Annotated in this window: 56 protein-coding genes and 4 tRNA genes (2 of these 60 only partly in view); 38 read left to right on the plus strand and 22 right to left on the minus strand. The window is 55.7% G+C overall.

Features of this window, described 5'->3' with window-relative positions; translation table 11 throughout:
• Positions 1-1,377, plus strand: the final stretch of a protein-coding gene (locus Q8O73_RS18620; RefSeq protein WP_305559705.1) for an AsmA-like C-terminal domain-containing protein. Its footprint begins 2,016 nt before the window's first position; 1,377 of the gene's 3,393 nt are visible here — the last part of the coding sequence; its start codon lies off the left edge, out of view; the stop codon is at positions 1,375-1,377.
• Between the two features lie 81 nt (positions 1,378-1,458).
• Here Q8O73_RS18620 and tyrS read toward each other — a convergent pair whose 3' ends face one another.
• Positions 1,459-2,712 carry a tyrosine--tRNA ligase gene (gene tyrS, locus Q8O73_RS18625; protein ID WP_305559706.1) on the minus strand — a complete coding sequence of 418 codons (1,254 nt, stop codon included), beginning with the start codon at positions 2,710-2,712 and terminating at the stop codon, positions 1,459-1,461.
• Between the two features lie 222 nt (positions 2,713-2,934).
• On the opposite strand from tyrS, the gene Q8O73_RS18630 reads away from it, so the two are divergent.
• Entirely contained in the window at positions 2,935-4,056 is a 1,122-nt protein-coding gene (locus tag Q8O73_RS18630; RefSeq protein ID WP_305559707.1) for an anhydro-N-acetylmuramic acid kinase, read from the plus strand.
• A gap of 17 nt (positions 4,057-4,073) precedes the next feature.
• Here Q8O73_RS18630 and Q8O73_RS18635 read toward each other — a convergent pair whose 3' ends face one another.
• Positions 4,074-4,712, minus strand: coding sequence for an alpha/beta hydrolase (locus Q8O73_RS18635; RefSeq protein WP_305559708.1), 639 nt, complete (start codon positions 4,710-4,712; stop codon positions 4,074-4,076).
• 249 nt (positions 4,713-4,961) lie between these two features.
• Here Q8O73_RS18635 and cysE point away from each other — a divergent pair, with 249 nt between their 5' ends.
• From cysE to Q8O73_RS18700, 13 genes are all read left to right on the plus strand, one after another.
• Entirely contained in the window at positions 4,962-5,681 is a 720-nt protein-coding gene (gene cysE / locus Q8O73_RS18640) for a serine O-acetyltransferase (protein WP_305559709.1), read from the plus strand.
• Positions 5,682-5,744: 63 nt separating this feature from the next.
• Entirely contained in the window at positions 5,745-6,224 is a 480-nt protein-coding gene (locus Q8O73_RS18645) for an Rrf2 family transcriptional regulator (protein ID WP_305559710.1), read from the plus strand.
• Positions 6,225-6,278: 54 nt separating this feature from the next.
• A complete protein-coding gene (locus Q8O73_RS18650; protein ID WP_305559711.1) occupies positions 6,279-7,409 on the plus strand; it encodes a cysteine desulfurase family protein in 1,131 nt (376 codons plus the stop codon).
• A gap of 26 nt (positions 7,410-7,435) precedes the next feature.
• The gene (locus Q8O73_RS18655) at positions 7,436-8,659 is read left to right on the plus strand and encodes an IscS subfamily cysteine desulfurase (RefSeq protein WP_305559712.1); all 1,224 of its coding nucleotides are present in this window, start codon (positions 7,436-7,438) and stop codon (positions 8,657-8,659) included.
• A gap of 54 nt (positions 8,660-8,713) precedes the next feature.
• Positions 8,714-9,118 carry a Fe-S cluster assembly scaffold IscU gene (gene iscU, locus Q8O73_RS18660; protein ID WP_305559713.1) on the plus strand — a complete coding sequence of 135 codons (405 nt, stop codon included), beginning with the start codon at positions 8,714-8,716 and terminating at the stop codon, positions 9,116-9,118.
• A gap of 29 nt (positions 9,119-9,147) precedes the next feature.
• Complete coding sequence (locus Q8O73_RS18665) at positions 9,148-9,489, plus strand: iron-sulfur cluster assembly accessory protein (RefSeq protein WP_305559714.1); 342 nt, start codon at positions 9,148-9,150, stop codon at positions 9,487-9,489.
• Between the two features lie 111 nt (positions 9,490-9,600).
• Positions 9,601-10,230, plus strand: a complete 630-nt coding sequence (gene hscB, locus Q8O73_RS18670) for a Fe-S protein assembly co-chaperone HscB (protein WP_305559715.1) — start codon at positions 9,601-9,603, stop codon at positions 10,228-10,230.
• Between the two features lie 27 nt (positions 10,231-10,257).
• Positions 10,258-12,168 (plus strand): Fe-S protein assembly chaperone HscA, encoded by a 1,911-nt coding sequence (gene hscA / locus Q8O73_RS18675; protein WP_305559716.1) that lies wholly within the window; start codon positions 10,258-10,260, stop codon positions 12,166-12,168.
• A 102-nt stretch (positions 12,169-12,270) separates the two neighbouring features.
• The gene (locus tag Q8O73_RS18680; RefSeq protein WP_305559717.1) at positions 12,271-12,606 is read left to right on the plus strand and encodes a ferredoxin family 2Fe-2S iron-sulfur cluster binding protein; all 336 of its coding nucleotides are present in this window, start codon (positions 12,271-12,273) and stop codon (positions 12,604-12,606) included.
• Between the two features lie 42 nt (positions 12,607-12,648).
• Complete coding sequence (gene iscX / locus Q8O73_RS18685; protein WP_305559779.1) at positions 12,649-12,852, plus strand: Fe-S cluster assembly protein IscX; 204 nt, start codon at positions 12,649-12,651, stop codon at positions 12,850-12,852.
• Between the two features lie 86 nt (positions 12,853-12,938).
• Positions 12,939-13,637, plus strand: a complete 699-nt coding sequence (gene tenA / locus Q8O73_RS18690; protein ID WP_305559718.1) for a thiaminase II — start codon at positions 12,939-12,941, stop codon at positions 13,635-13,637.
• A gap of 292 nt (positions 13,638-13,929) precedes the next feature.
• Positions 13,930-15,123, plus strand: a complete 1,194-nt coding sequence (mnmA, locus tag Q8O73_RS18695; RefSeq protein ID WP_305559719.1) for a tRNA 2-thiouridine(34) synthase MnmA — start codon at positions 13,930-13,932, stop codon at positions 15,121-15,123.
• Between the two features lie 159 nt (positions 15,124-15,282).
• A tRNA-Met gene (locus tag Q8O73_RS18700) sits at positions 15,283-15,359 on the plus strand.
• A gap of 195 nt (positions 15,360-15,554) precedes the next feature.
• On the opposite strand, the gene Q8O73_RS18705 is transcribed toward Q8O73_RS18700, so the two are convergent.
• Complete coding sequence (locus tag Q8O73_RS18705; RefSeq protein WP_305559720.1) at positions 15,555-16,034, minus strand: hypothetical protein; 480 nt, start codon at positions 16,032-16,034, stop codon at positions 15,555-15,557.
• 185 nt (positions 16,035-16,219) lie between these two features.
• A complete protein-coding gene (locus Q8O73_RS18710) occupies positions 16,220-17,020 on the minus strand; it encodes a hypothetical protein (RefSeq protein ID WP_305559721.1) in 801 nt (266 codons plus the stop codon).
• 293 nt (positions 17,021-17,313) lie between these two features.
• Here Q8O73_RS18710 and Q8O73_RS18715 point away from each other — a divergent pair, with 293 nt between their 5' ends.
• Positions 17,314-18,270, plus strand: coding sequence for an IS630 family transposase (locus Q8O73_RS18715; protein WP_305559722.1), 957 nt, complete (start codon positions 17,314-17,316; stop codon positions 18,268-18,270).
• 12 nt (positions 18,271-18,282) lie between these two features.
• Here the strand turns inward: Q8O73_RS18715 and Q8O73_RS20175 are convergent, their stop codons facing one another.
• The 4 genes from Q8O73_RS20175 to Q8O73_RS18730 all read right to left on the minus strand — a co-directional run bounded on the left by Q8O73_RS20175 (position 18,283) and on the right by Q8O73_RS18730 (position 21,499).
• Entirely contained in the window at positions 18,283-18,900 is a 618-nt protein-coding gene (locus tag Q8O73_RS20175) for a minor capsid protein (protein ID WP_371135108.1), read from the minus strand.
• Between the two features lie 384 nt (positions 18,901-19,284).
• On the minus strand, positions 19,285-19,497 hold the full coding sequence (locus Q8O73_RS18720; RefSeq protein ID WP_085593535.1) for an alkylphosphonate utilization protein: 213 nt from the start codon (positions 19,495-19,497) through the stop codon (positions 19,285-19,287).
• 62 nt (positions 19,498-19,559) lie between these two features.
• On the minus strand, positions 19,560-20,510 hold the full coding sequence (locus tag Q8O73_RS18725) for a DMT family transporter (RefSeq protein ID WP_305559723.1): 951 nt from the start codon (positions 20,508-20,510) through the stop codon (positions 19,560-19,562).
• 92 nt (positions 20,511-20,602) lie between these two features.
• Complete coding sequence (locus Q8O73_RS18730) at positions 20,603-21,499, minus strand: DMT family transporter (RefSeq protein WP_305559724.1); 897 nt, start codon at positions 21,497-21,499, stop codon at positions 20,603-20,605.
• A 128-nt stretch (positions 21,500-21,627) separates the two neighbouring features.
• Here Q8O73_RS18730 and Q8O73_RS18735 point away from each other — a divergent pair, with 128 nt between their 5' ends.
• From Q8O73_RS18735 to Q8O73_RS18750, 4 genes are all read left to right on the plus strand, one after another.
• Positions 21,628-22,599 carry an AraC family transcriptional regulator gene (locus Q8O73_RS18735; protein ID WP_305559725.1) on the plus strand — a complete coding sequence of 324 codons (972 nt, stop codon included), beginning with the start codon at positions 21,628-21,630 and terminating at the stop codon, positions 22,597-22,599.
• 61 nt (positions 22,600-22,660) lie between these two features.
• Positions 22,661-23,467 carry an AraC family transcriptional regulator gene (locus tag Q8O73_RS18740; protein ID WP_305559726.1) on the plus strand — a complete coding sequence of 269 codons (807 nt, stop codon included), beginning with the start codon at positions 22,661-22,663 and terminating at the stop codon, positions 23,465-23,467.
• Between the two features lie 52 nt (positions 23,468-23,519).
• Entirely contained in the window at positions 23,520-24,428 is a 909-nt protein-coding gene (locus Q8O73_RS18745; RefSeq protein ID WP_305559727.1) for a DMT family transporter, read from the plus strand.
• Positions 24,429-24,462: 34 nt separating this feature from the next.
• Positions 24,463-25,470 (plus strand): adenosine deaminase, encoded by a 1,008-nt coding sequence (locus Q8O73_RS18750; protein ID WP_305559728.1) that lies wholly within the window; start codon positions 24,463-24,465, stop codon positions 25,468-25,470.
• Here the strand turns inward: Q8O73_RS18750 and Q8O73_RS18755 are convergent.
• The 3 genes from Q8O73_RS18755 to Q8O73_RS18765 are packed head-to-tail and all read right to left on the minus strand — an operon-like array spanning position 25,437 to position 28,181.
• The gene (locus tag Q8O73_RS18755) at positions 25,437-26,384 is read right to left on the minus strand and encodes an alpha/beta fold hydrolase (RefSeq protein WP_305559729.1); all 948 of its coding nucleotides are present in this window, start codon (positions 26,382-26,384) and stop codon (positions 25,437-25,439) included. The genes Q8O73_RS18750 and Q8O73_RS18755 overlap by 34 nt on opposite strands.
• Positions 26,385-26,431: 47 nt before the next feature.
• Entirely contained in the window at positions 26,432-27,718 is a 1,287-nt protein-coding gene (locus tag Q8O73_RS18760; RefSeq protein ID WP_305559730.1) for a carboxylesterase, read from the minus strand.
• 58 nt (positions 27,719-27,776) lie between these two features.
• Complete coding sequence (locus tag Q8O73_RS18765; RefSeq protein WP_305559731.1) at positions 27,777-28,181, minus strand: OsmC family protein; 405 nt, start codon at positions 28,179-28,181, stop codon at positions 27,777-27,779.
• Positions 28,182-28,357: 176 nt separating this feature from the next.
• Here Q8O73_RS18765 and Q8O73_RS18770 point away from each other — a divergent pair, with 176 nt between their 5' ends.
• Together Q8O73_RS18770 and Q8O73_RS18775 are read left to right on the plus strand one after the other, a co-directional pair.
• A complete protein-coding gene (locus Q8O73_RS18770) occupies positions 28,358-28,702 on the plus strand; it encodes a hypothetical protein (protein WP_305559732.1) in 345 nt (114 codons plus the stop codon).
• Positions 28,703-28,858: 156 nt separating this feature from the next.
• Positions 28,859-30,517, plus strand: a complete 1,659-nt coding sequence (locus Q8O73_RS18775; RefSeq protein WP_305559733.1) for a diguanylate cyclase domain-containing protein — start codon at positions 28,859-28,861, stop codon at positions 30,515-30,517.
• 105 nt (positions 30,518-30,622) lie between these two features.
• Here the strand turns inward: Q8O73_RS18775 and glnA are convergent, their stop codons facing one another.
• Positions 30,623-32,032, minus strand: coding sequence for a type I glutamate--ammonia ligase (glnA, locus tag Q8O73_RS18780; RefSeq protein WP_305559734.1), 1,410 nt, complete (start codon positions 32,030-32,032; stop codon positions 30,623-30,625).
• Between the two features lie 65 nt (positions 32,033-32,097).
• Entirely contained in the window at positions 32,098-32,436 is a 339-nt protein-coding gene (locus Q8O73_RS18785) for a P-II family nitrogen regulator (RefSeq protein WP_007091888.1), read from the minus strand.
• Positions 32,437-32,772: 336 nt separating this feature from the next.
• Here Q8O73_RS18785 and Q8O73_RS18790 point away from each other — a divergent pair, with 336 nt between their 5' ends.
• Positions 32,773-33,942, plus strand: coding sequence for an aminotransferase (locus Q8O73_RS18790; RefSeq protein WP_305559735.1), 1,170 nt, complete (start codon positions 32,773-32,775; stop codon positions 33,940-33,942).
• Between the two features lie 57 nt (positions 33,943-33,999).
• Here the strand turns inward: Q8O73_RS18790 and Q8O73_RS18795 are convergent, their stop codons facing one another.
• Positions 34,000-34,998: a Gfo/Idh/MocA family protein gene (locus Q8O73_RS18795; protein ID WP_305559736.1), complete on the minus strand. Its 999-nt coding sequence runs from the start codon at positions 34,996-34,998 to the stop codon at positions 34,000-34,002.
• Positions 34,999-35,228: 230 nt separating this feature from the next.
• On the opposite strand from Q8O73_RS18795, the gene Q8O73_RS18800 reads away from it, so the two are divergent.
• Positions 35,229-35,305: transfer RNA gene (locus Q8O73_RS18800), tRNA-His, on the plus strand.
• A gap of 136 nt (positions 35,306-35,441) precedes the next feature.
• The gene (gene pyrC / locus Q8O73_RS18805) at positions 35,442-36,494 is read left to right on the plus strand and encodes a dihydroorotase (protein ID WP_305559737.1); all 1,053 of its coding nucleotides are present in this window, start codon (positions 35,442-35,444) and stop codon (positions 36,492-36,494) included.
• Positions 36,495-36,511: 17 nt separating this feature from the next.
• On the opposite strand, the gene Q8O73_RS18810 is transcribed toward pyrC, so the two are convergent.
• A complete protein-coding gene (locus Q8O73_RS18810; protein ID WP_305559738.1) occupies positions 36,512-37,306 on the minus strand; it encodes a putative metalloprotease CJM1_0395 family protein in 795 nt (264 codons plus the stop codon).
• A 127-nt stretch (positions 37,307-37,433) separates the two neighbouring features.
• On the opposite strand from Q8O73_RS18810, the gene Q8O73_RS18815 reads away from it, so the two are divergent.
• Positions 37,434-38,273: a DUF547 domain-containing protein gene (locus Q8O73_RS18815; RefSeq protein WP_305559739.1), complete on the plus strand. Its 840-nt coding sequence runs from the start codon at positions 37,434-37,436 to the stop codon at positions 38,271-38,273.
• Between the two features lie 17 nt (positions 38,274-38,290).
• Here Q8O73_RS18815 and Q8O73_RS18820 read toward each other — a convergent pair whose 3' ends face one another.
• A complete protein-coding gene (locus Q8O73_RS18820) occupies positions 38,291-38,512 on the minus strand; it encodes a hypothetical protein (protein ID WP_305559740.1) in 222 nt (73 codons plus the stop codon).
• A gap of 310 nt (positions 38,513-38,822) precedes the next feature.
• Here Q8O73_RS18820 and Q8O73_RS18825 point away from each other — a divergent pair, with 310 nt between their 5' ends.
• The 10 genes from Q8O73_RS18825 (at position 38,823) to Q8O73_RS18870 (ending at position 47,090) form a co-directional block, all read left to right on the plus strand.
• The gene (locus tag Q8O73_RS18825) at positions 38,823-39,755 is read left to right on the plus strand and encodes a DMT family transporter (RefSeq protein WP_305559741.1); all 933 of its coding nucleotides are present in this window, start codon (positions 38,823-38,825) and stop codon (positions 39,753-39,755) included.
• Positions 39,756-39,907: 152 nt separating this feature from the next.
• Positions 39,908-42,691, plus strand: a complete 2,784-nt coding sequence (gene gyrA, locus Q8O73_RS18830; protein WP_305559742.1) for a DNA gyrase subunit A — start codon at positions 39,908-39,910, stop codon at positions 42,689-42,691.
• Positions 42,692-42,702: 11 nt separating this feature from the next.
• On the plus strand, positions 42,703-43,230 hold the full coding sequence (gene coaD / locus Q8O73_RS18835; protein WP_305559743.1) for a pantetheine-phosphate adenylyltransferase: 528 nt from the start codon (positions 42,703-42,705) through the stop codon (positions 43,228-43,230).
• A 66-nt stretch (positions 43,231-43,296) separates the two neighbouring features.
• Positions 43,297-43,827 (plus strand): peptidylprolyl isomerase, encoded by a 531-nt coding sequence (locus Q8O73_RS18840; RefSeq protein ID WP_305559744.1) that lies wholly within the window; start codon positions 43,297-43,299, stop codon positions 43,825-43,827.
• 166 nt (positions 43,828-43,993) lie between these two features.
• Positions 43,994-44,069: transfer RNA gene (locus Q8O73_RS18845), tRNA-Lys, on the plus strand.
• 148 nt (positions 44,070-44,217) lie between these two features.
• Positions 44,218-44,293 (plus strand) — tRNA-Lys (locus tag Q8O73_RS18850).
• A gap of 190 nt (positions 44,294-44,483) precedes the next feature.
• A complete protein-coding gene (locus Q8O73_RS18855) occupies positions 44,484-45,356 on the plus strand; it encodes a MotA/TolQ/ExbB proton channel family protein (protein ID WP_305559745.1) in 873 nt (290 codons plus the stop codon).
• A gap of 9 nt (positions 45,357-45,365) precedes the next feature.
• On the plus strand, positions 45,366-45,755 hold the full coding sequence (locus Q8O73_RS18860) for a biopolymer transporter ExbD (protein WP_305559746.1): 390 nt from the start codon (positions 45,366-45,368) through the stop codon (positions 45,753-45,755).
• Positions 45,752-46,156, plus strand: a complete 405-nt coding sequence (locus Q8O73_RS18865; protein ID WP_305559747.1) for a biopolymer transporter ExbD — start codon at positions 45,752-45,754, stop codon at positions 46,154-46,156. Before Q8O73_RS18860 ends, Q8O73_RS18865 begins: the two co-directional genes overlap by 4 nt.
• 10 nt (positions 46,157-46,166) lie before the next feature.
• Positions 46,167-47,090 (plus strand): energy transducer TonB, encoded by a 924-nt coding sequence (locus tag Q8O73_RS18870; RefSeq protein ID WP_305559748.1) that lies wholly within the window; start codon positions 46,167-46,169, stop codon positions 47,088-47,090.
• A gap of 46 nt (positions 47,091-47,136) precedes the next feature.
• Here Q8O73_RS18870 and Q8O73_RS18875 read toward each other — a convergent pair whose 3' ends face one another.
• Positions 47,137-48,465 carry a globin-coupled sensor protein gene (locus Q8O73_RS18875; protein WP_305559749.1) on the minus strand — a complete coding sequence of 443 codons (1,329 nt, stop codon included), beginning with the start codon at positions 48,463-48,465 and terminating at the stop codon, positions 47,137-47,139.
• Positions 48,466-48,771: 306 nt separating this feature from the next.
• Between Q8O73_RS18875 and Q8O73_RS18880 the strand changes: the two genes are divergently transcribed.
• Positions 48,772-49,254: a hypothetical protein gene (locus tag Q8O73_RS18880; RefSeq protein ID WP_305559750.1), complete on the plus strand. Its 483-nt coding sequence runs from the start codon at positions 48,772-48,774 to the stop codon at positions 49,252-49,254.
• Positions 49,255-49,320: 66 nt separating this feature from the next.
• On the opposite strand, the gene Q8O73_RS18885 is transcribed toward Q8O73_RS18880, so the two are convergent.
• Positions 49,321-50,013, minus strand: coding sequence for an orotate phosphoribosyltransferase (locus Q8O73_RS18885; protein WP_305559751.1), 693 nt, complete (start codon positions 50,011-50,013; stop codon positions 49,321-49,323).
• Positions 50,014-50,204: 191 nt separating this feature from the next.
• On the opposite strand from Q8O73_RS18885, the gene Q8O73_RS18890 reads away from it, so the two are divergent.
• Complete coding sequence (locus Q8O73_RS18890) at positions 50,205-50,990, plus strand: enoyl-CoA hydratase/isomerase family protein (protein ID WP_305559752.1); 786 nt, start codon at positions 50,205-50,207, stop codon at positions 50,988-50,990.
• Positions 50,991-51,011: 21 nt separating this feature from the next.
• Here Q8O73_RS18890 and Q8O73_RS18895 read toward each other — a convergent pair whose 3' ends face one another.
• The 4 genes from Q8O73_RS18895 to Q8O73_RS18910 form a co-directional block, all read right to left on the minus strand.
• Positions 51,012-52,241: a multidrug effflux MFS transporter gene (locus Q8O73_RS18895; RefSeq protein ID WP_305559753.1), complete on the minus strand. Its 1,230-nt coding sequence runs from the start codon at positions 52,239-52,241 to the stop codon at positions 51,012-51,014.
• Between the two features lie 239 nt (positions 52,242-52,480).
• Entirely contained in the window at positions 52,481-54,643 is a 2,163-nt protein-coding gene (locus tag Q8O73_RS18900) for a TRAP transporter permease (RefSeq protein ID WP_305559754.1), read from the minus strand.
• 98 nt (positions 54,644-54,741) lie between these two features.
• Positions 54,742-55,758 carry a TAXI family TRAP transporter solute-binding subunit gene (locus Q8O73_RS18905; protein ID WP_305559755.1) on the minus strand — a complete coding sequence of 339 codons (1,017 nt, stop codon included), beginning with the start codon at positions 55,756-55,758 and terminating at the stop codon, positions 54,742-54,744.
• A gap of 356 nt (positions 55,759-56,114) precedes the next feature.
• On the minus strand, positions 56,115-56,681 hold the 3' portion of the coding sequence (locus Q8O73_RS18910; protein ID WP_305559756.1) for a sigma-54 dependent transcriptional regulator. It continues 804 nt past the right edge of the window; only the last 567 of its 1,371 coding nucleotides appear in the window; its start codon lies off the right edge, out of view — the gene reads right to left on this strand; the stop codon is at positions 56,115-56,117.

Consider the following 56,681-nt stretch of genomic DNA (forward strand, 5'->3'; position numbering starts at 1 on the left):
ACCGATGTGGTCATGACGGTCGAACAGGCCGATTATGCCAAACCGGCATCGCAACCCGGCACGCTGGATTTTGATCTGACGGTGCAAAAGGATGGTGGCGGGCTGATACGGTCTGTCGAATTATCCGCGCCGGAAACCGGTCTTGTCGCAACCGGCCAGTGGCGTGGCGATGATGCCGCCAGTGATGCGGATCAGCTCCGGCTGAATATCCTGTCCGGCAGTTTCCGCCGCAGCAGCAATCTGTCGGGGATGATCATCCTGACGGGGAATGACCGCCTGAATGTCGATCTGACCGCCAATGATTTCGACCTGTCACCCTATCTGGATGATGATGCGGCGGATCAACACGATGCCAAATCGGCATTTGCCGGGGGGATGCAGGCGCGTATTGCGGCCGGACAGTTCCTGCATGACGGCGATTCCCCGCTGTTGCGCGACGGGGTGATTACCGTCGTAAAGGATCAGGCCGGAACCGAGGTCGATATCAATGTCCGCCAACTTGACGCCCGGTCTTTTTTAAGCCGGGATGACACGGCATCCCGCGATGTTCGCACCGCCAATAGCGGCGGCATTGGTGAGGAATCCACACGACAGGGTGAAAAAATCGGCGTTTTCGTGACCTTGCAGGAAGTCCTGATGGCGCAGGACCAGACGATCCGGGGGGTGCAAGGCTCGGTCCGGATCGAGGGTGAGGAATGGCGTTCGATTGTCCTGCGCGGTGAAATCGGGGCGAACAATGCCGGTCTGGTTGCCGAAATTGAACCGGCGGCATCCGGTCCATATCGCAATGTGCGCCTGACATCGGGCGATGCCGGGGCCTTTTTAAAGGCGATTGATCTGTATGAAAGCATGGCGGACGGGGCCCTTCGCATCGAAGGGCAGGTCAATGACCGTGAATATTCCCAACCCTTTACCGGCACGGTGAATGTCACCGGGTTTCGCATTGTCAATGCGCCGCTGGCGGCTCGGGTTTTGGGGGCGGCATCGCTGTTTGGCCTGGTTGATGTCTTGCAGGGCAACGGCATTGCCTTTGATGTGCTGGACGGCGAATTTACCTATAGCAACGATGTGCTGGCCCTCAACAAGATGGCGGCCAACGGATCGGCGATTGGCGTCACCTCGAATGGCAGTATTGATCTGGCCAAGGATGAAATCCGTCTGGCCGGGTCCATCGTGCCGATTTATGCGCTGAATTCGGTGCTGGGCAATATTCCGATTTTGGGCAATTTGCTGGTTGGCGAAGAAGGCGGCGGGGTCTTTGCACCGACCTATACCGTCGAAGGGCCGGTGGATAATCCCGATATCGCGGTCAATCCGCTATCGACCTTTGTGCCGGGCATTTTCCGCAATCTGATCACCGGGGCATCGCCGGGATAACAAAAAACCCGCAAGGCCATAACCTTGCGGGTTTTTGAATGTTCGGACTTTGCCGGGCACAGACACCGGTCAGAAATGCCGTTAAACGGGCCGGATCAGGACATGGCGTTTTTTGCCCGCCGACAGTTTGATCACCCCTTCGGCATTCAGGGCCGATGCGGTGATGACGGCATTTTCATCATCCGCCTTGTCATCATTGATCCGCGCACCGCCGCCCTGTACCAGACGGCGGGCTTCGCCGCCCGATTTGGCAAGACCGGCCCGGCGGAACAATTCAAACGCCGCAAGACCGGCTTCAAGATCGGCGCGGGGGATTTCAACGGTCGGCAGATTGTCCGACAACACACCTTCTTCAAAGGTCTTGCGCGCCGTTTCGGCTGCGGCAACGGCTTCATCCTCGCCCCGGCACAACCGCACAGCCTCAAAGGCCAGAACCTTCTTGGCCTCGTTGATGTCGGCCCCTTCCAGTTTGGCGTAACCGGCGATGTCGTCCAGCGTCAGTTCGGTAAACAGCCGCATGAATTTGATCACATCGGCGTCTTCGGTATTGCGCCAGAACTGGTAATAGTCATAGGACGACAGGCGTTCTTCGTTCAGCCATACCGCACCCGATGCGGTTTTGCCCATCTTGGCACCCGATGCGGTGGTCATAAGCGGGGTGGTCAGGCCAAACAGGGCGGCGTCATCCACGCGGCGGCCCAGTTCAACCCCATTGACGATATTGCCCCACTGGTCCGATCCGCCCATTTGCAAGACACAGCCATATTTGCGGGCCAGTTCGACAAAATCATAGGCTTGCAGGATCATATAGTTGAATTCAAGAAAGCTCAGCGACTGTTCGCGTTCCAGACGCAGCTTGACCGAATCGAAACTCAACATGCGGTTGACCGAAAAATGACGGCCAAAATCGCGCAGGAATTCGATGTAATTGATCTTGTCGAGCCAGTCGGCATTATTGACCATAACGGCATCGGTCGGACCATCGCCAAAGGTCAGGAATTTCTCAAAAATCTTGCGAATACCGGCCATATTGGCGGCAATGATGGCGTCGGTCAGTACCGGTCGCGCATCATCGCGCCCGGTCGGATCGCCAACCCGTGTGGTGCCGCCCCCCATCAGAACAATCGGCTTGTGCCCGGTTTTCTGCAACCAGCGCAACATCATGATCGATACCAGCGACCCGACATGCAGGCTGTCTGCGGTGCAATCATACCCGACATAGCACACCACCCTCTTTTCCGAGGCAAAGGCATCAAGCCCCTCAAGATCGGTGCATTGATGAATGTAACCGCGTTCATTCATGACACGGAGAAAATCGGACTTCAGTTCAGTCATGGTGTTTGCGCTATGTGTGTTGTGATTGCCAAAATCGGTCGGCGACAGGCCGGACGCGATGATCTAGCACATAAAAGACGCAGACGGCAACGCATCGCGGCAATGTTGTCGCGCGTTGCGAAGCTGTTGTGTTTTTTGCCACTTGGTACTGGTGCTTAAAGACTGTTTGTATCAGGATAATATTGTGATTTTGCCGGATTAATGATGTTGCGGAGACCGGGGATGCCCCGAAAACAATGGATCAGGGCCATCGGCCTGATGAGTGGAACGTCGCTGGACGGGGTTGATGCCGCCTTGATCGAAACGGATGGCGTTGAGGTCCGGCGCACCACGCATTCGGTTTTTGTGCCCTATGCCCCGGAATTGCGCGAACGCATGCGGGCCTGTTTCGGGAACCGCAGTGCCACCAACAGCGAACATGTCGTGGCCGATGATCTGACCGATATTCATGTTGATGCTGTGAACATGCTGCTGGCGCGGGCCGGGGTTTTGGCCGCCGATATCGGCGTGATCGGCTTTCACGGGCAGACGGTTTTTCATGAACCGGTATCGGGGATTACCCGCCAGATCGGCACGCCCGAAAGACTGGCGGAAAAAACCGGCATTCCCGTTGTCGCCGATTTCCGCCTTGCCGATGTGGCCGCCGGGGGCGAAGGGGCGCCGCTGGTGCCGGTTTATCATGCCGCCCTGATGAAAAATGCGCAGATGGATCTGCCGGTTGCGATCCTCAATATCGGCGGCGTGTCGAATGTGACATGGATTGGCCCGGATGATGACCTGTTGGCCTTTGATTGCGGGCCGGGCAATGCCCGCATTGATGACTGGATGTTGCGCCATACCGGCACACCGGTTGATCTGAATGGCACAACCGCCTTTTCGGGCCGCGCCGACCCGATGATCGTGGTGAAATTTCTGGACGATCCATATTTTGACCGTGTACCGCCCAAATCACTGGATCGCGACGATATGGCGGCCCGTCTTGACGGGCTGGTGGCCGGGGCGGGGCTGAATGTTGCCGACGGGGCGGCGACACTGGCGCAATGCACGGTGGCGGCGATTGTCGCCGGGGTCAATCATCTGCCCGTTGCCCCGAAAATCTGGTTTGTCTGCGGCGGGGGGCGTCACAATCTGTATGTGATGCACCATTTGCAACAACGCCTTGGCGTGCCGGTAAAATCCGTTGATGAACTGGGATGGGACGGGGACGCGGTCGAGGCCGAATGTTTCGGCTATCTGGCGGTGCGTCATCTGGCGGGCCTGCCGCTCAGTTTTCCGGGCACGACGGGCGTTGCCGCGCCGTGCCCGGGGGGTAATCTGTATCGGGCGGCATCCCGTGCCGCCTGATAATCAATCCGGCCGGATCAGGCCTTGCGCTTGTCAAGATAGGCGCGGGTATGTCTGATCACATCTTCCTGCTGTTTGGCAAAATAGTGATCGGCACCTTCAATCAGGCACAAATCAACATCAATGCCTTTCTGGGCATTGAGTTTGTCCGACAGTTTGGATACCGAATTGGCCGGGATGTTTTCATCGCGTGTGCCATGAACAAGGATTCCCGATGACGGGCACGGTGCCAGGAAGGTAAAATCATACTCGCTGGCCGGGGCGGCAATCGAAACGAAACCGTCAATTTCCGGGCGGCGCATCAAAAGCTGCATGCCGATCCACGCGCCGAACGAATATCCGGCAACCCAGGTTTCGCGGGCATTGGCGTTATAGGTCTGCATCCAGTCAAGGGCGGATGCCGCATCGGACAATTCACCAATCCCGTGATCGTAAATGCCCTGCGACCGGCCTACGCCGCGAAAATTGAACCGCATCACCGAATAACCGCGTTCCTTGAACAGGTTAAACAGGTTAAAGCACAATTTGTTATTCATCGTGCCCCCCTGTTGCGGATTGGGGTGCAGGATCAACGCAACCGGCGAATCGTCGGCGGGATTGTGATGATAACGACCTTCAAGGCGGCCTTCCGGCCCGTTAAAAATGACCTCAGGCATGGGTATGCTGGCTCCCCTTACGGGTGGTATATGTGTTTTGGAAATTAATATCCGAGTATTTTTGTAGGTTTTTTGGCCCAAGGGCACAAAATGGTTTGCGTGAATACTTGACCACGTTACTCGGTTATCCTATATTCCGGCCAACCGGACACAAACGGGAATGACTGACCGCGCTGTGAAGTGGGGTTGACGTTTCTGTTTTCGGCGCTGCCGGGAATCGAAGCCTCTTATTACACATTGGACCACCTTATGTTCAAGATAATTCGCCATGAGATAGATGCGATGATTGCCCGCGATCCTGCGGCGCGTTCCCGTCTGGAGATCATCCTCTGTTATCCGGCGTTTCATGCGATCATGGGATATCGGGTGACCCATTGGCTGTGGCAGCGCGGTTTTCGGATTGTTGCGCGCTTTGTTTCCCAGTTGCTGCGCTGGTTTACCGGCATTGAAATTCATCCCGGTGCGACCATCGGCAAACGGTTCTTTATCGATCATGGCATGGGTGTTGTGATCGGTGAAACCGCCGAAATTGGCGATGATGTCACCCTGTATCAGGGTGTCACCCTTGGCGGCACCGCGCCCAGCGTCGAAAGCGACGGTCAGCGCGGCCTGAAACGCCATCCCACCCTTGAAGACGGGGTGATTGTCGGATCGGGGGCGCAAATTCTGGGGCCGTTTACCGTGCGGCGCAATGCCCGGATTGGCGGCAATGCCGTGGTGCTGGCCGAAGTCCCCGAAGGGGCAACCGTGGTCGGTATTCCGGCCAAAATCGTGCGCCGTGAAACCGACGACCGGTTCTGTGCCTATGGCACGCCCAGCGGCGATCTGCCTGATCCGGTGGCCCGTGCCCTTGAAGATTTGACCCGTGAGGTACAGGGGTTGCGCAACCGGGTTGTGGAACTTGAAGGCGAAAAGGCGGGCGGGGCTGCCCGACCTGAAAAACCCCGAATTGTTGCAGCCTCGGAATAGGCGCGAATTGGGAATTGAAATCGAAAGCCCGGCACATTGTGCCACGGGCAGGAGGACGAAACCGTGAAGCTGAGTACAAAAGGCCGCTATGCTGTTATGGCAATGGTCGATCTCGCTGACAGCAGCAAGGACCGGCCGGTCGCGCTTGCCGATATTGCGGACCGTCAGGAAATTTCGCTGTCCTATCTGGAACAGTTGTTTGGCAAATTGCGCAAGGGCGGTCTGGTCCGCTCGGTGCGCGGGCCGGGCGGCGGTTATATGCTGGCCCGGTTGGCCGCCGATACGCGGATTGCCGATGTGATCATGGCCGTGGATGAACCGATCCGCGCCACGCGGTGCAAATCCGGGTCGCCCAAGGGCTGCAAATCAAACAAGGGCCGCTGTCTGACCCATGAATTGTGGGAAGAACTGGGCAACCAGATTTACCTGTATCTGTCATCGGTCAGTCTGGCCGATGTTGTGGATCGCCGGGTGATGGCGGCAAGCGGCATGTTTGAAAAACGCCCGACCCGCATTCTGGAACCCCAGGTCGCCGCGCAATAGGCAATATTCCGAATTTCAACCGGCCCGACATCACAGGCAAATGAACAGATAACGATGCACAAGACGGTTTACCTTGATTACAACGCCAGCGCGCCGCTGAGCCTCCCGGCACGGGAAGCCATGCTGGCGGCGATGGATGTTGCCGGTAATCCGTCTTCGGTTCACGGGCAGGGTCGGGCGGCCCGCAAGATTGTCGATCAGGCGCGGCGCGGGATTGCCGATGCCATTGGCGGCGATCCCGAACGGGTGATTTTCACCAGCGGCGGGACCGAGGCCAACAATCTGGCCCTGAACGGGTTGGAAAATGTCACCGTCCTGACCAGCGCCATCGAACATCCCGCGGTGATCGAGGCCCGGCCCGATGCGCGGCGCATTCCGGTGAATGCCGACGGGGTCCTTGACCTTGGCGCATTGGAAGACATGTTAAGGCAATGCGCCGATGCCGGTGAAAAGGTTCTGGTGTCGGTGATGCTGGCGAATAATGAAACCGGCGTGATTCAGCCGGTGGCACAAATGGCCCTGCTGGCCCGCGAATATGGGGCGAAAACCCATTGTGACGCGGTGCAGGCACTGGGCCGGGTGCCGGTGGATATGGGGCGGTTGCTGGTCGATATGATATCGGTTTCGGCCCATAAAATCGGCGGTCCCAAGGGTGTCGGGGCGCTGGCGATTGCGCCCGGTGTGATGCTGGTGCCGCAAATTCGCGGTGGCGGTCAGGAAAAATACCGGCGCGGTGGCACCGAAAATGTCATTGGCATTGCCGGGTTTGCCGCCGCTGTCGCACAGATTGACCATAATCTGGGCCTGATGCCCGGGGTTGCGGCCCGCCGCGACCGGATGGAAGACGAACTGGCAACACTGGCACCCGAACTGGTGATTGCGGGCAAGACTGCAGAACGTCTGGCCAATACCAGTTGCCTGATCCTGCCCGACCTGCCGGGCGAGACCCAGGTGATGACGATGGATCTGGACGGGATTGCGGTCAGTTCGGGGTCGGCCTGTTCATCGGGCAAGGTCCGCGAAAGCCACGTTCTGAAAGAAATGGGTGTTCTGGCACCGGGTTCGGCCCTGCGGGTCAGTCTGGGCACAGAAACATCCGACGACGAGATTGATACATTTATCCGTGTTTGGAGCCGGATGCGGGGGAATGCAGTGCGCAAGAAAATCGCGCGGACTGCGGCCTGACAAAGAGTGAGTGAGGAAGCCTAAAAATGAACGAGCTTAAAGCAAAGCCGATCTATCTGGACTATCAGGCGACAACGCCGACCGATCCGCGTGTCGTCGATGCGATGCTGCCCTATTTCTATGAAAAATTCGGCAACCCGCATTCGCGCAACCATTCCTATGGCTGGGAAGCAGAAGACGCGGTCGAAGTCGCCCGCGAACAGGTTGCCAAAATCATTGGTGCCTCGGCCAAGGAAGTGATCTTTACCTCGGGTGCGACGGAGTCAAACAACCTCGCCCTTAAAGGCATCATGAAGTTTTACGGCAAGAAAAAGCCGCATCTGATCACCACGGTGACCGAACATAAATGCGTGCTCGACAGTGCCCGTCATCTTGAACAGGATGGCTACAAGGTCACCTATCTGCCGGTGCAGGCCAACGGCCTGATCGATCTGGAACAGTTGAAAGCCGCGATTACCGATGAAACCGCCCTGGTCTCGGTGATGGGGGTTCACAATGAAATCGGCGTGATCCAGCCCTTGAAGGAAATCGGCGAAATTTGCCGGGCGCGCGGCGTATTTTTCCATACCGATTGTGCGCAGGCGGTGGGCAAGATTCCGCTTGATGTAGACGATATGAAAATCGATTTGATGTCGATTTCCGGGCACAAGCTGTATGGTCCCAAGGGCATTGGCGCATTGTATGTTCGCCGTCGTCCGCGGGTGCGTCTGGTCGCCCAGATCACCGGTGGCGGTCAGGAACGTGGCATGCGTTCTGGCACCTTGCCGACCCCGCTGATCGTCGGTCTTGGCAAGGCGTGTGACATTGCGCTGAACGAAATGGCGCAGGAAAATGCCCGCCTGATGGAATTGCGCAACCATGTTCTGAAACGGTTCCGCGACCGTCTGGAAAATATTTACCTCAATGGCGACGAAGAACATCGCGTGGCCGGGAACCTCAATATTTCCTTTGCCTATGTCGAGGGTGAAAGCCTTCAGATGGGGATCAAGAATATTGCGGTGTCGTCGGGTTCGGCCTGCACCTCGGCTTCGCTCGAACCGTCTTATGTTCTGCGGGCGCTGGGGGTTGACGAAGAACTGGCCCATACGTCGCTGCGTATTGGTTTTGGCCGCTTTACCACCCGCGAGGAACTCGATCAGGCGGTCGATGCGATCAGCACCGAAGTCGAACGTCTGCGTGAAATGAGCCCGCTTTGGGAAATGGCCCAGGAAGGCATCGATATCAAATCGATCGAATGGGCCGAGCATTAAGCGTAAAACAAACTATATATAGAGAGATACAGGACTGTTTGGAGGGTCCCTAAAATGGCTTATAGTGAAAAACTCGTCGACCATTATGAAAATCCCCGCAATGTCGGGTCGATGGACAAGAACGAATTGTCGGTTGGCACCGGTCTTGTCGGCGCACCGGCCTGTGGCGATGTGATGAAATTGCAGATCAAGGTGACCGCAGACGGGATCATCGAAGATGCAAAATTCAAAACCTTTGGCTGCGGTTCGGCGATTGCTTCAAGCTCGCTGATCACCGAATGGGTCAAGGGCAAGTCGCTGGACGAGGCGGGTATGATCAAAAATTCGCAAATCGCCGAAGAACTGGCCTTGCCGCCGGTAAAAATCCATTGCTCGATCCTGGCCGAAGATGCGATCAAGGCCGCGATCAGCGATTACAGGACCAAGAATGGCAAGGGTGCCGCCGAAGCCGCCGAATAACGGCTTCGACCCGACGCAAGGAGACAAAGATGGCATTACCGGCCCCGATTACCGTAACCCCCCATGCGCTGGAGCATATCAAGGCTTTGCTCGACAGCCGCGGCAAACCCTCGGCAGGGATTCGTCTGGGCGTGCGGAGCAAGGGCTGCTCGGGCCTGTCCTACACGCTTGAATACGCCGATGATGAATCCGGGTTCGACGAAATTGTCGAACTTGAGGACGGTGTCAGGCTGATGATCGACCCCAAGGCGATCATGTTCGTGCTGGGCACGGAAATGGACTATACGGCCGAGAAGATGGAAGAAGGTTTCGTGTTTCGCAATCCCAATGAAAAAGGGCGTTGCGGCTGCGGGGAATCTTTCCACATCTAGGATGCCATCCGGTTTCCATCGTGTTTTGGCCATGGCCCCGGTGATCATAAGGTCATCACCGGGGCCATCGGTTGAAATGCCTGCCCGTTGACGGTTTAAAGAGAGTTCGGCGTGAATACGACAGGCACATTTTCCGGTCCGTCCCACAAGGTTTGCTGGTCCTGCAAGGGGCCGGTCGATGCCGTTGCCCTGTTTTGCGACACCTGCAACGCCATCCAGCCCCCCGGTCAGGTCGATCATTTTGCCCGGTTTGGCGTAACCCCCGGATTTGTCATCGATCTGGATGCCATCGAGGCCCGCTATATCGCCTTGCAGCAAGTGCTGCATCCTGATCGTTTCACCACCAGAACCCCGCGCGAACAGGCCCTGTCGCAACAACAGGCCACCAGCCTGAATGACGCCTTTGAAACCCTGAAAAATCCGGTCACGCGCGCGGAATATCTGTTGCGGATGGCCGGTCAGGCCCCCGAAGGCGGCGAGGGCCACACCGTCAATGATCCCGAATTGTTGATGGAGGCACTGGAAATGCGCGAAGCCCTGTCCGATGCCACCGACCGCAGCGCGATTGACGCCATGATCCGCGATGTGCGCGGGGCCGCCCGCGACTGCGAGGCCGATCTGGCGTCGGCCCTGAATGCCGGGGCGTATGAGCGGGCGAAAAAACTGGCAACCCGCCTGACCTATTTGCAAAAAATGACACAGGAAGCGCGGGCGAAAAAAACACGCCTTGCCGCCGCCTGATTCAGGAACAAAGAAACGGACCGACTTATGGCTTTGCTGAAAATCCACGAACCCGGCCAGACGCCAATGCCCCATGCGGAAGACCGCAAACTGGCCGTTGGCATTGATCTGGGCACCACCAATTCGGTGGTGGCGGTTTCGCGCGATGACACCCCGGAAGTCCTGCGCGATATATCGGGCGGCGCGGCGATTGTCCCGTCGGTGGTGTATTATGGGGCCGATGGTGCGGTGATTGTCGGTGCCGATGCGTTCGCCCGGATCAATGACGACGCCAGCCGTGTGGTATCGTCGGTCAAACGCCTGATGGGGCGCGGGATCGAGGACGTCAAATCGATTGCCGGGACATTGCCCTATCACGTTGAAATCCCCGAAGATGCTTCTGCGAATGGCGATAACGGCCCGGTGATGGTGCGCCTGAATGTCGGCGACCGGGTACTGACCCCGGTGGAGGTCTCGGCCGATATTTTGCGCGCCCTCAAAATCCGCGCCGAATCTGCCCTGGAACAGGATATCGAAAAGGCGGTGATCACGGTTCCGGCCTATTTCGATGACGGGGCCCGCACCGCAACCAAGGATGCCGCAAAACTGGCGGGGATCGAGGTTCTGCGTCTGGTCAATGAACCCACGGCCGCTGCCCTTGCCTATGGCCTCGATAACGGGGCCGAAGGGCTTTATGCGGTTTATGATCTGGGCGGTGGCACCTTTGATATTTCGCTGCTGCGGATGCAAAAGGGCGTGTTTCAGGTCAAGGCAACCGGCGGCGATGCCGCGCTGGGCGGCGATGATTTCGATCATGCGATTGCCGAATATCTGCTGGCCGACCGCCGGGCGCAAAATCTGGCCGATGATGTCGATACATCGGCGGCCAAACGCCTGCTTAAAACCGCACGCGGCATCAAGGAATCCCTGACGGTGCGCGATGATATCGACATCACCCTTGATCTGAACGAGGTTATCAGCACCCATCACATCTCGCGGGCGCAGTTTGACGATATGATCCGCCCGCTGGTGGATCGGACCGTGGCGATTACCGAACGGGTGCTGGATGATGCCGACATCCTGCCCGATGAAATCAGGGGCGTTGTTCTGGTCGGCGGGTCAACACGGGTGCCGATGGTGCGTGCCGCCGTTGCCGCCCTGTTCGGGCAGGAACCGTTATCGAATATCGACCCGGACGAGGTGGTGGCCCTTGGTGCCGCCCTTCAGGCCGATGCCCTGACGGGGGGATCGGGCAATCTGTTGCTTGATGTTACCCCGTTGTCGCTGGGGCTGGAAACGATGGGCGGTATTGTCGAAAAGGTCATTGACCGCAATACCCCGATCCCGGTCGCCAAGGGGCAGGAATTTACCACCTATCAGGATGGCCAGTCGGCCATGATGATCCATGTCGTGCAGGGCGAACGCGAAATGGTCGATCAATGCCGGTCATTGGCCCGCTTTGTGCTGACCGGGATTCCGCCGATGGCCGCCGGGGCCGCCCGGATCAAGGTGACGTTTCAGGTCGATGCCGATGGTCTTCTGACCGTCTCGGCGCGGGAAGAAACCACCGGGGTCGAACAGGAAGTCGCGGTCAAGCCGACCTATGGCATCAATGAAGGCGAAATGGCCAATATGCTGCGCGACAGCATGGTCAATGCCCGTCAGGATATGGAATTGCGCCTGCTGACCGAGGCCCGCGTCGAGGCCCGCCGCAACATCCTTGCCGTAGAGGCAGCGATGAAGATGGATCAGGAACTCTTGACGTCCGATGACAGCAAGGCGATTAATACCGCGATTGACCGGTTGCAGGCCGCCATGGCCCTTGACGACCGCGATGTGATTAACGATCTGGCCGAGGCGCTTGACGGCGTATCGCGTCCCTTTGCCGAACGGCGGATGGACCGGGGGATTCGCACCGCCCTTGCCGGACATAATATTGACGATGTGGCCCGGCGCTAACCCGCGACGGCACCGGCCGCAAAAAGTTTTGATGTAATGTCTGTCCCGCACAGCATTGCGGATTGGGATCGAACAACAGACTTATCGAGGAGCAAGGCACCAATGCCTAAGATCGTATTTGTTGATACCGACGGCACGGAAAAGGAATTCGAGGTCGCAGACGGCCTGTCCGTTCTCGAAGCCGCCCATAAAAATGGCATCGACCTTGAAGGGGCGTGCGAAGGGTCACTGGCCTGTTCGACCTGCCATGTTGTGGTTGAGGGCGACTGGTTCGACAAGCTGGAAGAACCCAGCGAAGACGAGGAAGACATGCTTGATCTTGCCTTTGGCCTGACCGAAACGTCACGGCTGGGTTGCCAGATCATCATGTCCGACGATCTGGACGGCCTGCGCGTGCGCCTGCCCGCGGCAACCCGCAACATGATGGTCGATAAATAATCCGGGCTGCTGACAGCACGAACGGCAGAGACGGTAAAGGGGATCAAAATGCGCTGGACCGATATCAACGACATCGCCATCGAACTTGAAGAAGCCCACCCGGACAAGGACAATGTCAATTTGCGGTTTACCGACCTGCATAAATGGATTTGCGCCTTGCCCGGTTTCGATGACGATCCGGAAAAATCCAACGAAAAAATCCTTGAAGCCATCCAGATGGCCTGGATTGACGAACGCGACGATTGACCGCGCAAGACGTATTTCAGACATCACCAGCCCGCCCTGATCTGCGGGCTGGTTTGTTTTGGGGCCACACCCAAAGGAATGGGGACATGACCGAAACCTTCACCGATATCATCCCGCCACACAGCCTGTTTGGCCGCCTGCGGGCCAAGGCCCCCGATGCCTGGCAGGCCTATGTCTGCCATGAATTTGTCCGCAAACTGGGCGATGGCACCTTGTCCGGGGCGGCGTTCAAACATTATCTGGTGCAGGATTATCTGTTTCTGATCCAGTTTGCGCGGGCCTATGCGCTGGCGGTCTACAAGGCCGATGATCTGACCGCAATGCGGCAGTTTTCCGGCATTGTGCATGCCATCCTCGATATGGAAATGAGCCTGCATCTGGAATTTTGCGCCGGGTGGGGCCTGTCCGAGGCCGATATTGTCGCCATGCCCGAATCCCGTGCGACCGTGACCTATACCCGCTATGTGCTGGAAAAAGGCATGCAGGGCGATGTGGTGGACCTTCAGGTTGCCCTGATGCCCTGTATGGTGGGCTATGCCGAAATCGCAAACCGCCTGATCGCCGATCCTGCTACAAGGCTGGATGGCAACCCGTACCGCGCCTGGATCGAAATGTATGCTTCTGCCGAATTTCAGGATGTGGCAAAGGCCGAAATCAGCCTGCTGGACCATGCCGCCGCCCAACGCGGGGCCGAAGGCCGCATCGCCGGACTGACCGAAACCTTTGCCAAAGCCTCGCAGTTGGAGGCCGATTTCTGGCAGATGGGGCTTGATCTGGCAAAATAGGCGCAGATGCCTTATATGAGTGCGAACATGCTTTCTGGGCTGGTTAAAACCGCCCGGTTTGTTGATCTGTCCCCGCTTTGCTCCTCCCGTCATTCCGGGCGAAGCAAAGCGCAGACCCGGAATCCATTTTGCCGCACGTCGCGGCATACCGGGTAAAGCTGGATTCCCGCCTTCGCGGGAATGACGCGGGGACGAGGATCACAACCCGGACGCCGATCCCGGTCTCGGTCTGCCGCTATTTTACATCAACTTCTTGTCGCTGCGGCCTTGACCCGCAGATGGGTAGGAAAACATGAACTCTCTTGGCTTTGACAAAGCCCCGAATGAAACCCGCGTGGTGGTTGCCATGTCGGGCGGGGTCGATAGTTCCGCCGTGGCGGCCCTTCTGAAATCCGAAGGCTACGACGTGGTCGGCATCACGCTCCAGCTTTATGACATGGGCGCGAATGCCCCGTCGCGGGCCAAATCCTGCTGTGCCGGGCGCGATATTTATGATGCGCGCAAGGTGGCCGAGGATATCGACATTCCCTATTATGTCCTCGATTATGAAAGCCGCTTTCGCGAGGAAGTGATCGACGATTTCGCCGATACCTATTTGCGCGGCGAAACGCCGATCCCGTGTGTGAAATGCAATCAGACGGTCAAATTCCGCGATTTGCTCGATACCGCCCATGATCTGGGCGCCGATTGCATGGCGACCGGCCATTATGTGCAGCGCAAACTGGGCGCCAATGGCGGATCGGAATTGCACCGGGCGGCCGATGCCAACCGCGATCAAAGCTATTTCTTGTTTACCACGACACAGGAACAGCTTGATTTCCTGCGCTTTCCCTTGGGCCATCTGACCAGCAAGGCCGAAACCCGCGCCCTTGCGGCCCGGTTCGGCCTCGAAGTCGCGGACAAGCCCGACAGTCAGGATATCTGCTTTGTCCCCGATGGAAAATATGCCCGTCTGGTCGAAAAACTGCGGCCCGAGGCAGGCGAACCGGGCCAGATTGTCGATCTGGCGGGCAATGTTCTGGGCGATCATCGCGGCCTGATCCATTACACGGTTGGCCAGCGGCGCGGTTTGAATATCGGCGGCACCGAAGAACCGCTTTATGTCGTCAAACTGGTGCCCGAAACCCGCCATGTCGTGGTCGGGCCCAAGGCCGCCCTTGCCAAACAGACGGTCTGGATCAAGCAGGTGAACTGGCTGGCCGGGGCGGACATTCCCGAAACCGGGATCGAGGTCGAGGTCAAATTGCGCTCCGCCATGCAACCCGCCGCCGCAACAATTTATCCGGCCGGGCCGGGCGCGGCACGGGTGGATTTGCACAGCCCGCAATTTGGCATCGCACCGGGGCAGGCGGGCGTGTTTTATCAGGGCGACCGCGTTCTGGGCGGCGGCTGGATCACCCGGCGCGAGGCGGATCACGCAGACCCGGCATCCGCAAGCCCGGCAACGTCGGCACGCCCTCCGGCAAACCTGCCCGGCGCGGCATAAACCGCGCCTTGCCCCGGATTGCCGGGGCCGGTTTCCGGGGCGGTGCCAGAACACATGCTTTTTTGCAGGGATCGGCAAAAAGGCGCTTGACGGGGCGGGTTCCCTGACGTAAAAACCGCCCCGTTCCAACATCTTCGGAACCCGCAGAAAACATCCTGTGGCCGAGTAGCTCAGCTGGTTAGAGCAGCGGAATCATAATCCGCGTGTCGGGGGTTCGAGTCCCTCCTCGGCTACCATTTAGAAACCTCCTCAAGGCTTTGCCTGAGGGGGTTTTTTGTTGTTTTTCGGGGGTGGGTTTTTACTTCACCCTCGTTAAGTGAGACGTTGCTGGAAAGGGCAGAAAATATACCTGCCCCTTTTTCTGCGATTTAGCAGCACCATTTCGGGTGGAGTATCAGTGTCGTTGGTGTGCAGAAAAATGCGTCTTTGGGCTAGGAGAGGTCACTGTCAACAAGTTCCCAGCCTTTCGCTAGCCACCCTTGTTGGGATTTTTCCAGCATCTCGGCAACAGGGATGGCATAGCCAGCAAATGTGTCGGTCGTTCCATCCTTCATTGCGACGACAAGGTCGTATTGTTCGCCACCCAATGCCGTAATGAGCGCCTGTCCACCACCTGCCACACTGCCTGAAGATATAAACACATTCGCGACGTTGCTTTGGGTCGCCATTGTCGCACCGGCGAATGTCATCATGTAACCAAGGCCCGCTTGTTTGGGATTGGTTGTCATATAACCATCTTGTGCAATCCAGCCTTCCGGAATTTTGCTGAACTTGTCATCGCTTGTTGACAGTGTATAGGTGAACTCAAGCGATGATTCCTGTTTGGCATCTCCGTCAAATATTCCGATCAGACCAGCACCTTGTGGCGTGATCTCAAAGCTATGCAAACCGTCTTTTGTCTTGAATTTCATTTGGACCTCTTTGCCGCTAGAATTGGTTTTGCGTGCAAAGACGGGGTTTGAGCGCGATTGTGAAACCGTCACATGGTGCTGCAATGAGTCCTGCCTCTAAGATGCCGGGACTAAACAACTGGTCATGTTAACCTCAAAATAAGTAAGACGGATATATTGCAGTTTTTTAATTATTTATTGATTATTTACGGGTTTTTTGATTTTTTTTCTATCAAAAACTCTGCTGGGTAAATGTCTCCAAATGGGTCTTCTACGGGGCATTTCATTAATATTGATATATCAATAAATTCTATTTCTTCTTCTATTTTATTTTTCGTATTCTGAATTTCTATAAATCCATCCATATGATATTCTATATGTGTACTTTTTATTATTGAGGTGCTTGGTGGATAAATTGTCTGATCAACATGTTCATATTTTGTGGTATCATATATTTCATTTTTTCTTATTTCTATAAAAAAATCAAATTCTTTAACTATTCTTTCAACAAGATAGTTTGACAGATTAGATCTGTAAATTATTATTGAATGAAAAAATCTATAAATAGAATCTGTTATTTCTGATATATGTTTGTTATTAAAGTTTTTAAAGTAATAATCTATGTTTGGCTGATGTAGTAGTTTGTTCATATTATCTATGCTTTTTATTACATTGTATTTTATATTTTTAAAATATAAACTTGATATTTCTTCAAGAAATTTTTCCGGTATCCCTCCGTGGATACAAAACATAGCACGTTGATTTCGTGTTGGCTTTCCATTGGTGTCTTTGTTAGGGATGAACCAAGAGCAATTTTTAACTTCATTGTCTGGTGCTTGCGAATGTAGTGCGCGTTCAATCAAGATTCTCATAGCCGTTGCAAAGAAGCTGGCTCGTAAAGGATTGTTTGTGTCATTTAGTGCATGTTGAGCTCCCTCTATGGCTTGCTTCGAATAAGTGTCAGAAACAACGGATACCAAATTTTTAAGCCTCGGGTCAGTGGGCATGGCTATTCTCCAAAATTGGTGGGGTGAAGTTTTGAAAGCTCTGCAATTGAAAGTTGTTTCGATGAGGTTGCCACGGCGGACAAGAGAAGTCCACGCCGGAAAGCGACGGTCAATGTTGGGCCAAGGGCTTCTTCCTGATATTCACGGCTTTGGCGCTTGAGCCAGTCCGAGTAGGACCAGGCGGCGGGGACTGGGCCGTTCTGTGATGCCTATTAGAGCGTCAGGCAAGAAGTGTAAATCGTGGGATTCCCTTTTTAATCGAAGCGTGATTCCCTGTGAGCAGGAGGAGCTCAATGGGAAAATCGATTTCATCAGATATGCGTCTTCGGATGGTGCGTGGCATTGCGTCTGGCAAGTCGCGGCGGGCGATTGCGGCACAGTTCGAGGTCGCTCCGTCGACGGCGGTGCGGGTGCAGGCCCGCTACGCAGCCACCGGGTCGGTCGAGCCGGCGCGACAGGGCCGTCCTCGGGGATCGGGAAAGCTTACGCCTTTTCGGCAGGCGATTGTCGCGAAGGTGCAGGCGAGGCCCGATATTACGATGCCGGAGCTTGCTGTATGGCTTGAGGCCGGGCACGGCTTGAGCGTGGACCCGTCGAACCTGTCCAAATTTCTGTGCCGGGAAGGCTTCAGCTATAAAAAAACGCTGCTGGCCTCGGAGAAAGAACGCTCCGATGTGAGGGCAGCGCGTTGTGAATGGCGCAAAGGCCGCCAACCCTTGATGCGCCGCCAGCCCGAGCGGTTCGTCTTCGTCGACGAAACCAGCGTGAAGACCAATATGACCCCGCTGCGCGGACGCAGCCTGTGCGGGGAACGCCTGCTTGCTGACGCGCCCTTCGGCAAATGGCGGACCCAGACCTTCATTGCGGGTTTGCGATGTCATGAACTCGTGGCTCCCTGGACCATTGAAGGAGCGATGGACGGTGCAGCCTTCGACATCTATATCCGCACACAGCTTGCACCGACCCTGTCTCCCGGCGATGTCGTCATCCTCGACAACCTCAACGTCCACAAGAGCCCTCGGGCCGCCGAAGCGCTTGCAGAACAGGGCGCATTCTTCCTCTTCCTGCCGAAGTATTCTCCCGATCTCAACCCGATCGAAATGGCATTTGCCAAGCTCAAAATGCATTTACGCAAGGCAGCCGCACGCACCTACGATGAACTTTGGCGCGCCATCGGAGATATCTGCGACCTGTTCGAGCCTCAGGAATGCTGGAACTACCTCAAAAAGGCCGGATATGTTGCAGATTAATCACCCGATGCTCTAGCCGACCGGTAGGCTAGGAAGGTCGATAATGGGGATCAACACAGATCGGCAATTCGGGTATAAAGGAGGCCTAAAGGCCGCAATCTCGGGATCATCAAGGCGGAAACGACGACCACTGGCAGTCATGCATGTCCGGCTGGTTCGAAGATCCAAGACCGCAAGGAATTCCAGCCAATCGATCACGTCCGCATTTGCTTGATATGTGGCGTACTTGGCCCTGTCACCAGTGTCGGCCATCATCGTGCGGGCAAGGGATTCCCCGCCGCCGCAAGTCCACCGCCCGGCCTTCGTCCTCCCGCAACCGCACCCGCTGCACCCGTCGCAACAGGGCCGTCCGCTTGCGCCGGTTCGGTGGCAAAGGGCAGGTCCTCCCCCCCCAAACGCCTGCCTGTCCCGTGAAGACGGAAAACCGGACAGCGGTCCAGCACAGCCCAAAGCCACCGCCGGGCCGCAAACCATCCGTCGCCCGATGACCACCGGCCTGTGCCGGGGGATGGCAGGCGACGGCCATACAAGGCGGATTCCGGGCATCTGCCGGGTATCCGCCGCCGCACGGTCGGGTCCTTGCCCGACACCGGCCACCAACCCCGGCAATACCGGGCGTTGCCGGATCATGTCAGGAGAGATTCCGGGCAGGCAGGTCACCGACAAGGCGCAACTCGGGCGTCTTGACCAATGGCCGGGTTAGACCGCCCGCGCACTGCCTCCGTAATGACATTTCCACGCGCCGGTTATGGTCCGGTGGGGGTGCCTTCCGGTCTGTCTGTTTTTATGCCGCTGCATCATCGTTGCCTCTTTCCATTGCCGCCAAACGCAAAAACCCGCAAGGCACAAGGCTTTGCGGGTTTGTCCGGGCGTAATTGTCCCGTTGATTTTTCTCTTATGCCACAGCTAAAAGAACAAATCAAGAACTTTTTTCAAAAATCTTGCGGGGGCCTGATGGCCCTCATTTTTGCGGTATCTGGCGGGCAGGAGGGGGCAGCAGGATGCGAAAACAGCCTATGCCTTTTTCAGAAATTCGGTTTTCAGGACAATCGTGGTTTTGCCGTTGCGGCATTCCACTTCGCTGTCCTTGTTGGTCAGGCGGACATTCTTCATCACCGTGCCGCGTTTGAGCGTCGTGGACGTGCCCTTGACCTTGAGGTCCTTGATCAGGGTGACGGAATCACCGTCATTCAATTCGGTGCCGTTGCTGTCTTTCACGTCGCTCATATCGTCTTCCTGTATCCGGGTGTGATCTGCTTCATAGCATCTGTGCGCAGCACCCTATCCATTCACCGTCCCCAGGAAAAGGAAAATCTGCCACAAAACCGGGTGATGGCATGCCGCAATCGCCCGTCAATAACCGCAAGTGCAAGCCCGATCACCGCCATGCCATAAAGATGCCGGGGCAGCAGAATTTCACCCAGAAAACTGACGCCAAGCAATATGGCGCTGACCGGAATCAGAAACGTCACCAGCGACAGATTGCGCGCCCCGGCCCGTTGCAACAGCCGAAAATAAATCACATAGGCCAGCGCTGTTGAAAAAACCGCAATGCCAAACACCGCAAGAATCGTTGCCATGCCGGGCATCGGCAAGCGCCACGGCGCATCAATCAACACACATAGCGGGATCAGCATCACGGTGCTGGCGCTGACCTGTCCGGCGGCGGTAATCAGGGGCGGTACATCGCGAAACCGGCGGCCAAATACCGCGGCACAACCATAAGACAGGGCGGCAGCCAGAACCGCGAGGGACCCGGCCAGATCGGCGGTTTTGAAACTGTCCGGCCCCAGAACAATCGCCACCCCGATCATGCCGGTGATGATGCCGATGGCGCGGTTGCGGGTCAGTTTTTCATCACGGGTCGCCAGATGGGCGACCAGAATGGTGAATAACGGTGTCGTGGCATTGAGAATGGCGGCAAGGCCGCTGGCGATATGGGTTTGTCCCCAGACAATCAGCGAAAACGGCACCAGATTGTTCAAAAAACCCATGATCAGAAACCCAAGCCAGATGCGCCGGTCCCGCGGCAGGGCAAGGCGGCGCAACATGACAATCCACCACAGGATCAGGGCGGCATGGCTGACGCGGCCCAGAACAAGGGTAAAGGGCGGCAATTCGCGCAGGGCGATTTCGGTAAAGAAAAATGACCCGCCCCATAAAAACGATAACAGAATCAACAAAAGCCAGTCCTGTGCGGCCATTGTCGGGTCGGGGTTCGGGCGGCTGATATGTGTCATGAAGAATGTCCCTGAACTGCAATTGCCACAGTTTAGGGCAGGGGCCCCAGGTCCGCTGGCCAGATTCGGACCTGTACCCCGGCCCACAGGGATCAAATGGCCGGGGCGGTGATTTTACGGCGGGGCAGGCGGGCAAAGATCGAAATATTGCCCAGCAAAATCAATAACAGCCCGCTGGCTCCGGTCAGGGTCCATTGATACCCTTCCAGATAAGTCGATACCGTCAGGGCCACCACCGGAAACAGCACGGTGACATAGGCCGCCCGGCCAACCCCGACCCGCCCGACAAGGGCAAGATAGGCGACAAAGGCAATGATCGATCCGGGAATGGTCAGATACAGCAGGGCGGCAATATAAACCGGATCATCGGGCATCACCGGTGCCTTGCCGCGCAGCAGGGCAAAAACAAACAGCAACGCCGCCCCATAAAACATGCCGCGTGCCACGGCATCGCGCATCGGCACATTCAGGCTTTGCAATTTCACCGAAACCAGATTGCCGGTGGAAAAACAGGCCGTCCCGCCAAGCGCCAGCAACAGACCGATCACCGCCTGCGGATTATGGGACAGGGCGGCAAGCTGATTGGCAAACAGACAGCCGATTCCACCCAACCCGAAAGCCGCGCCGAGCGCAAAGCGCCAGCCGGGATTCTTGCGGTAAAATATCCAGTTGCCCAGTGCGTTAAACAGGGTCGATGTTGTAAAAACCACGGCGACGATGCCGCTGGCGATATAAGCGGTGGCACTGTACATCAGGATGAAATTCACCCCGAACAGACCGCATCCCATCAAGGCGATCCACGGATGCACCCGCCAGTCCAGCGGCCGCCATTTGCGCAGCAAGACCAGCCCGCCCGCCATCAAAATGGCGGCCAGCGCAAACCGGTAAAAAATGGAAATTTCAATCGGAACCGGCCCGATCTGAAGTTTGATCGCATACCAGGTAAAGCCCCAGCAAAACGTCACAATGGCAAATAACAGGGCGGTCATGTCAGGCATTATCTCCGGCACGAATACAAGGATGATGCCGGTATAGCCTGTGGCGGGCCTGCTGGCTTTCACGCTCTTGCGGGCTTTATCACAATCTTGCGCAAAAACAGGCGGCAAGGGTCCGGGCGATGGAATGCATCCTTTGCAAATCATCGGGGCCGGTGCGAAGATGGGGACCGGATATTTTAACGGCAAGTGAAACCATGTCGGGCGGGCGATACGAAAATTACGAGGTCTTTAACCAGCTGATCGGCGATGCCAAGCTGGTATCGGCGGGCGATTTTGGCGATGCGGTATCGGCGGCGCACTGGCGGCGCAAGGCCGATATCCATACCCGCTATGACGACCCCGATCACCATACGCTCAGCCTCTATGTCAATGGCGGGACGGAAATCCGCCGTCAGATCGGCGCGGATCCGCTATCGGGCGGCGGGCCGGGCCGCTGTTGCCTGATGCCCGCCCATGTCACATCGGACTGGCTGGTGCGCGGCGAGGTCGAATTGTTGCATCTCTATATCCCGACCGCTGCCTGGGACCGCGCCGTTGTTGAAACGCTCGATATCGATCCCTCCTCGGTGGTGCTGGATGAAAAAACCTTTTTCGTCGATCCGCTGATTGAAACCACCGTGCGCCATGCCATCCTGCCGCTGGACTGGCACGCCCCGGCGGACCGCATGACGGTATCATCGGCCGGGCAGATGTTGCTGGGCCATTTGCTGGGCCAATACAGCACACGCGGCCAAATCCGCCTGATGTCACGTGGCGGACTGGCACAGGGAGTCAAACGCCGGATTGTCGATTATATCGAGGCCAATCTGGATCAGTCCTTGTCGCTGGAACAACTGGCCGCACAGGCACAACTCAGCCCCTTTCACTTTGCCCGGATGTTCCGGCAATCGGTGGGCGAGGCCCCGCATCGGTATGTCTTGCGCCGCCGGATTGAAAAGGCCCGCGACCTGATGCGGACCGGCGATATGCCGCTGGCGGAAATTGCCGTGGCCTGCGGTTTTTCCAGCCAGTCGCATCTGACCACCCGCTTTGTGGCCTTTACCGGCATCACCCCGGCACGGTTTCGGGCGGTTGCGGCCCGTCAATTGTAATTGTCGTTTGGCAATGGCCTGCGATAGGGTGTGTTCTTGTGTTTTATCAGGGCCGCACCCCATGCGATCAAGTTTCCGTCATTACCGCGCCGAAGCCGCCAGCCACAGCCATGATGATTTTCATCAGGTGATTGTGGCCGATCACGGCGCGCTTGACCTTGAAATCGAGGGCCGCGGCGGGCAGGTGGCAGGACGCCAGATTGCCTTTATCCCGGCGGGCGACCGCCATGCCTTTCGCGCCGAGGGGATGAACCGGTTTCTGGTGCTCGATATCGATATCCGGTTGGCAGCCGATAGCGGGATCGAAGCCCTGTGGTGCCGCGCCGGACGGGTGCCTTATTTGCAGGCCAGCACCTTGCGTCCGATCCGGATGGGGGATGTGACCGGTTTGCAGGATCAGGCCTTTGATGGCCCGGAAATGACCGGGTTTTTGTGCGATTTATTATCCGGGGCCGAGCCGCAAATATCGGGTTTGGCCGCATCGCCGATACCCGATCATTTGCCGCCCCGGCTGGATCGTCTGTTGCGCTGGGCGTCGGCGCGGCTGGCCGATCCGGTGACGGTGGGCGATATGGCGCGGATTGCGGCCCTGTCGGAAAGTGCGCTGTTTGCGGCGTTTGGGCGCTATCTGGGCACAACGCCGATGCGCTGGATGGCGGAACAGCGATTGCGTCTGGCCCATGATGTGTTGTGCGATCCGCATCATATGATGGCATTGGGCGACGTCGCCATGCTGGCCGGATTTCAGGATCAAAGTGCGTTTTCCCGCGCCTTTGTCCGGCGCTTTGGCCTGTCGCCCCGCGCCTTGCGCCAACAGACCCGGCAAGGGATTATCCCGCGATCAGGAGTTTCGGCACAGACGATCTGACCGGCGCAGGGTAAATTACGGTTATTATTGTTGATAATACCGGAACATTTTTATGCCGCTGATTGATCCCCGTACCCGCGCCACCCTGATTGGCACCATCGCCGTATTGTTGTGGGCGCTGTTGGCCCTTTTCACTACCGAAGTCAGCAATATCCCACCGTTTCAACTGGTCAGCCTGTGTTTTGGCGTGGCGGCGATTTTTAGTGCGATGTGGATATCCCGGCGTGGTGTGGCGGCCTTCGCCGCCTTTCGTCAGCCGGTTGGTGCCTGGGTTTTGGGTGTCGGCGGGCTGTTTGGCTATCATTTCTTTTATTTCGTGGCGCTGGCCAATGCGCCTGCGGTTGATGCCAGTCTGATCGCCTATTTATGGCCGTTATTCATCGTGCTGTTTTCCGCCCTTTTGCCCGGTGAAAAATTACGCTGGTATCATGTGGCCGGGGCGGTTTTGGGCCTTGCCGGGGCGGTGGTGCTGGTCAGCAAGGGGCGCGGTCTGGCCTTCGATCCGGCCTTTGCGCTGGGATATGGTGCGGCGATTGTCTGTTCGCTGGTCTGGTCGGGCTATTCGGTGCTGAACCGCCGTTATGGCAAGGTGCCGGTCGAGGCGGTCTGCGGCTTTTGTGCCGGGGCGGCGATTTTGGGTTTTGTCACCCACGGTCTGCTGGAAATCTGGATGATGCCCGATGCACGGCAATGGCTGGCGATCTTGGGGCTGGGCCTCGGCCCGGTCGGGGTGGCGTTTTTTGTCTGGGATTACGGCACCAAACACGGCGATATTCAGGTTCTGGGTGTCTCATCCTATGCCGCCCCCTTGCTCAGCACGATTTTGCTGATCCTTTTTGGCCGGGCAGAGGCGACGATCAGCGTTGTGATTGGCTGCCTGTTGATTGTCGGCGGCGCGGTACTGGCATCAAAGAATTTGCTGCGGCGTAAAAAAGGTGACGCTGTGAAGGCTTCGGGCTAGAAGGAATGATTGTTTTTTAGCCCGGATCGTCATCATGACATTGCATATCCCCAAGGCCGAACTGCATCTGCATATGGAAGGGGCGGCAACGCCTGATCTGGTGCGGATGTTTGCCGTGCGCAACAATATCACGCTTGATGCCGGTTTGTTTGATGCCAATGATCGGTATGTCTGGTCGAATTTCACCGAATTTTTAAACAGTTTCGACGGGGCCAGCCGGGCGATTTGCACCCGGCAGGATTATGCCGATCTGACATACAGCTATCTGACCGAACAGGCGAAAATCGGCGCGTTGTATGTCGAGATTTTCTGTTCCCCGTCCCATGCCGCCGAAGCCGGATTGTCATTCGACGATCATTTGCAAGGTGTCGCCGACGGGATTGAGCGGGCCGAAAAGCACAGCGGCATCATGGGCCGCATCATCATGACCTGTGTCCGCCATATGGGGCCGGATCTGGCCGTACGGGTGGCGCAACAGTCGGTCGATTGCGGGCATCCCTTTGTGGTTGGTTTTGGCATGGGCGGCAATGAAAGCCTGTATTCGCAGGAAGCCTTTTATCAGGCCTATAAAATTGCCGCCGATGGCGGGCTGGGTTGCACCACCCATGCGGGCGAGGTCGAAGGACCGCAAAGCGTGTGGGATGCCATTGATAAACTGCCTGTCACCCGGATCGGCCACGGGGTCCGGTCCATCGAAGACCCGAAACTGGTTGAAACCCTGGCGAAGCGCGGCATTGTTTTGGAAGTCTGTCCGGGGTCCAATATCGCGTTGTCGGTTTATCCCGATTATGCCGCCCATCCTTTGCGCAGGCTTTATGATGCAGGGGTCAGGGTCACTTTGGGGTCGGATGACCCACCGTTTTTCCACACGACTTTGGCCGCAGAATATCAACGTGCGCAGGATGTGTTTGGCTTTGACGACGCGCAATTGACCGGCATCACCCGCACCGCCCTTGAGGCTTCCTTTGTCGATGTCGATACCAGGGCACGGTTGCTTGCGAAACTTGATCAGTTATCCGGTGTTGTTGTCCATGCCGGATGATATTGCCGCAGATGGTCGTCAAAATGGTGCCAGAACCGGGCGCGGATATCGTCGCGTTCCTGAAGGATTTCATGACGGGAATTGGGGATGTCATGTATCTGCACACCGGGATGACCGGCAAACAGATCGCGGGTGACACGGTTATTGACCACCTGATCCTTTTCGGCCAGCAGGATCGAGACGGGCGGTAAGGCCGCATCGGGTGACACCCGGTCCCCTAGCATCGCCTGGGCGCGGAAACAGGCATCCAGCCATCCGGCAGACACCCCGCCAATCATCAAATCCGGGTTGGCCTGTAAACAGGCGACATTGCGGTCATAGCGTCCGCGATCCGATGTCAGCAGGTTATTGTCATTATAGGGCTGCAAGGGCGATAACAACCGCTGTCCGGGCAGGAATTGGCGATCAAAGCCATAACGGCACAACCCGCCCGATATAAATTGCGCCAGAATGGCCATCCAGTCGGCCCCGCCCAGCCCGAAAAACGGTGCGATCATCAGGGCAGAGGCAAAACGACCGGGGTTTTGGTGCAAAATTTCCAGCCCGACCAGCCCGCCGGTCGAATGGGTCATCACCATGTCGCAGGCAAGGCCATGATGATCATGGATATGGGTCAGAATGGCATGGGCGTCGGCCACATAATGGCTGATATCGGCGACATAGCCCATATTGCGGTCAGCCACTTCGCGGGCAGAACCACCCTGACCACGAAAATCAAAAGTCACACAGCCCAAACCCCGTTCGGCCAGTTCAACCGCCGTTTCGTCATACCGTTCAATGAATTCGGCCCGTCCCTGCAAAATCAGGACATGGCCGGTGGCCTGCGGTGGCGTGTGAATACCATAGCGCAGTCTGACGTTGCGTCCCGTCTGGGCCGGATCGGCGTCGCAATGGTGGATGTCAAACGGCGTCACGCGCAACCTTTCGCGATATTATGTTGCCTTGTTTGTGATGGCGCAGGTCAGGCATCCGGGGCCAGTGACTGTTTGATGAAAACCACCATCTTGCCCATCATGCCACCAAAATCGGGGTTGAAAGTCCCGCGTCGCAAGGTGCCCGGTGTGGCAGAATCCTTAAGGTTCAACTCGCCATAAACCGTGTTTTCGCTATCGGACTGGCAGGTGGCGCGCAAATCCGCTTCTTCGTAATGGGTACAATTGCGATAAAGGCCATCAAGGCCGTAATGCGGGTTTTCCGGGCGCATTGTCATGGCGGTGTGGGCATGGTTCAGGGTGCGCCAAGTGTCATTGGGCGAGTCAATCACATCAATGCCATCGCATACAGGCTGATTGGCGATATCGGGTTCGACCCCCTGATACCAGATCATCTGACGCTGCGGGTTTACGACCTTGTTGCAAAAAAACTGCGTGGCAAGATCGGGCTGAATGGTGCGGTCATCGGAACTGACGGCCATAAACACCGGAATGTCGACATTCGGCAGACTGTCGTCGCGAAAGGGGGTGGTCAGAAGATGAAATTCGGCGGCGGCATTCATCGCCAGTGATTCATATTTGGCGGCATCGCGATCTTCGTCGGTGCCGACATAGGATTGCACATAACGGACATAAGGTGTTAGCCACGCCATATCGCTGCGTGCTGCAAAACCGGGGGCCAGCAGGATCAGGGAGGATGCCCGGCGACCATTGCTGATATCGGCATAATCGCGGGTAATCAGGGCGGCCCCCATCGAATATCCCACCGGAATGATGGTGTCGATGTTGCTGTCAAAACTGTTCATGCCATAGCGTACCGTGGCCCGCCATGCGTCATGATCGACCTTTTTAAGGTCGCCCGGCACCGTGCCATGACCGGGCAAAATCACACTATGCAGTGTGGAACAGGGAAAGGCATCATGCAGGGAATCGCGGATATCGGTCATCAAATAAGGCCCGTCGGACAAGCCATGCACCAGCAAAAAACCAACCCCTTCGCCCTGTTCACGGGTGCCGGTTTCCCCTGCGCAGCGCCCCTCATCCGGTTTCACGGTATTGGGGGCGCGCAGATCGACAACTTCTTCAAGACTGTAATTGCCAAAGGGCCGACCTTCGGGGGAAAAGCGCAGATCGCGCAGGCGGTCCGTAAGGATCGTGCGGCTTTGCACGACGTAGGTGTCAAAATCCACCCCTGCATCGGGCGTGGCAATGCCGCCGGGGGGCGGGTCATGTCTCACCGGGGTATCGCCACAGGCGGCAAGGGTCGTCGTCAGGGCGAGGATCGCCAGTCTGCTTTTGAAACCAAAAAGAGCCATCGGATATTTCCTGTCCTGTTACGTACGGGCCGAACCTTGCCGTCCATATGCGAGGTGCCTATGAGAGGATTTCCCAGCTATGGGTGATGTCGCAGGCCTTTGATAACATGATCGATGCCGAACAATATTTTTCCGCCGACAATTCAACCGCACGCGCCAATTTGGTTTCGTTCAGGTTATCGCCGCGTGCCTTGAAATGCAGATGAATTTTGGTAAAAACCTTGGGGTCGGTTTCGGCGCGTTCAGCAGAAACCTCGGCCTCGACATCCAGAACGTTTTCGCGGCCTTTTTTAAGGATATGCACGACATCAATCGACGAACATCCGGCCAGACCAAGCAACAGCATTTCCATTGGGCTGGGACCTGCGCCATTTTCGCGGTCGCCGTCCATAATGATACCGTGGCCACTGCCGCTGGTGCCAACAAATGTCAGATTTTCCAGCCATTTTACCCGTGCTTGCATTTGGGGAACTTCCTTTGGTGGGAGTTGTGAAGATGTTTATGCTCTATCCCTGATTGCCGGTGCGATCAAGGGGGCTGATTGTCCGGTCTGATCCGAAAACAGTTCTCTCGCCGGGTAACAAGAGGTAGGATAAGGTACAGATAACAAATACCTGTGGGATATAGAAGGAGGTCAGGATGACGCAAGATACTGTCCGCGCCAAAAGCCGGTTTACGATTGCCATGGAGCATGTCCTGCGCGAGGTAAACCATGAAGTCATCGGACCTGCCATTCCCAGACTGACGGTGGATGATGTCCTGCCGCTGATTGTGTCGGTGGCAAGATTGCGGTCAGAATATCTGCAATATGCATTTCAGATGGTGGGAGATGGCAAAACCCGTCATCCGACAACCGATGAAGTCATCAAATTACGCGAATTGCGTGAGGCCTATCAGGAAATTCTGGCGGCATCGCGTGAACTGGAACATTGCATTGACCGTGGATATATCGATCTGGCGACCGAACCGAAAACAGACCATTGACGTCGCTTGTCTGTAAGGATAGTGACATAACCATATTGTATCGGAACATATCCGGACAGATATGACATTAATGAAGACCGCAAAGACGGTTATCATCGGGACAGAGCACAAGCTGTTAAAAAAGGGAGCGCACCCGCAGGGAGCGTTGTTTGTGCATTGTCGGTTACTCCTGAAATTATTGCGACCGCAGGTCTGAGCCGCGACGGCATTATTTTGCTGTCGTCAGCCGATCATACCCTGCTGCATGCCAATCCGGCGGCAGTCAAAATGCTGGCCGGGCTTGAGGCGACTCTCAAAACCGGCACATCGTTAAAACATTTTCTGGCCAATCTTGCCAAAAATGCCGATTTTGCGCCTGGCGATGCGCAGGATTGTGTGCGTCAGGCTCTGGCCGACATCACCAAAAATATGTCTGGCGATTTGCCGGGGTTCGTGTGTGACGGGCATCGGGTGTCATGGCGCCGGGTTGTGGGGCCCGGTGGGACGGTTGCCCTGTGCCTGCGCGAGGAAGGCCGTGCCGATTTGCTGGCCCGGGCCCTGTCGGAACATAAATCCTTTATCGAACATCTGATCGAGGTTTTGCCGATTCCGGTTTATCTTAAAAATACCGATGGGGTGATCAATCGATGCAATACGGCTTTTGCCGATTTGATTGGCAAGGCGGTAAAATCGGTGATCGGCCAGAAATCAAGCGCGGTAACGCCCAAAACCCTCGATGATGTCATGACCAACCATGAAAGACCGTTATTGACGCAGGTTGGGCATGTCCGCGACGAAATCACGTTCGAGCGGGATGGCGCGGAAACCATTGCCCTTTTTGCAGCCTCGACCCTGAAAGCCCCCAGCGGGGCGATTGGCGGCACCATCGGGTCGCTGGTTGATATTACGTCGCTTAAAAAAGCCGAGGCCGAAGTGGCCGGGGCAGCGTCGCGGCTGATTGATATTTTGCAAAAGGCCCCGGTCGGGGTTGGCATTTCAGCACGCGATGATGGCACATTTCTGTTTGGCAACCGCTGCTTTAACGAATTGCTGGCGGTTGAAGACGGCGAGGATACGGCGAGTGACAGCATTTTGCTGTCGGAACGCTACCGCGAAAAAAGTCTTCAGGAAATGGACATGCTGGGCGAATTGCATGATATCGAAATGCGGATTCGCCGCCCCGGCATGAAAGAAGCCCGTTGGCTGAAAACATCGCTGGAACCGATCAAATTCGAGGGTCGCGAAGCCGTCTTGTGGTGGGTCAGCGACATCACCAAACAAAAAATGGCGGCGCGCGAACTGCATGCCAAGGCCAATAATGACGAACTGACCGGGCTTGCGAACCGGGCGCGCTTTATGCAGAAACTCAATCATTGTGAATCGGTGCTGCGCGGTACCGAAACCCCTGCAGCGGTGTTTTTGCTAGATCTGGATGGGTTCAAGGAACTGAATGACCATATGGGGCATGCGGCAGGCGATTGGGTTCTGACGGAAACCGCGCGCCGTATGGTGCGGGTGGCGCGGCGTGCCGATGAAGTCGCCCGTCTGGGCGGTGACGAATTCACATTGCTGTTTATTAATAAAGGTGGCGAAACCGAAATGGCAAAAGTCGCCCAGGATATTCTGAACGCCCTGTCCGAACCGTTTATCTGGGAAGGCCATGATTGCCATATCGGAGCGTCGCTGGGCCTGTCGGTTTTTGATGGCGGTTATTGTGATATGAGCGAACAGCTGCGCCGGGCGGACAAGGCGATGTATGCTGCCAAATTTGCGGGCAAGGGTTGTTATCGGATTTATCAACCCGGTCTTGAAAATGATCAGGATTGCGAGGCATAGCATTGACACCAGTGATATCACCGACAAGGTGAAGCACTCATGCAAAACGCCCGGCCAGATGGCCGGGCGTTTGTTTTCGCATCCAATCTTTTCGCAGGGAAAAGATCAGCCGCTGTAATACATGTCGAATTCGACCGGGTGCGGTGACTGTTCAAAACGAATGACTTCGGCATATTTCAACGAGATATATGCGTCAATCAGATCATCGGTCATCACATCGCCCTTCTTGAGGAAGTCGCGATCCTTGTCGAGGCTCTGAAGAGCTTCGCGCAACGAACCACACACGGTCGGAACTTCCTTGAGTTCTTCCGGCGGAAGATCATAGAGGTTCTTGTCCATGGCTTCGCCCGGATGGATCTTGTTTTCGATCCCGTCAAGACCGGCCATCAACATGGCCGAGAAGGCCAGATACGGGTTGGCAAGCGGATCGGGGAAGCGAATTTCAACGCGCTTGCCCTTCGGCGACGCGGTGTAGGGAATACGACAGGAAGCCGAACGATTGCGGGCTGAATAAGCCAGCAGAACCGGCGCTTCAAAACCCGGAACCAGACGCTTGTAGCTGTTGGTGGTCGGGTTGGTGAAAGCGTTCAGCGCCTTGGCATGTTTGATGATGCCGCCGATGTAATACAGCGCCATGTCCGACAGGTCGGCATAACCGTTACCGGCAAACAAAGGCTTGCCTTCGTGCCAGATCGACTGGTGGGTATGCATGCCCGAACCATTGTCGCCGAAAACCGGTTTCGGCATGAAGGTTGCGGTTTTGCCATACTGATGGGCAACCATCTGGATGCAGTATTTGTAGATCTGAACGGCGTCGGCATGTTCCAGAAGGGTACCAAAACCAATGCCCAGTTCGTGCTGTGACGGCGCAACTTCATGGTGGTGCTTTTCGCAACGCACGCCCATTTCGTTGATGTAATTGACCATCTCGGCACGGATGTCGTTGGCGGCATCCACTGGCGGAACCGGGAAATAACCGCCCTTCGGTCCCGGACGGTGGCCGCGATTGCCGCCTTCAAATTCGGTACCGGTGTTATAGGGGTCTTCTTCGGAATCGATGGAATAACCCATGCTGTCGCCCGAAGTGGTCCAGCGGATGTCATCGAACATGAAGAATTCAGGTTCGGCACCGAAATAGGCGGTGTCGCCAATGCCGGTCGATTTCATGTAAGCCAGCGCACGCTTCGCGGTCGAACGCGGGCAACGCTCGTAACCCTGGCCAGTAGACGGCTCGATGACGTCACAAATGAGGATCAGGGTCGGGTGCGCGGTAAACGGATCAACCACGGCGGTCGAGGGATCGGGCATCAGAACCATGTCTGATTCATTGATCTCTTTCCAGCCCGCAATCGACGAACCATCAAACATGATGCCGTCAACAAACACGTCTTCGTCGATCGTGCAGATATCCTGCGCGGTGTGCTGCCATTTACCTTTGGAATCGGTAAAGCGCAGATCGACAAACTGAATGCCTTTTTCTTTGATCAGCTTAAGTACAGAAGCAGCGTCAGACATGATGCAACCCTTTAAATTCTATAATAGTGAACGCAAGACGAGCAGAAAAAACAGATAACAACCGATCAGATCGCGTCGTTACCCCGTTCGCCAGTACGTATGCGGATCGCGTCCTCAAGCGAGGAAACGAAGATTTTACCGTCACCGATACGTCCGGTGTGTGCGGCTTGCTGGATCGCTTCGATCGCACGCTCAACCAGCGTGTCTTCAACAACGATTTCCAGTTTTACCTTCGGCAGAAAGTCCACCACATATTCGGCGCCGCGATACAGCTCCGTATGGCCTTTCTGACGACCAAAGCCCTTGGCTTCGGTTACGGTAATCCCTTTGAGGCCGATCTCCTGAAGGGCCTCTTTGACCTCGTCAAGCTTGAACGGCTTGATGATGGCTTCAATCTTTTTCATTAGCGCCCTCTGCCTTGTGCGAGAGTTGCGTGGAACTCGGACTGTTCTTTAGCATGCCCCGTGCCAGTTTGGGGCAATTTCCGCATATTAGGGAGTCTCGTGGCGAAAGCCCAGAAAAACCCCCGGCTTTTTTGTGAAATATGCCTCGTCGATGATTGTGTTTTAGGCATGTTGATTAAAAAAAAGGCAGCCGTCCGGATTTGAGGGGATCATTCTCGTGCATAAGGGTCTGGTCATGCGCCATCGGACATGGCAGAACGAAGAAAATGCAGGCAAGCCCGCCGGGAATCCGGTGTGGAAAATATGCGTCACGATCAGCAGATAAGGATAGCTTTGATGTCGGATTTTATTGGCAACCCCCTGTTTGCATCCGGGGGTATCACCATTTTCGAGGTCATGAACGAACTGGCGAAAAAGCACAACGCCCTTAATCTGGGGCAGGGGGCGCCAGATACCGATGGCCCCGCCGATATCCGACAGGCTGCCGCCGATGCCATCAGGACCCATTCGAACCAGTATCCACCCTTGATGGGTATTCCGGCGCTGCTAGAAGCTGTGGCGGATCATAATAAACGTTTTTATGGGCTGGATATCGATCCGAAGCGTGAAGTCATGGTGGCGGTAGGCGCGACCGAGGCACTGGCCGATGTGATTTTGGGCCTTGTCGCGCCGGGGGACGAGGTGGTGCTGATCGAACCGCTTTATGACAGTTACCTGCCGATTGTGAAACTGGCGGGCGGGATTCCCAAACTGGTGCGTGTCACCCCGCCGCACTGGGAATTGCCGCGTGAAGAACTGGCCGCCGCCTTTTCCGACAAAACCAAGCTGTTATTGATCAATTCGCCGATGAACCCCTGTTCCAAGGTGTTTTCCGATGATGAATTGCAATTTATCGCCGATCTTTTGATCAAGCATGATGCCTATGCCCTGTGTGACGAGGTTTATGAACATCTGGTGTTTGATGGCCGTAAACACCGACCTTTGATGACATTTCCGGGCATGCGTGATCGCTGTGTTCGCATCGGATCGGCGGGTAAAACCTTTTCCCTGACCGGTTGGAAAGTCGGCTATATCACCGCCTGTCCGAAACTGATGGAACCGATTGCCAAGGCGCATCAATTCCTGATTTTTACCGTGCCGCCGGGATTGCAGTACGGGGTGGCTTATGGCCTGAACAAGGATGACAGTTATTTTTCCGGCTTCACCGCCGAGATGCAGGCCAAGCGCGATTTCCTGATGAAAGGCCTGAAAGAAGTCGGCTTTGATGTGCTGGAGTCCCAGGGGACCTATTTTATCACCTGCGATTTCCGGCCTTTGGGATTTGACGGCGATGATGTCGCCTTTTGCCAGCATATGATCGAGACGGCCGGGGTGGTGGCGATTCCGGTTTCGGCCTTTTATCAGAAAGGCGATGTCCGCCATTTCGTGCGCTTTTGTTTTTGCAAGCGCGAGGAAATGATGATCGAGGCGATTGCCCGGATGAAAAAGGCGTTTTCGCGAGCCTGAAAAGTCAAGGGGCGCTGTGGCATCGCAGCGCCCCTTTTTAGACGAGTGCGCAATGGATTATGCCACCATTTCCCAGCTTCCGGTTTTTGAGGACCGCGCCAGCGCGTCAAGGATTTGCATGTTTTTGATCGCATCCTCAATCGGGTAATCGACGGTGCTTTCCCCGGCAAAAATTGCGCTCGCGGCTTCACCTTGCAATGTATACTGGTTGCACACCGGAAAGCTGATTTCGCGGGCTTCGTCAAAGCCCGGCTGTTTTTGGGTGCCCACCCGGATCACGGCGGGGTTTTCCTGCACGGCGTTGAATGGCAGGATGATTTCAATCCGGCCTTCGGTGCCCAGAATATGGACGCGCTGCACGGCGGCGGACTGTGTTCCGCAGGCAAAGCTGGCCTGAATGCCACTGCCGAAATCCAGAATGCCCGATGCCAGCCGGTCGGTGCCAAATTTCGGGTCCTTGTCGATCAGCGACACCACCCGCACTGGTTCGCGGTCCAGAATATACCGCGGGCCGACCACGCAATAACAGCCGATATCAAGCAAGCCACCGCCGCCAATATCCTTTTTATTGCGCACATTATCCGGGTCGGCATTGAAATAGGTGAAAATGCTTTGGACCGTTGTCACATCGCCGATCTCGCCATTGGCAACGATCTGGCGGGCGTGCTGCCATTGCGGATGATGGCGGACCATGAAGGCCTCCAACACCTGTTTGCCGCTTTTATCGCGGGCGGCAATCAGGCGTTTGGCATCAGCGGTATCAAGCCCAATCGGCTTTTCACACAAAACATGCTTGCCAGCTTCCAGTGCCTTGATCGTCCATTCGACATGCAAATGATTGGGCAGGGGATTGTAAATCGCCTCGATTGTTGGATCAGCCAGCAACTCTTCATAACTGCCATAGGCGCGCGGAATGCGCAATTTTTCGGCGACTGCGCGGGTTTTTTCAAAATCCCGTCCGGCAATGGCCAGAATTTCCAGCCTGTCGCTTTCCTGCATCGCCGGGATGACCTTGTCGGTCCCGATCTTGGCTGTGCTGATCACGCCCCATTTCATGGCTGTCTTCCTTCTATTCTGTTTTCCGGCGGAAATCCCGATGGGGGATGGCGGCCTTTGTACGATATTGAATCGATTTAATCGCGCCATTTTCCCGATGATGCAAGTTGTTCATTGGGGTGGGTCGGGTATTGGCCTGCCCGGTCGTGCGCAAAGGCATGAAACGAAAAAAGTCAAAATATCCGCTTGACGCGGCAGGGTGGCAACGATAAAAACCGCGCCACACGATGGCGGGTGTAGCTCAGGTGGTTAGAGCACCAGATTGTGGCTCTGGGGGCCGTGGGTTCAAGTCCCATCACTCGCCCCATTGTGAAAAGGTCAGGCTGAAAAGCCTGACCTTTTGACGTTTTGGAATGCTTTGCAATTTCCAAATCCGGCGTGATCTGCTAGTTACCCCTTGCGCCTGTGCGCAAGATGTTTCCGGAATAAAAGAGGTCGCCGCCATGTCTGAAAATTCCGCCACCCGCATTACCATCCGCCGTCCCGATGACTGGCATTTGCATTTGCGCGATGGCGACATGTTGCGCGCCGTTCTTCCGGAAACCAGTGCGCATTTTGCCCGTGCGATCATCATGCCCAATCTGGTGCCGCCTGTGATCAAAACGGTCGATGCGATTGCCTATCGTGACAGGATTACCGCAGCGATCCCGACCGGGCATGATTTTACGCCGCTTATGACGCTGTATCTGACCGAGGGAACCGATCCCGATGATGTCGAGGCCGGGTTCAAAGCCGGGGTGATTACCGCCCTGAAACTCTATCCCGCCGGGGCGACGACCAATTCCGCCAGCGGGGTGCGGGATTTTGACAAGGCAATGCCGGTGCTTGAGCGCATGGCCGCACTTGGCATTCCGCTATGCGTGCATGGTGAAGTCACCGATCCTGAAATTGATATTTTCGACCGGGAGGCGGTGTTTATCGAACGCATTCTGGCCCCGCTGCACCAACGCCTGCCGGAATTGCGGGTAATTATGGAACATATCACCACCGAAGACGGCATTGCCTTTGTGCAGGGCAGTGGTGGCAATGTTGCTGCCTCGATCACCACCCATCATCTGATCATTAACCGCAATGCCATTCTGGTCGGCGGCATTCATCCGCATATGTATTGCCTGCCGGTTGCCAAGCGTGAAAAACACCGTCTGGCGCTACGCAAGGCCGCTACATCGGGCGATGAACGGTTTTTCCTTGGTACCGATTCAGCACCGCACACCAATGCGCGCAAGGAAAGTGCCTGTGGCTGTGCCGGATGTTTCACCGCGACCAATACCGTGCAGCTTCTGGCGCATGTGTTTGAACAGGAAAATGCCCTGCACCGGCTGGAGGCTTTTGCCGTCCTGAATGGGCCGAAATTTTACCGCCTGCCGGTCAATGAGGCGACAATCACGCTGGAGAAACGCGATGACGCGGCGGTATTCCCGGCACGGATTGAAACGGCAGAAGGGCCGGTGACTGTATTTGATCCCGGTTGCCCGGTTTACTGGCATTACGCCTGACAGGTCGTTAACGATTTTCAGGATTTGATATTGATGGTCCCGGTTGTTTCGCCAATGCCCAGTGCCGCGCGATAGGATTCAGCCGCCGCAATCGCCTGGGTGGCGATCATGGCGCTGATATTGCGCGATGCGCCCTTGGCGACATTGAAATCAGCAGATGAAGTGCCCGGCACCGATGCCGCCCGGCTGATTGCCGCCTGATTGGCAATGGCGGCCATGCCTTCAAGACCGGGCAAGGCGCGGATGCTGACCTTGCCGCCGGTGGCATAAAGCCGCCCGTCGGGACCGGCGGTGTAACTATAGCTGATCATACCGGCATTGGCCCCGGCAAGGGCCTGATGGCTTTCTTCCTCGCTGCGCACATTGGCATCCCGCGCCGCCAGTTCACGCACCACTTCCTGTTCCCGCGGGGTCAAAAGGTCGGGTGATGCCGCTACCGGGCGGGCATTTTTTGGCAATTGTTCACGGGCATCACGTTGTTGTTCGGTGGTGCCGCGCGGGTCGGGTGGCGTAGCATCGGGCAGGCTGTGTGGATCAACCTGCTGGATGACGGTAACAACCGTGGCGGAACCCAGCAACGGTGTCGGTGCGGTGATTTCACCGAAGGGTGTCGAGCCTGGAAAGGCCGGGCCGCTGCCCAACGGTTGCAGGGAGACCGCTGCAGGGCGGGGCCGTGGCACAACATCTTCACCCGCCGCAGAAGCATCTTGCGACGATGGACTCCCGGTCTGTGGCAGGCCGCGTATTGCGACGATCTGTCCCAATTGGCCGCCACTGCCGGGAATGGTCTGTAGGTTGCCAAGTGTTGTCATGGGATTATGATAGCGCAACTTGCGGTTCTGTGCATCTTTCCAATCATCACGGTGCTTTGATATGACGAAGCGGCAGAAACCGGGATGATGCGGAAACCATATTTGTTTTATCTCCGGGGTCATTGCCGTGTTGTCGCGTTTAATCCTGATCCTGTTGCCGGTTCTGATTGCTTTTCCCATCATTGCACAGGCTGCACCCAGGGCCGATTTGTGGCCGGACTGGCAAGCACATGACGCAACAAATGACGGGGTAATCAATCATGATCGATGGCAGGCGGTGTTGGACCGGCATGTGATACCGCAAGAATCCGGGGCGACGGCATTTGATTATATCGCAGCACAGCGGCAAAGCCGGGGCGCAATTGCGGCCTATATCGACGATATGGCGGCGATTGCGATTGGGACCCATAACCGCGGTGAACAGATGGCCTATTGGATCAATCTGTATAATGCCGTCACGGTGCTGGTGGTGCTGGATTCCTACCCGGTGCACAGCATCCGCGATATCGATATTTCCCCCGGTTTGTTTTCGTCGGGGCCGTGGGGTAAAAAACTGGTGACGGTCGAAGGGCGCAGCCTGAGTCTGGATGATATCGAACACCGGATTTTACGCCCGATCTGGCGGGATGCACGGATTCACTATGCGGTCAATTGTGCATCGGTCGGGTGCCCGGCACTGGCGCAGAAGGTCTTTACGGGGGGTGATCTGGACCGGCAACTGGACGCGGCGGCGACCGGTTTTATCAATCATCCCCGTGCGGTGCGTCTGAATAAAGATGGCACCGCCTTGATCCTGTCACGGCTTTATGACTGGTATCGCGATGATTTCGGGCGCAGTGACCGCGATTTAATTGCTCATTTACGGAGTTTCGCCCGGCCCGAACTGCGTGCGATTTTGATGCAGTTCAAGGGCGGATTACGGGTCAGCGATTACCAATATGACTGGGCATTGAACGATCACCCCTGATGAGAGGCAATTTTGGATCAGCCTGCACTGGCAAGGTGGCCTGCCGGGGCAGCGGGCCATTGCCGGATTGTTGTCGCTGTGCGGGGGCGGGTGGCGTCGCGAAAACGGGGTTTGCGTGTAGCCTGAGAAATCGCCTTGCGGACATCGGCTTCGGTAATACCGTCATAGCGCATCAGGTGATGCACAATCGGATCGGCCAACATGTCTTCGATGGTCAGTTCCTGATCGACATATTTCATGGTTTGCTCGCATGTCGTGGTTTTGTCGTTGTTACGCTTTTAGCGCAACTGCAAATCATTCTCAATAATAAAGATGTGCCGGAATGTCAGAATTCTCGCAAGGCGGCGGATTATGGTTTCAATCCTGTTGTGTCCGGCTGTTGTCGTGTGCTGTCCTTTGATGGGTGCCTTTTACGCAAAAAAGGCGGGTGGTGGTGTGACAATTGCGGGTCTTTTTTCCGGTATTTTCTTGATCTTGGTTCGAGTAGGCCGTAACGCTTTTGTCCGGCCCTATTAAGGCCGGTCTTTGTGGCGAGAATAGGCACCTTTCATGGCGCGTCCGGGAATTCGGGAATATCTGCTTTTGCTCTTGCTTGCCGTGATGTGGGGCAGTTCCTTCAGTTTTATCAAAATCGGCGTGCATGCCTATTCGCCGCTGGTGGTGGCAAGCGGGCGATTGGCGATTGGTGCGCTGGTTTTGTGGATTTTTGTCGCACTGCGCGGTAATGGATTGCCGCGTGGCAGGCGGGCGATGGTCTCTGCTTTTGCGGTCGGATTGCTGGGCAATGCTGTGCCGTTTTTCCTGATCAGTTATGGCGAAACCAAAATCAATGCGGGTCTGGCGGCGATTCTGATGTCGGTGGTGCCCCTGACCACGGTGGCGCTGGCGCATTTCGTCACAAATGATGAAAAACTGACGACCGGCAAGGTGGTCGGCATTATCTTGGGCACGATTGGCGTGATTGTGCTGGTCGGGCCGGAAACGCTTGGCGGGTTGGGCGGTGATCTGCCTTATCAGATGGCGGTGTTGGTGGCGGCAATTTGCTATGCGATTGCCGCCCTGATTGCCCGTAATCTTCGCGACCAGCCACGGGCCGGGTCGGCGGCAGTAATCCTGAGTTTTGCCAGTGTGATGACGATACCGTTTGCCCTGATGCTCGATCAACCATGGGTCATGCCGTGGGATGCGGGCGGGTTTTATGCCATTCTATATCTGGGACTGTTTCCGACCGGTTTGGCGATGTTTTTGATTTTGTTGCTGATTGCGCGGGCCGGGGCCAGTTTTGTCGCCTTTAACAATTATCTGGTGCCTGCGATTGGTGTGGTAACAGGCTTTGTCATTTTGGCGGAAATCCCCGCCCCGTCGAGCATCATGGCGCTGATCATTATTCTGACCGGGATCGCGGCATCGCAAATGCGCCGGAAATCGCGTCCGAAAGAGGCGAAAAATACCGTTGATATTGTTGATAAAAAACAAAAATAAACGATTTTGCGAATTGATGGCAACGGGGGTGTTGTCCCCTGTTGTTTGTGCCGGGCAAACCTGATACTTTCCGGCATCATAAGTCTGCGGGGCGTTCAGTTCTGCGGCCTTTCAATCATTTTTGATTAAGCGTTATAAAGAGGTCTCGGCCTTTGACCATCAAAGCGACCAATCCTGACAGCCGTGATGTTTTCCCGGTTTCCATTGAAGACGAAATGCGCCGCAGCTATCTTGATTACGCGATGAGCGTGATCGTCAGCCGCGCGCTTCCTGATGTGCGTGACGGCCTGAAACCCGTGCATCGTCGTATTCTGTATTCCATGTATGAAAGTGGTTTTGAGTGGAACAAGGCCTATCGCAAATCGGCGCGTGTCGTCGGGGATGTGATGGGTAAATACCACCCGCATGGCGACAGTGCGATTTACGATGCCATGGTACGTATGGCGCAAAGTTTCTCGATGCGCCTGCCCCAGATCGACGGTCAGGGCAATTTTGGCTCGATGGATGGCGACAGGGCTGCGGCCATGCGTTACACCGAAGCCCGTCTGGCCAAGGCCGCGCATTTCCTTCTGGATGATATCGACAAGGAAACGGTCGATTTCCGCGACAACTATGACGAAACTACCCGCGAACCGGCGGTTTTGCCGGCGCGCTATCCCAATATGCTGGTCAATGGCGCGGGCGGGATCGCGGTGGGTATGGCGACCAATATTCCACCGCATAATCTGGGCGAAGTTATTGATGGCTGTATGGCCTATGTCGATAACCCGGATATCACTATCGAAGAATTGATGGAATTTGTGCCGGGGCCTGATTTCCCGACAGGCGCGTTGATTTTGGGCCGTTCAGGCATTTTGTCTGCCTTCAGGACGGGGCGTGGATCGGTTATGATGCGCGCCAAAACCCATTTCGAGGAAGTCCGTCCAGGCCGCGAAGCCATCATTGTGACCGAGGTTCCCTATCAGGTGAACAAGGCAGCATTGATGGAGAAAATCGCCGATCTGGTGCGCGATAAAAAGCTTGAAGGCATTTCGGATCTGCGTGACGAATCTGACCGTTCCGGTGTCCGCATGGTGATCGAACTCAAACGCGATGCCGTTGGCGATGTCGTTTTGAACCAGTTATTCCGTTTTACCGCCCTGCAAACCTCGTTCGGTGTCAATATGCTGGCGCTGAACCGGGGCAAGCCGATCCTGATGGGCCTGAAGGAAATTATTCAGGCTTTTGTGGAATTCCGCGAAGAAGTCATTACCCGACGCACCATTTATCTTTTGAAAAAGGCGCGCGAGCGTGCCCATGTTCTGGTCGGTCTGGGTATTGCGGTTGCCAATATCGACGATGTGATCAAGCTGATCCGTAACGCCCCGGACCCGGCCGTGGCACGTGAACAATTGATGGCAACCAACTGGCCGGCGGGCGATATCATTCCGCTGATCGAACTGATTGCCGATCCCAACCAGATCGGGTCGGATGACGGTTTTTACAAACTGTCCGAAACTCAGGCCCGTGCCATTCTGGAACTGCGCCTGCATCGCCTGACCGGTCTGGAACGCGAAAAGATCGCGTCCGAATTGACCGAACTTGGCGAAAAGATCACAGATTTCCTTGATCTTTTGGCGTCGCGTGACCGCAAACTTGCCATCCTGAAGGACGAACTTCTGGAAATGCGTAATGAGTTTGCCAATGACCGCCGTACGGAAATCGTCGAGTCCGAATTTGAACATGACATCGAAGATCTGATTGCCCGTGAAGAAATGGTCGTGACCGTTTCGCATGGCGGTTATATCCAGCGCGTGCCGTTATCGACCTATCGCGCCCAGCGCCGTGGTGGCAAGGGCCGTTCGGTAATGGCGACCCGCGACGAAGATTTTATTTCCAAGCTGTTTGTTGCCAATACCCATACGCCGGTGCTGTTTTTCAGTTCGCTGGGGCTGGTTTACAAACTCAAGGTGTGGCGCTTGCCGCTGGGTTCGCCACAATCACGCGGCAAGGCTTTGGTCAATTTGTTGCCCTTGTCGGACGGTGAACACATTACTACCGTGTTGCCCTTGCCCGACGAGGAAGAATGGCCGAACCTGCATATCATGTTTGCGACTTCTACCGGCAATGTCCGGCGTAACAGTCTGGCTGATTTCGTCAATGTGAAATCAAATGGCAAGATCGCCATGAAGCTGGAAGAAGACCGGGGCGACAAACTGATTGCGGTTCAGACCTGTACCGATGACGATGATATTTTCCTGACTACCCGTCAGGGTAAATGTATTCGTTTCCGGGTGGCCGATGTCCGCGTCTTTACCGGGCGTAATTCGATCGGTGTGCGCGGTGTGCGTCTGGCCGATGGCGATGACGTGATTGCGATGTCGGTGATCTATGGCAACCACGCGACGATGGAAGAACGCGACGAATATCTGTCGATTGCGGGCAAGCTGCGCCGCGAGGAAATTACGTCGGATAATCTGCCGTTTGAGGTTCTGACCCCGGAGCGTTATCAGGAATTGCTGGCAGGCGATCAGCTTGTGCTGTCGGTGACTGAAAACGGGTATGGCAAACGAACCTCTGCCTATGAATACCGGGTGACCGGTCGTGGCGGGCAGGGTTTTGCCAATATCGAAATGTCGGAACGCAATGGTTTGGTCGCGGCATCTTTCGTGATCGAAGAAGGCGACGAATTGATGATGGTCACCAATGGTGGCAAGGTTATTCGCATGCCGACCCATGACATCCGCATCGCCGGACGCAAGACGCAGGGGGTGACGCTGTTCCGAACCGCCGATGATGAGAAGGTTGTGGCGGTTGAACGTCTGTCCAATCTGGGGGATGCCGGTGACGACGAAGATGGTATCGATGAGGGTGCGGAGAATGAAACGACCGTTGCCAGCGATTTGGAAACCGCCGATGATGGCAACCTGACCGAAACCGGACCCAACGGCGAATAACGGAAAGATTGATGGCGGACAAGCCTGCGACTGATAACCGTGTCGGGATTTATCCCGGCACCTTTGATCCGGTGACCCAGGGCCATATGGACATCATCCGGCGGGCGACGCGTATTGTCGATCAGCTGATTGTCGGTGTGGCGGTCAATATCGGCAAAAAACCGATGTTTTCGGTCGAGGAACGATGTGAACTGGTGCGGGAATCGCTTGACGCGGCGGGGGGCGATGTTGCCGCCCGTACCGTGGTCAAACCTTTCGGGTCGCTTCTGATGCATTTTGCACAGGAAAATGACTCGTCCATCATCATTCGTGGTCTGCGGGCTGTGTCGGATTTTGAATATGAATTCCAGATGGCGGGCATGAATGCCCGTCTCGCACCCCGCGTTGAAACAGTGTTTCTGATGGCGTCGGACAAACAGCAATTTGTCTCGTCGCGTTTTGTCAAGGAAATCGCCCGTCTGGGCGGTAATGTAACCGAATTTGTGCCCCCTGTTGTGTTGCAAAGCTTGCAGCGCAAACTGGCGCAAGAAAAGGAATAGGCGGCTTTTGCCATGCGTCTGATCGGTTTTTTTGCTCTTTTTATTTTAGTTCTGGGAAGTGTGACCATGTCCAACGGTGGAATCCGCAACGAAGCACAGGCCCAGTCCGGCCCGGTTGCGGCAGATCTTGAAAACACCCTGTATCTTGATCTGAAACAGGGGCGCGTTGTGATTGCCTTGCGTCCCGACCTTGCCCCGCGGCATGTGGAACGGATCAAGGAACTGACCCGTGCGGGGTTTTATGATGGCCTTGCGTTCCATCGTGTGATCGAGGGATTTATGGCCCAGGGTGGCGATCCCAAAGGGGATGGCACCGGTGGATCGGGCACCAAATTGCCTGCCGAATTTTCCAGTGAAAAACATGTGCGCGGTACGCTTTCGATGGCGCGGTCGCAAAATCCCGATAGTGCGGATTCCCAGTTTTTCATCGTCTTTGCCGAAGCACCGCATCTGGACGGGCAATATACCGTCTGGGGGCAGGTGGTCGAAGGAATGGATTATGTTGATCAGATCAAAAAAGGCGCATCCTGGGCTAATGGCCGGGTGGCCGACCCTGATCAGATCATCAAGATGCAGGTTGCCGCCGACGCCCAGTAATCCGTCGCGGACTGCTCTGATTTTACAACCGAAAGCCATCCTGATCGGGGTGGCTTTCGCATTTTTGGGTGTCTTTGTGGTGCGATGCTGCAAAAAGTAAAAAATATGAAAATGAGAGGTTGACCCACCGGACATCCCCCGTTAAAACGCCCGTCACCCAGTCGATGGGCCCGTAGCTCAGTTGGTAGAGCAATTGACTTTTAATCAATGGGTCACAGGTTCGAATCCCGTCGGGCTCACCAATAAACCCCTGGAACCGCAAGGTTCTGGGGGTTTATTTTTGCCGCAATCCCGGAAGGGTATGATTGAGGCCATTTTTGTTGGCTTGCAAGGGCAGAACAGGCTTGACCCTGCGGCGTTCCGGCGATAAAACGCCGACACCATGAAAATGGGCCCGTAGCTCAGTTGGTAGAGCAATTGACTTTTAATCAATGGGTCACAGGTTCGAATCCCGTCGGGCTCACCAATAAACCCCTGAAGCCGCAAGGTTTCGGGGGTTTGTCTTTTTCGGAACAGTTCTGCTGTATAACTGCAATGTCGCAAATGCAACCGAGTTGCGATTGCATATTTTGGTTCTTTCCTTTAAGAAGTGCAAATCAGTGTTAGTTGCGTTGCGGGACAGCCCGGCGCAGATCATTATTGCGATCGGAAGAACCATGCCTGAAACAATTTTGCCCTCCGCCTCTGATCTGACCAGCGGTTCGGGAACCGGTCTGGAAACTTTGGCGCAAAGTTCTGTCAATGATCCTGACATGATCCCGCTTGCCAGCGACACCCTTAATCCGGCTGCAGGTGTATTGGGGGATGGGGGAGCGAGTGTCTCTTCGGGCTGGATGCCCGATGCGATTACGACCCTGCCGCTTTATGATCTGATCGACCGGGCCGGGATTGTCGGCTGGGTTCTGTCGGCTCTTGCCCTGATTGGTGTGATGCTGTTTTTCTACAAACTGGTCGGTTTTTTGCGACGCGGGCTTTTTGCCGATGGCTTTGTTCCTGCTTTGGAAAGCCATCTGGTCAATGACGATGCCGTGCAGGCGCAGAAATTGTTGTCGTCCCGTCGTCATCCGGCGGCACGCATTGGTTTGTTTGCGCTGTCGCTGCCGGTTGGGGATGGCGATAACCGTGAGGCCGCGTCCGATTTGATTGCCGCTCGGGCCCGCAAGGAAATTGACGGTTTGAACGGTGGTCTGCGCATCATGTCGGCCATTGCCGTGCTCAGCCCGCTTTTGGGCCTGCTCGGGACGGTTATGGGCATGATCAATGCCTTTCAGCAGATGGAAGGTGCCGGAAGCCGCATCGATCCTTCAGTGCTGTCTGGCGGTATCTGGCTGGCGTTGCTGACGACAGCGATTGGTCTGGTGGTGGCAATCCCGGCAACCGCCCTGCATATGTGGATGCAAAGCATGATCAACCGTGCCGCCGGGGTGATGGAAGATGTTTGTACCCTTGTAGTCAACCGTGCCGAACTGGCGGAACAAACGGTGCCCGGTGTGGTCAATATCACCAAACTGCGACACGCAGCGGAATAAGCAAGGCTCATGCATCTTCGCCAGAAAAAGGGCGACGGCACGCCGATGATCGGCCTGACGCCGCTGATTGATGTTGTTTTCATTTTGTTGATTTTTTTCATGCTGGCGTCGAGTTTTCTGGACTGGCGCGGGTTTGAAATGTCGGTCAGCATCCGCGATGGCAGCACGACCCGACAAAGCGATACGCGGAGCATGACAATTGAAATCGATCAGGCGGGCGGCATAACCCTGAATGGCGAGGTCATTGCGATTACGCGACTGGTGCCGATGCTGCGCGAACAGCCCGACGGGACGAAATTCTATATTCGTCCGGTGAATGGGGCGACGCTTCAGCAACTGGTCAGTGTGATGGACGCGCTGGGCCGGGGCGGTATTGTGAATGTGGATCTGATCGAATGAAACGCCGTATCCAGATCGTCAATGATGATCCGCAACAGGAACCGATGTTGCCCCTGATCAATATTGTGTTCTTGCTGCTGATTTTTTTCATGATTGCGGGCAGTTTGCAAAAACTGGGGCCGTTTGATGTTGACCCGCCCGCCAGTGCGACCGCGACCGCGCAGGCACCCGATACACTGGTTATCTGGGTGGGGCAGGGCGGCGAGGTTGGCGTTGATGCGCCTCAGGGGCGTATCGAAGATGTCTCCAGCCTGCTGCCAACCGATTATGCCGGGCGACCGGTGGAAATTCGGGCGGATCGCGGGGTTGAAGGCACCCGGGTGGTCGGACTTTTAAAACGGTTACAGGTATTGGGCGTAGACAAGGTCCAACTGATGACCGCCGTTGAACCCGAAGAATAACGGACTAAAGATGTCAAAGCGCGGAGACTTCCTGATTGCAACAGCCCTTACGGCCCTGACACTGGGCGGGGGAATTGTCTTGGCCATGCCGGAACCACAACCATCGGGTTGGGGGGGGGCAGGAGCCATGCAAAGCATCAGCATTTCACTGGGCAGCGGTCAGGCTGTGGAAGGCGAAGCAGACGTTCAGGACGATAGTTCTGCCGCCCAGCAGGCTGACAGCAAAAAAGCGCCCGAGAATCCCGAAATACCCGAAGAAATTCAGGAAGTTCAGGAACCAGATCCCGAACCGGTCGAAGAAGTGGCCGAAGCCGAACCGGAACCTGTTGTCGAACCCGAGCCGGTTGTAGAGCCCGAGCCAGTGATCGAACCGGTTGTTGAATCAGAACCGGAGCCTGAACCGGTTACGCAATTGAGCGAAATCACCCCACCTCCGGTCAAGCCTCGCCCGCCTGTTGTCAAACCGGAGCCCCGGCTACAGGAAGTTGCCATGGCATCTCCGCAGCCGGAAAAACAGGCCCCGACCCCGTCAAAGGCCGCGCCGGAAGATTCGACGAAATCTGATGGTATATCGGGGACGACGGTCCGCAGTCAGGCAGCGAGTTCGGCAACTGGCAGTGGCGGTGGCAGCAGCATCAACAGTGCCGCCTATGTCAATTATCAGGATTCCGTTTTGCAAACCCTGATGCAATATCGCGAATATCCGTCAATTGCCCGCCGTCGGGGGATCGAAGGTCAGAATATGGTCCGGATCACGATTGAACGTGACGGGTCGGTATCCTTGCTGGAAATCGTTGATTTCAGTGGCAACGCCATTCTGGATCGCGCAACCGAAGAAATGATCAATCGCGTCCGACGCTTTCCACCCTTTCCCGACACGATGGAAAAAGACAGCATCACCTTGCGGGTGCCGGTGGTTTATAATTTGCGCTGATCCGTTGGCGGAGGGGGGCAGCACCATATGCTGCCCCGACATGCCTTTAATTGTTCGTACTGGTCAGTCCGGATACGAATTTATCAACATCATGGCGCAATTGTTCGGAATGCTGGGTCAAGGCCTGAGAAGCCCGATGTACTTCATCGGCGACACTGCCGGTATGCTGAGCAGTGGTGCTGACACGTTCCAGACTGCTGTTCACATCCCGATTGGCGTTTGACACCCCATTGATATTCTGGCTGATTTCGCCGGTTGCTGCGGCTTGTTGTTCAATCGCGGCCGAAACAGCGGTGACAGCATCGACAATATTGCTGATCTGGCTGGCAACATCGCGGATTGCGGTGACGGCTTCATTGGTGTTTTGTTGAACCGACGTGATCTGGGCGGTGATGTCGCCGGTGGCCTTGGCCGTCTGATTGGCAAGGTTTTTTACCTCGCTGGCGACCACGGCAAAGCCTTTGCCTGCATCCCCGGCGCGTGCCGCCTCAATCGTGGCATTCAGGGCCAGAAGGTTAGTCTGATTGGCAATTTTATCAATCAGGGTCACAACTGCACCGATTTCAGTAGCGGCTTTATTCAGGGTTTCGATGGTTGCCGTTGTCGATTTTACAGCGGTTTCAACGTCACCTGAAATGGTTGAGGCGCGGGAAACCTGACTGGAAATCTCTCGGATTGACGAATCAAGTTCGTCTGCGGCACTGGCAACCGTGTTGGCATTGTCGGCAGATACTTCGGCCGCAGATCGGGCGGTTTGGACCTGTCCGTTGGTATCACCGGCACTACTGACCAGGCTTTCCGCCGCTTTGGCCATGTCTTGCGCCGAGGCGGCCACCGCATTGACTACAGTTGAAACAGTCGCCTGAAACTGGTCGGACATATCTGCAAGGCGTTTTTGATAGGTGTTCTGGGTTTCTTCGTAATAAATCGTAATGGCCAGTTCCATATCCATAAGAATGGCGGTCGATGCGGCGGCGATCATGTCAGCTGCATGGCGTTCCCGCTTTAACGCGTCATGCAACATGATAACCAGTTTGCCCAGAATGAAATTATATCCTGAAACATAGGCTTCGGGTGTCAGGCCGATGCGTTCATGTGCCCGGCCAATCCGGCGGACATCGCCAAAATAACTGTCGTCAAATTTGGCGGAAAACAGTTTTTCCCAATGGTCGCTTTGTGCCTTTTTCAGGCTGCCAACCTTGTCCTTGCTGCCGATGATGCGGGCAAGATCGTCGCGGGCCATTACCTTGACATAGAACGCATCAAGGATTTGCGGCAGGTTTTTTGCAATATACGGCCATGTTCTTCTTAAATGGTCCCGTTTCTGATCGTCAAAATCGACAAAGGCGAGACGTCGTTGGAGTTCATCAGTCATGGTGTCCCCATTTTTCGGTATGCTGTTGCAAGATATTACACAACCTTAAAGGTTGTCTCTTGAATGGTATTGTTTAACTATACTTTGGTATTATTTTTGGGTGATATATTCACATAAGCCAGCCAGTTGCGTCTTTCTATGTGAAGCACCAAGCATCAATGCATCGCATACGTGTGTTGTTTATTACAATAATCTTAAATCAAGAAGTTACCGATTGGAATGTTTGATGTTTCTGGACATCGACAACGCCCTTATGTCCCTGCATGAATTTTGGTCGCTGTTTAACCCGAACCATCGGAGGATCAAATGGCAACAGGCATCAATCCCGATCATTTGCGGCAAGGAATTATACGTCCGGTTTTGCAGAAACTTGACCTGTGGTCACAGGCGGCTGAAAATTTGCTGATGGGGACGGCGGCACAGGAAAGTGCGCTGGGCACCTATCTGACGCAGATTGGCGGTGGTCCGGCACGCGGTATCTATCAGATGGAACCGGCGACGCTTGATGATTGCTATACCAATTTTCTGGATTATCGCGCCGATCTGAAGGCAAAGGTCGATGCCTTTCTGGCCGCACAGCCGGGAAAATCCGATCAGCTTGCAACCAACAATGCGTATGCCACGGCGATGTGTCGCATCCGTTATGTCCGCATCAGCGCGGCCTTGCCCGATGCCAGTGACATTACGGGGCTTGGGAATTACTGGAAGCAGTATTACAACACGCCGCTTGGCAAGGGCACGGTGGACGAGTTTGTCCAAAATTATCAGCGCTATGTCGGCACGGCGTGACGGCACATAAAAAAGCACGAACAGCGCAAATCTGTTCGTGCCTGAAAATACCGGATGGTGATTCAATCAATCGTGCTTGCCGCCATGCGCCTTAGACCAGCCAATCGGATCGGCCAGAAAATCGCGGACGCCATTAACCGCAGCGTCGCTGAAATAGCCCCCCTGTTGGGCAACATCCAGAACATCATGCCATGTGCACAGATAATGCATTTCGATGTCGTCTTTTTTCAGGTTTTCCAGCGCATTGGGAAACACACCATAGAAAAACACGACAAAAGCATGTTTGCATTCGCCGCCTGCTTCGCGAATGGCATTGACGAAATTGACCTTTGATGCTCCATCTGTTGCAAGGTCTTCGACCAGAAGTACGCGCTGGCCTTCGTGGATGTCGCCTTCAATCCGCGCCTTGCGGCCAAAACCCTTGGGCTTTTTACGGACATATTGCATCGGTAAATCCAGCGCATCGGCCAGCCATGCCGAATAGGGGATACCTGCGGTTTCCCCTCCGGCCACGGCATCAAATGCCTCGTATCCGGCGGCATCCGAAATCTGACGGGCGGCCAGTTCGATCACCTTGCGCCGCGCACGTGGAAAGGAAATCAGCTTGCGACAATCGATATAGGTCGGGCTGGCCCAACCGGATGTCAGGATATACGGGTCTTCCGGTCGGAAATTGACCGCTCCGATATCCAGCAAAATACGGGCGACGGTTTTTGCAGCATAACTGCAATGAGCAGAGGATGCAGGGATCGTGGACATGGCAGCACTTCCTTTTGGGCGTAAAGAACGGCATTTCTTAGCGGTTTATTGTGCAAAGCGCAAAGAAAAGCCGCTGTCCGGATGGTCAGGATTTCTTGGTTTTATTGGGAAGGTATGCAAGGCATTGGCAAAAGACCATTTTGGGTTTATTTCGGTATGGCTATGCCGAATTAAACGGAAAGGCCTGTGTCATGACCCAAGACAGCGGACTGATGGTGGATATCGCCCATGCCATCGCCACGATTACCATTAACCAGCCGGACCGTAAAAATGCCCTGACCAAACCGATGTGGGGTGAGTTGGCAAATATGGCGGCCGATCTGGCGGCCCGGGATGATTTGCGCTGTATCGTTATTCGGGGTGGCTGCGGGGCGGGTTTTGGGGCTGGAGCCGATATTCATGAATTTGTCCGCGAACGCGATGGTTTTGCCCGGGCGCGGGATTACGGCATGTTGCATGCTGAAGCCCTGCAAACCATTCAGGCCTGCCCGCATCCGGTGATTGCAGCTATTGATGGACCGTGCATCGGGGCGTCCTTTGTGCTGGCGGCGGCGTGCGATTTGCGGATTGCCGCGGCCAATGCCAAATTTGCTGTGCCGCCGATGAAACTCGGCGCGACGCTGGGCTATCCGGAATTGCAAATTATGCTGGATTTGCTGGGGCAGGGGCGATTGCTGGAAATTCTTTTGGAAGGCCAAACCTTTGGTGCAGAACGGGCACGCGACATTGGCTTTGTTGCCCGCGTGGTGACAGATGACGCCTTTGAAGATGAAATCACCCGCACAGCGAAGCATATTGCCACAGGGGCACCGATCACCCAGCGTCTGCACAAAAAAATGATCAGCCGTCTTTTGGAAGGCGGGGCGCTAAACGCAGCGGAATTCGACGAGGGCTATCGCGCCTTTGACAGCGACGATTTCCGCGAGGGTTATACCGCCTTCATCGAAAAGCGCAAACCGGTGTTCGTTGGGAAATAAGGCTGGTTACACGCGGTATTATCAGGATTTTCTTTCCGTTTCGGGTTCGATGCTGGTCAGTTTCGGACGGGCAACCAGATACACCATCAGATTGGCAAAAATCCCGAAACCCAACATGCAGGCCGTCACGGGTAACAGGGTGCCGTTATGAATCTGGCCGATGAAAATCCCGGCCAGTGCGCCAGTGGCAAACTGGATCGTGCCCATCAGGGCGGTTGCCGTGCCGCCGATATAGGGGAAATACTGCATAAAGGCGGCAGTGGCGTTGGGCGCGGTCAGGCCGATCAAACCGACAGACAGCATGACAAGTGGCACGATGGCATATAGATTGGGTTCAAACAGATTAACGGCAATGAACAGCAACACAGTGGCGGCAAGCTGAACTCCGACGCCAATCGCCAGAATCTGATGGCATTCCATGCGTTTGAGTAACGGGCCGTTCAGGCGGTTGCAGATGATGATGACAATGACATTTGCCCCAAACAGCCACGGGAATGTGGCAGGGGACATGCCAAAATAATCAATGTACATAAACGGGCTGTCGGTCAGGAAACTGAACATCACCGCACTGGCCCCGGTATGGGCGAAAAGATAGCCAAGGGCCGGACGTTGTTTCAGAACCTCGATATAGGTCCATAAAACACGCCGGGCCGGGCCGGGATGGCGAACATGCAAGCGTGTTGTTTCCGGCAACTTCAACCAGACAATCACCAGCATGATGCTGCCATAAACCACCAGCAGGACAAAAATCGCCCGCCACGTTGAAAAAGTCAGCAGGATCGCTCCGATGGTCGGCGCCACCAGCGGTGCAATCATCATGATCATGGCGATCAGGGCAAACATACGGGCGGCTTCCTTGCCGTCATACAGATCACGCACCGATGCCCCGACAATCACCAGCGCAAAGCCGCCACCAATCGCCTGGATAAAGCGCATGACATTCAGGCTGGTGGAGGTTTCGACCGACAGGATGATGGCACTGGCAAGAATATAAATCAGAAGCCCCGTCATCGCGACCGGACGGCGACCAATGCGGTCCGACAACGGGCCGCCAATCAGTTGCCCCAGGGCAAAGCCGATCAGAAAGGTACTGATGGAAATTTCGATATCATGGATCGGTGCACCAAAATCCCGCGCCATCGCAGGAATGGCAGGCAGATAAGTATCAATGGCAAAGGGCGCGGTCGCAATCAGGGCGGCCAGCAAAATGGCAAGACGCTTGGGGTTGAAGGCGTCGGCAGCACGGGACATGAGGCGATCCGGTTGTTGGTGTCGGGGTGGCGCATTGTCTGTGATCTGACTGGCAGCCAAATGCGCATTTGAAACGATTCAAGTGTAATTATTATCCACAGATTTTTTGTTTTTCCTAGTCGGCAATGGTCGGTGCCCGGCGCAGCAGCCATGCACAAAGCGCACAAAGGAAAACGGCACTCCGCTCAAGGAGTGCCGTTTGTGCATCAGAAATGCAGGTTTTTCGGGATTGAATCGTTTCAGGCTTCGCGCGGTGTCTCGCGTTTGACCGCGATTCGTTGCAGCAGGAAGACCGCCACAATCAGGGCTGCCCCGATCAAATCGGTGGTCAGGCCTCCTGTAATCAGCATCAATGCTGCCGCAAAAGTAAGGGCGCGGATTGGCAGCGCCAGCCGGGCATTGAAGATATACCCGACAATACCGCCAGACAGCATATAAATGCCGATCAAGGCTGTGATCACATGCGTCATGATCGGGAACCAGTCCCCCTGCATCAGCAGGCTGGGGCTGTAGAAAAACATGAACGGCACGATAAAGGCCGATAGTCCGATGCGGAACGACGTGATTGATGTGCGCAACGGTTCCGAGCCCGCCAATGCTGCCCCGGCATAGGAAGCAAGAGCAACTGGTGGCGTAATCGCCGACAGCACCGCATAGTAGAACACAAAGAAATGTGCCACCAGCGGCGAGATGCCAAGTTGGATCAGTCCCGGTGCGACCACCGATGCCGCCACGGCATAGGCCGCCGTGGTCGGCATGCCCATGCCCAGCATGATCGAAATCAGCATGGCAAAGAACAGGGCAATGATCTGACTTTGTTCTGCAATCGCCAGCAACATCGACGAAAACCGTAAACCAACGCCGGTCAGGCCGATGACACCAACGATAATCCCTGCGCAGGCACAAACTGCAATCAACTGGATCGCCATCCGTGCCGACAGGTCAAGTGCACCGATGACTTCTTTCGCACCCATGCGGTGTGGCGTTAGCCACGACACGACAAAGGCTGACATCAAGGCAAGTGTTCCGGCCCGGATCACCGAATATCCCATGAACAGCGCACCGACCAGAATGATGATCGGCAGGAACAGGTAAACCTGTTTGATTAGTTGGGAGAATTGCGGCAGTTCAGATTTGCTGAGCCCGCGCATATTATGTTTTTGCGCTTCAAAATCAACAACCAGAAACACCGACACAAAATACAGCACAGCCGGAATGATGGCAGCGACGATCAGGTCGGTATAGGGAATGCCGGTGACTTCGGCCATGATAAAGGCCCCGGCACCCATGATCGGCGGCATGATCTGCCCGCCCGAAGAGGCGGCGGCCTCGACCGATGCTGCGACTTGCGGCTTGTAACCCACCCGTTTCATCAACGGAATGGTCAGGGACCCGGTGGCAACCACATTGCCCGCCGAGGTGCCGTTGATCATGCCCATCAGGCCGCTGGCGAATACAGCGACCTTGGCCGGGCCGCCGCGTTTGTGACCGGCGGCGGCAAAGGCGAAATTGACGAAATAATCGCCAACCTTTGAAGCCTGCAAAAAGGCGGCAAAGGCGATGAACAGCATGATGTAGGTGGATGATACCGCCGTTGTCGGGCCCAGAATGCCGTTGTCGGTATAGATATAGGTAAAGAACCGGTCGAAGGAATAACCGCCATGTTTCAGGAATCCCGGTAACCATGGACCGATGAAGCCATAGACAACAAACAGGCCTGAAATAATCAGAAGTGCCAGACCGGCAACACGGCGCGTGACTTCAAGGATCAGCAGAATGCCGGTAAAAGCAACCCATGCGTCAACCGGGGTTGGCATCACACCGGCGCGGAACTGCCACGGTGTCAGATTGGCCATCAGATAGGCCGATGCAGCAAAGGTATTGAGCAGCAAAATCCAGTCATAAAGCGGCGCACCAACGGCACGTGGACGGAACAGCCAGCCCGACCCGATGGCGACCATTGTTGATCCGGCAAGGGCCAGACCAAAATATTCGTAAGGTGCCGGTGACGGAAATTTGGCCGGTGTGCCGAAAACTTCATAAAGACCATAGGCCGCAATCGCGGTGACAAACAGTGCGGGAAGACCGGCAATCAGCGCCATCACCCGTTCGGCAAGAATAAGGGACGGATTGCGGGTGGTGCTATCATCCGTCGGAGCAATCGAGCCATACAGACCCAAGCCGATCATCAGGCCGCCTGCGACATGAAGGATACGAAACGCCCAGGTTTCAAGCGGGAAAAGATTGAGCACCAACAGGTGAAAAACAGTGTAGAGAACGCAAAAAGCAAAAAAGAATTTGCTTTCCCAGCTGCGCAGGGGACGTCCGAGCGCCCCGGGTTCTTCATCGACACCAGACGCAAGAACCCGTTCCGCGACGGTTTCGGGCTTGGATTCGGCCATGACGGTTTTCCGTATTTACTGAATAACGAGACACCCCGCCTGTCGGGGCGCGATCAGTATCGCGATCCTCCGGCAGGCGAGGCAGTTAAGATGAAGGATCAGTCTTCGTATTCAGGCGGCAACAGGTTCAGGGGAATGTCGATCCCTTTTTCCTTGTAGTACCGGATTGCGCCCGGATGGAACCACATGAAACCATTCTGGTTCCAGTTTTCAGCCACGGTATCAACAGCCGTTGCGTGGATTTGCAGCATACGGTCATTATTGTCGAGAACGACTTTCATGACGTTGTAGACGAAATCCGCCGACAGATCCTTGTGGGCGACGCCAAAATTGGCCATCGAGACGGTTTTGATGTCGCTATCAATGCTGGAATAGGTGCCTGCCGGAATGGTGAATTCGGTAACCGACGGATAGGCAGCCAGAATTTCGATCATCTGTTCGTCATTGAAACCGAAAATATTGGCACCGTTTTGGGCTTCAACCTGGCTGAAAGCGGCAATAGGAATGCCAGCAGCAAAGGCAAAGCCATCAATCAGGCCATCCTGAAGCTGTCCGGCGGCATCGGCAGCACCGCCATATTGCAGATCAGCAGAAATACCAAGGGTTTCAAAGAAACGTGCCCAATAAGCTGCTGCTGTGCCGGTACGGGGGCCGACATTGACGCGCTTGCCATCCAGACCGGCAACATCGGTGATGCCTGACGATTCAAGGGTCACGCTATGGAATGGGGTCGGATACATCGGGAAAGTGGCGCGGACATTGTGCATCGGAACACCCGGTGCCAGTTCGCTTTGACCGACCCAGCCGTCATAAGCCGGGCCCATTGTGACCATGCCCATGTCAAGTTCACCGCTTTGGATCAGCGCCATATTGGCGACTGGGCCACCGGTGACTTCGGATGATGTCGGAACGCCCAGCATTTCCTGAACGAGGCTGGCCCAGCCTGCACCATAAACGAAATAGGTGCCGCCCTGCGATGCCGTACCCACTTTGACCGAGGTCGGCCAATCGGAACGGTCCTGCGCCTGTGCTGCCGGTGCCAGCGCCAGCGTGGCGGCGAGGGCCGTCACGGCGCCAACAGTTTTGGCGTGACGTTTCAAAATGTTTTTAAGCATGTCTGGTCTTTCCTCCCTGGGAATACCGTAAATGTTGCGACCGGCGACCACTGTTAAGGTTTCTTGATCCGGGACGCCTGTCATACACAGTAGCGGTTGAATGTCATAATCAGAACAGAAATCTTCAAGATTTTGTTTCCCGTCTCTATGTCGGGGTTCCGAAAATGATGTCAATGCCACTGCTCCTGTTACAGCAAGTCTGATGCCAGATCGGGCAGGGAGTCGGAAATAAAAATAAATGATGAAATATCAATTTGTTAACTGATATTGCGTGGAGAGTGTAAAGGATATTTGGGTGGTATTCCATACATGACGGCGGCGCAGCATGTGCGAAATTCCGCCCAGATCAGAGAATGCTAACTGTTGGCGGGTTGATCATTGTGACGATTGCGGAAATTACCCGGGACGATGTCATATTTGGCAAGTTTGTCGTAAAGTGTCTTGCGTGGTACGCCCAGAACCGACACGACGGCGGTGACATTTCCGCCTTGTTGGCGTAAGGCTTCGCAAATGACGTTTTTCTCAAACGCCTCGACCTGTCGGGGCAGGGGCACGGTGGCGTCGGCTGTAGTTTTGCCCTCATCGGCAAACAGATCCAGCCCCAAAACCCGGCGTTCGGCGGCATTGCGCAATTCGCGCACATTGCCGGGCCAGTCATGACGGGTCAAAACCGAGATTTCGGATGCCGTAAGCGGTGAAAAGTCGCGACCAAACCGATCCTTTGCCAGTTCCATGAAATGCTGGAACAATAACGGGATATCTTCAACGCGGTCGCGCAGGGGTGGAATGTGCAATTGCACGACATTCAGGCGGTAATACAAATCCTCGCGGAAGGCACCGCGCGACGCAGCGGCGCGCAGATCAATTTTGGTGGCTGCAACCACCCGCAAATCAATCGCCTGCACCTTGTTCGAGCCCAGCCG

It is taken from the genome of Thalassospira sp. (assembly GCF_030690045.1).
Taxonomy (GTDB): Bacteria; Pseudomonadota; Alphaproteobacteria; order Rhodospirillales; family Thalassospiraceae; genus Thalassospira.

What these genes read in the sequence shown, in the direction of transcription:
- Q8O73_RS18885 (WP_305559751.1), bottom strand. Translation starts at nt 50,013, where the DNA reads ATGTCCACGATCCCTGCATCCTCTGCTCATTGCAGTTATGCTGCAAAA.
- tyrS (WP_305559706.1), bottom strand. Translation starts at nt 2,712, where the DNA reads ATGACTGAACTGAAGTCCGATTTTCTCCGTGTCATGAATGAACGCGGT.
- Q8O73_RS18715 (WP_305559722.1), top strand. Translation starts at nt 17,314, where the DNA reads ATGGGAAAATCGATTTCATCAGATATGCGTCTTCGGATGGTGCGTGGC.
- Q8O73_RS18860 (WP_305559746.1), top strand. Translation starts at nt 45,366, where the DNA reads ATGCATCTTCGCCAGAAAAAGGGCGACGGCACGCCGATGATCGGCCTG.
- Q8O73_RS18905 (WP_305559755.1), bottom strand. Translation starts at nt 55,758, where the DNA reads ATGCTTAAAAACATTTTGAAACGTCACGCCAAAACTGTTGGCGCCGTG.
- Q8O73_RS18740 (WP_305559726.1), top strand. Translation starts at nt 22,661, where the DNA reads ATGCGATCAAGTTTCCGTCATTACCGCGCCGAAGCCGCCAGCCACAGC.
- Q8O73_RS18650 (WP_305559711.1), top strand. Translation starts at nt 6,279, where the DNA reads ATGCACAAGACGGTTTACCTTGATTACAACGCCAGCGCGCCGCTGAGC.
- pyrC (WP_305559737.1), top strand. Translation starts at nt 35,442, where the DNA reads ATGTCTGAAAATTCCGCCACCCGCATTACCATCCGCCGTCCCGATGAC.
- Q8O73_RS18875 (WP_305559749.1), bottom strand. Translation starts at nt 48,465, where the DNA reads ATGACTGATGAACTCCAACGACGTCTCGCCTTTGTCGATTTTGACGAT.
- Q8O73_RS18795 (WP_305559736.1), bottom strand. Translation starts at nt 34,998, where the DNA reads ATGAAATGGGGCGTGATCAGCACAGCCAAGATCGGGACCGACAAGGTC.
- Q8O73_RS18665 (WP_305559714.1), top strand. Translation starts at nt 9,148, where the DNA reads ATGGCATTACCGGCCCCGATTACCGTAACCCCCCATGCGCTGGAGCAT.
- Q8O73_RS18825 (WP_305559741.1), top strand. Translation starts at nt 38,823, where the DNA reads ATGGCGCGTCCGGGAATTCGGGAATATCTGCTTTTGCTCTTGCTTGCC.
- Q8O73_RS18735 (WP_305559725.1), top strand. Translation starts at nt 21,628, where the DNA reads ATGGAATGCATCCTTTGCAAATCATCGGGGCCGGTGCGAAGATGGGGA.
- Q8O73_RS18745 (WP_305559727.1), top strand. Translation starts at nt 23,520, where the DNA reads ATGCCGCTGATTGATCCCCGTACCCGCGCCACCCTGATTGGCACCATC.
- Q8O73_RS18855 (WP_305559745.1), top strand. Translation starts at nt 44,484, where the DNA reads ATGCCTGAAACAATTTTGCCCTCCGCCTCTGATCTGACCAGCGGTTCG.
- iscU (WP_305559713.1), top strand. Translation starts at nt 8,714, where the DNA reads ATGGCTTATAGTGAAAAACTCGTCGACCATTATGAAAATCCCCGCAAT.
- Q8O73_RS18710 (WP_305559721.1), bottom strand. Translation starts at nt 17,020, where the DNA reads ATGCCCACTGACCCGAGGCTTAAAAATTTGGTATCCGTTGTTTCTGAC.
- Q8O73_RS18760 (WP_305559730.1), bottom strand. Translation starts at nt 27,718, where the DNA reads ATGGCTCTTTTTGGTTTCAAAAGCAGACTGGCGATCCTCGCCCTGACG.
- Q8O73_RS18895 (WP_305559753.1), bottom strand. Translation starts at nt 52,241, where the DNA reads ATGTCCCGTGCTGCCGACGCCTTCAACCCCAAGCGTCTTGCCATTTTG.
- Q8O73_RS18810 (WP_305559738.1), bottom strand. Translation starts at nt 37,306, where the DNA reads ATGACAACACTTGGCAACCTACAGACCATTCCCGGCAGTGGCGGCCAA.
- cysE (WP_305559709.1), top strand. Translation starts at nt 4,962, where the DNA reads ATGTTCAAGATAATTCGCCATGAGATAGATGCGATGATTGCCCGCGAT.
- Q8O73_RS18655 (WP_305559712.1), top strand. Translation starts at nt 7,436, where the DNA reads ATGAACGAGCTTAAAGCAAAGCCGATCTATCTGGACTATCAGGCGACA.
- Q8O73_RS18880 (WP_305559750.1), top strand. Translation starts at nt 48,772, where the DNA reads ATGGCAACAGGCATCAATCCCGATCATTTGCGGCAAGGAATTATACGT.
- tenA (WP_305559718.1), top strand. Translation starts at nt 12,939, where the DNA reads ATGACCGAAACCTTCACCGATATCATCCCGCCACACAGCCTGTTTGGC.
- Q8O73_RS18705 (WP_305559720.1), bottom strand. Translation starts at nt 16,034, where the DNA reads ATGAAATTCAAGACAAAAGACGGTTTGCATAGCTTTGAGATCACGCCA.
- Q8O73_RS18820 (WP_305559740.1), bottom strand. Translation starts at nt 38,512, where the DNA reads ATGAAATATGTCGATCAGGAACTGACCATCGAAGACATGTTGGCCGAT.
- Q8O73_RS18870 (WP_305559748.1), top strand. Translation starts at nt 46,167, where the DNA reads ATGTCAAAGCGCGGAGACTTCCTGATTGCAACAGCCCTTACGGCCCTG.
- Q8O73_RS18865 (WP_305559747.1), top strand. Translation starts at nt 45,752, where the DNA reads ATGAAACGCCGTATCCAGATCGTCAATGATGATCCGCAACAGGAACCG.
- Q8O73_RS18630 (WP_305559707.1), top strand. Translation starts at nt 2,935, where the DNA reads ATGCCCCGAAAACAATGGATCAGGGCCATCGGCCTGATGAGTGGAACG.
- coaD (WP_305559743.1), top strand. Translation starts at nt 42,703, where the DNA reads ATGGCGGACAAGCCTGCGACTGATAACCGTGTCGGGATTTATCCCGGC.
- Q8O73_RS18730 (WP_305559724.1), bottom strand. Translation starts at nt 21,499, where the DNA reads ATGACCGCCCTGTTATTTGCCATTGTGACGTTTTGCTGGGGCTTTACC.
- Q8O73_RS18785 (WP_007091888.1), bottom strand. Translation starts at nt 32,436, where the DNA reads ATGAAAAAGATTGAAGCCATCATCAAGCCGTTCAAGCTTGACGAGGTC.
- Q8O73_RS18765 (WP_305559731.1), bottom strand. Translation starts at nt 28,181, where the DNA reads ATGCAAGCACGGGTAAAATGGCTGGAAAATCTGACATTTGTTGGCACC.
- mnmA (WP_305559719.1), top strand. Translation starts at nt 13,930, where the DNA reads ATGAACTCTCTTGGCTTTGACAAAGCCCCGAATGAAACCCGCGTGGTG.
- Q8O73_RS18720 (WP_085593535.1), bottom strand. Translation starts at nt 19,497, where the DNA reads ATGAGCGACGTGAAAGACAGCAACGGCACCGAATTGAATGACGGTGAT.
- Q8O73_RS18840 (WP_305559744.1), top strand. Translation starts at nt 43,297, where the DNA reads ATGTCCAACGGTGGAATCCGCAACGAAGCACAGGCCCAGTCCGGCCCG.
- Q8O73_RS18890 (WP_305559752.1), top strand. Translation starts at nt 50,205, where the DNA reads ATGACCCAAGACAGCGGACTGATGGTGGATATCGCCCATGCCATCGCC.
- Q8O73_RS18900 (WP_305559754.1), bottom strand. Translation starts at nt 54,643, where the DNA reads ATGGCCGAATCCAAGCCCGAAACCGTCGCGGAACGGGTTCTTGCGTCT.
- Q8O73_RS18680 (WP_305559717.1), top strand. Translation starts at nt 12,271, where the DNA reads ATGCCTAAGATCGTATTTGTTGATACCGACGGCACGGAAAAGGAATTC.
- Q8O73_RS20175 (WP_371135108.1), bottom strand. Translation starts at nt 18,900, where the DNA reads ATGATCCGGCAACGCCCGGTATTGCCGGGGTTGGTGGCCGGTGTCGGG.
- Q8O73_RS18790 (WP_305559735.1), top strand. Translation starts at nt 32,773, where the DNA reads ATGTCGGATTTTATTGGCAACCCCCTGTTTGCATCCGGGGGTATCACC.
- hscA (WP_305559716.1), top strand. Translation starts at nt 10,258, where the DNA reads ATGGCTTTGCTGAAAATCCACGAACCCGGCCAGACGCCAATGCCCCAT.
- Q8O73_RS18725 (WP_305559723.1), bottom strand. Translation starts at nt 20,510, where the DNA reads ATGACACATATCAGCCGCCCGAACCCCGACCCGACAATGGCCGCACAG.
- glnA (WP_305559734.1), bottom strand. Translation starts at nt 32,032, where the DNA reads ATGTCTGACGCTGCTTCTGTACTTAAGCTGATCAAAGAAAAAGGCATT.
- Q8O73_RS18750 (WP_305559728.1), top strand. Translation starts at nt 24,463, where the DNA reads ATGACATTGCATATCCCCAAGGCCGAACTGCATCTGCATATGGAAGGG.
- Q8O73_RS18770 (WP_305559732.1), top strand. Translation starts at nt 28,358, where the DNA reads ATGACGCAAGATACTGTCCGCGCCAAAAGCCGGTTTACGATTGCCATG.
- Q8O73_RS18635 (WP_305559708.1), bottom strand. Translation starts at nt 4,712, where the DNA reads ATGCCTGAGGTCATTTTTAACGGGCCGGAAGGCCGCCTTGAAGGTCGT.